Genomic DNA, 51,441 nt, shown 5'->3' with positions numbered 1-51,441 from the left:
TCCCTCAAAGACTTGAGTTAACCGGTCCTCACATTAAACTACTGCCCAATCCCGAGACCATCACAGTAAAACTCCACACAGCGCCATAAAAGAAAAAAGGGCGCCTCAAATTTTGAGACACCCTCTTGTTTTTTTATGGCTTATTTGTTCCACTTCTTAAAGGGTGGATACCCGAGAAATTCAGCGAATATGCTTCCTGTAGCAATAGCTTCCATCATACCTTCATACCCGTCGAATGTATGCTTCTTTGCGAGTTGGATGCATTCGAGCGTCTTTTCAAAATCTTTCATCTCCACATACAGGCAGGCCGCATTGAAATAGATGGCGGGATTGGCAGGTGCAAAGGGCAGGCATTTGTTCAGGAACCGTTCATTCAGGGCTTTGTCGATGGGTAATCCCGTGTTATCGTTCTGGCACACATAGAGTGCATTGCAGTACAATTCGAGGTATTCACAGGAGGCTGGTGCTTCGTTGTCGAGCGCGAGGGTGAACAGCTGTATAGTATCGACCCATTTCTGTTCCGGGAACAGGTCACTTACGATAAAATGACCGATGTTGTTGTTCATTTCGCAAGGATGACCAATCTGCTGCAGGGTTTCTTTGATGAGCTGTTTGTCGTTGTTTAGCCAGGCTGCATAGATGAAAGGTCCGATGATGGGGTTTTCCAGCAAGGTCTTTTTCCTGTACAGGAAATGCAACTTATAGATGGTGGCATACTCCCTTTCTACACAGAGCTGGATACAGTGCTCGTCGATGGCCTCCTGAATGGCATCGTGGCTGGCAGCGTCGTGATCCATAGATTTGATCTTGCGGAGATAGTCGCCGATGGCATTGGGATCGGCAGCTTCGAGCAGTTGTTTTATTTCGCCATCGGGATGGAGGTAGCTGGCTAATGGTTCGCTGATCTCCCCTTCACTGATGCCGGCATAATGGAGGATACCACCTACTGCTTCCCGAAAGTATTCCGCTTCCTCCTTGCCCTGGTGCGCGAGTTGTGGATCGGCAGACCAGGTAGCGATCAGCTCTTTGGTTAAGGTAATACTGTGTTCATGCCAGGGTGACAATTCAGTACCGCCGGCTTCACCATCTTCGTTGCGGAAGGCGAATTCGATGGGGCAGATGGCGTGTATTTCATGAAGCCACCGTTCAATATCTTTCTCAAATGCAGCCTTGGATGCTTTGCTGGCGTAGAACTCGGGATTGTCTTCAAAAAAGTCATCCGCATCGTCTTCCATTTCCTCATCATCATTGCCATAGGATTCCTGGATCCACATGTTGACGAACTGATCACTGATCACCGAGATGATCCTGCCGTGGAAGATATCGTCATCGGTTTTCCAGACCCCAGGTCTGGATTTGGCAATCTGTTGCTGTTGTTGTTTGGTTGGCTCCTGTTTCAGGCGGATGGTAATAGATGCCCATTCGTAGTAGTCGGCATTGCCGGCCCCAATAAATGGAAAGTGGTAGGTTGAAGTTTCAGTCTTCATAGTAGGGGAAATTTTCTTTGGATAAGTTAGTATTAACGCAAAAGAGGCAGGGCTGTTTTGGTGATGCGGGCGACTAATGGCTGGGCCGCCTGATTCGGGTGGTGAATGCTTCAATACCCGGTATGAGCGGAGGAGAATTTTTGCCGCAATTGACGCGTGGTGGTACGGCGGGGTAAATGTTGATTAATACTGGTGAATAAGGGTAAACAGTTTCTGCGGTTGTGGAAGGGTATATTAAAACGTTATGGTTATTTTTAATAACGCTTACATGTAACTTCTTTTGCACGGACCGGTCCTGCGTATCTCTTAACTATTAAAAGCGGGTACTACCCCACTCACTTTTACAGTAATTTCCTGTACGCCAGGCCCGCCGGCAGCGCCCACTGTCTTTACTGTCAATATCAATTATCTCTGTAATGGGGTGTGGAAGAATTATACGGGTGGCGCCTATACGGTGGTTTGCCCCTAGCAAGTGCTGATGGATTGTTTACTATTCTAACATTAAGGCGTCTCCTGACCGGGACGCTTTTTTGCTTAGGCGGCTGTCGGCCCCTGAAGGTATCTTTGTCGGTAAAAGTTGTCAGGGTGAACGGGAACGATTACTATGGCTTTGTTGCGTGCGCCTGCCTGAAATTTCGGATATTGCGTATATGCTCACCGCAGACAAATTATCTTTTTATTTAAAGCTATTTCCTTCCCTGACCGTCGATGATCTGTTCAAGGTATTGTCGCTGGCTAAGGAGCGGCACCTTGAAGCCGGTGAGGTCTTTATCCGGGAAGGTGAAATGGGGTCGAAGATCGCCTATGTTAAATCGGGCCTGATGCGCACCTGGCTCTGCAATGAGCAGGGAGAAGAACTGACCCTGAGCATTACCTGGGAAGACCTGTTCGTTGGTTCTCATGATAATATTATATTCAAGCAGCCCTCACGGTTTGTATGTGAAGCGATGGAACCGACTTCTCTGCTGGTGATGGAATACGATGCTATTGAGACTTTGTTCGCGAAGCATCCGGAGTTCGAGGCCATGCGCCATTATTTCCTGATGGAGTTGCTGGGTGCGGTTGTTAAGCGGGTAGAGTCGTTTGTGCTGTTGTCGCCCGAAGAGCGTTACCGGAAACTGGTGACCGACCGGCCGCATGTAGTGCAACGTATCCCGGGCAAGTACCTGGCCAGTCTATTGGGGGTAACGCCTGTATCCCTGAGTCGCATCCGCACCCGCATTGCCCGTTCCAAACGGTAATTATCTTTTGTTAATCGTTTTTGGATAATTGGCTGTTAGTTTTAGGTCCTAAACAGACCACCTATGTCATTGTCCTGGAAACTGCTTGGCGAACTCACCTGGATCACTTTTCTCCGCTACTTTGTGATGGCAGGCATTCCTTTTGTAGTGTTTTATATTATCGGGAAGGCTTATTTTAAACGACATAAGATCCAAAGTAACGCGGCCCGTGTTAAAGACTTCCTGCGCGAGATGCTGCACTCTTCCATATCGAGCTTTGTGCTGACGCTGATAGCCTGCCTGGTTTGGTTCACCCCTTTCCGCTCTTATACGATAATGTATAGGGAGAATAACGGTTATCCTGTATGGTGGATGCCGGTATCGGTAGTGTTAGCGTTGATCGTTCATGATACTTATTTTTACTGGATGCACCGCGCGCTGCATCACAAAAGTGTTTTTCGGTTCACACACCTTACACATCACCGGTCTACCAATCCATCGCCCTGGGCGGCTTATTCGTTTAATGTGCTGGAGGCGATCGCGGAGGCTTTTATCGTTGTAATCCTGGCTTTTGTGTTGCCAATGAACGGATCGGCGGTAATATGGTTTTCACTGGCTTCATTTGTGATCAACGTATATGGTCATCTGGGCTATGAGATCATGCCGCGCAGCTTCAGGCATTCTTATTGGTTCGGTGTGTTCAATACTTCCGTATACCACAATCTGCACCACAGCAAATTCAAAGGCAATTACGGGTTGTATTTCCGCTGGTGGGACCGGTGGATGAGGACCGAGCATCCTGATTATGTAAAGCAATATGATGTTGTGCAGGAGCAGCGGTTTGGCGCCCTTCCCCCAAAAATACAGCCGGCCAACGGGCCGGCTGTAAATAGATATTAATAGGCAATTGTATTATGCCGGCTTCACCCCAATTTCAATCTTTCCTCCCTTGATGAATAATTCGTGCGGTACGAAGTATCCTTTGATGGGTTTACCGTTCACTTTGATCGACTTCAGGTTTCTTCCTTTACCTGCTTTAGTGATCGTGATCGTTAGTCCGGTACTGGTTTTCCATTTCACTTCATCAAACAGTGGTACGGTGACCAGGTATTCGGGATCGGTTGCCGAAAACGTGTACAGGCCAAGTGCCGTGAAGGTATACCAGGCCGACATCTCCCCTGCATCATCCATGCCACAAAGTGCCAGTCCGTCGTCGCCGATGCCATACAAGGTATTCAGGATGGTATCGATGATCTTCTGTGATTTGGCGGGTTTGTCAATAAAGTAATAGGCAAAGGGAGCCTCGTGATCGGGCTGGTTGCCATGGCAATATTGTCCGATCATTGACTCTACGTTGCGCGCAATGTGTTTGGGATTCCAGGGTACGGTGAACAAAGAGTCCAGCTTGGATTCGAAGCCTTTGGGACCACCGTATAACTTGATCAATCCTTTCATATCGTGTGGTGCAAAGAACGACACCTGCCAGGCGTTGGCTTCGCGGTACATATATTCGTAATACGGGTATTCTGAATCGAAGGGGGTAATCCAGTTACCATTGGCGAGCCGGCCGCGCATGAAGCGGGTGGAGGGATCGAACATGTTGCGATAGTTCTTCGATCGCTCCATCAGGATGCGATAGTTGGCTGTATCCTTCAGCTTTTTGGCGATCTGGGCCAGGGAATAGTCGTCGTAGGAATATTCAAGGGTTTTAGATACACCGGCTGCTGCCTTTGTTTCCACATGAGGATTGGCGATCTCCGGATCGGGGATGTAACCGAGTTTCAGGTATTGGTTGAGGTGGGGACGTGCACGTCCTTCCACATTGGCATTGTGTAAAAGCAACTGGTAGGTAGCGTTGATGTCGAAATCGCCGATACCGCGGAGGTAGGCGCCGGCGATGGTTGACTGGCCATGGTCGCCGTGGAAGAAGGTGGGTATAAAACCTGTTTTCTCACCTACGTCTTTCATCGACTTGATGACATCGTTGGCTACTTTCGGGGAGATCAGACTTAACAACACATCTTTGTTGCGATAGGTATCCCACAAGGAGGGTTCTGTATAGTAATTGAAGTTGGCCTTGGTCACATTCCTTTTTGCATCGGTGTATTCGCCGGTAACGTCGCTGCGCAGTGCGGGCCAAAGCAAGGAGCGGTACAGGCAGGAGTAGAACATTTGTTGCTGTTTTCCGGTTCCGCCTTTTATCTGGATGGTGGACAGTGTTTTTTCCCAAACATTGGTGGCTTCAGTTCGGATGTCAGTAAATGATTTGTTGCCGATCTCCTGTTCGAGGTTGCGACGGGCATTGTCCATGCTAACAAACGACAATCCTATCTTAATTTCTACCGGACCGGTGCTGCCATCAGCGAGATAAGCGATGGCGTAGCCGTTGCGCTGGCCTTCGTCTTTCCTTTCAATCTTTTCGATGTTGGTATTGATAATGGCGTAGAAGTACACGTTTTCACCACCCTGGAACCCTTGGATCACGTTGGTGCCAGCCTGTTCTATGCGCCAGGTATTGGGACGACTGTTGGCTTTGCCGAGATCGAAAAGGAGCTTGCGGCCAGTGTTGTTCTTAAACTCATATTGGTGATAGCCGCAACGTAAGGTGGAGGTGAGCTTAACATTGACGTTGTAGTCGTCGAGATAAACCTGGTAATAGCCGGGCGCCGCACTCTCCTTTTTATGGGAGAAACGGGAGCCAAAGGTGGCGCCTTCGCCAGACAAGGGCAGGATGGGAATATTACATAGGTTCCAGTGGCCTTTGTTGGTATGGGTGAATCCGAGTATGACGGAGTCTTCGTATTCATAGCCGGCACCGGATCCGTATTCGGTCATAGGGCTCAGCTGTACCATGGCATTGGGCAGGGAGGAACCGGGAAAGGTAAGTCCGGCCCAGGAGCGCCATCCGCGGGGCAATTCGTACCCAAGGATCTTAGGATCGTTCATGGGGGCGGTGCCGATAAAGGTGTTGACGTATTGGGTGTAGCCGTTGTTGGTTTGGCTACTGGCGGCTGTTGACAGGAACAGACTGGCCACCAGAATTTTGGAGCAATGGTTAGTGAATTTTAGCATGGGTGTGTGCTTTGCAAGTGTATAAGCTATACCGATTTTGCTACGAATCTAACTGAAATTGGCCAAAGGGGGAAATGGAATTTTTTTGGGGGGGAATGGAGGCGCCCAGGCAACAAGGCATCGAAGGGCAGTAAGCTGCCAAAGCATCGGGGGGGACTTTTATTCCGTGGGGAGCAGTTAGCAAATGCTGCTAACGGGTGTGCGTTTGTTTGAAAGGAAGGCGTCCTCTCCTGTTGCCCCGTTTTCTTCCGGGGTGTCGAGGATATGCTTATTATTCAGCCCCCAGGTATTCAACTGTTCCAGGATGGGCAATATCGTTTCGCCTACGGCAGTAAGGCTGTATTCGACGAAAAGGGGGAAACCTGCATGGATCTTCCGGGTTACGATGCCGTGCGCCATCAGTTCGCTCAATTGCATATCGATGACCCTTGCACTGGTGCTGGTAATAGCGCGGTGCAGCTCGCTGGGGCGTTTAATGCCGCGACCAATGGCATCGATGATGCAGGGTTTCCATTTGGAGCCAAACACCTTCATGGCCACTACAATGCCGCAATCGAGGTCTTCCTTTATCTTTCTCTCGTACATCTTATACGCTTTAGGGATAAAATTAATCATTTCCCTGCGATGGTCCTTCAGACAGCCATACCGAATAATTTTTCGGTACCTGATTATCAAGTCGGTTATTGGATGGCCGACATACCGTTGCGAATTTGCGGGCTCATTATTCATCCCCAAAAAATGAAAGAGATGTCGCAGATGATAAAAGGTTCCGGGACCGGTAGCAGCACCAGGCAGTATCCTTTGTCCAAGCTGATCACTATTCCACAATTATTGTTTTGGATCGGTATTTTCTTAATCACCCATTTTTTTATGCGCGGCGCCGATCATTTCCTCGAAATGACGCCTGCTGCGCTTGATAAGTATTTTTCACTGCGCTGGGTGCTGATCGCGCATATCACCGGCGGCGGCGGGGCTTTGATCCTTGGTCCGCTGCAATTCTGGGGACGGTTGCGGACCCGGTATGTTAACCTGCATCGCTGGCTGGGTGTGCTGTACCTGCTGGCTATCCTGGTGAGTTCGGTAGGTGCGCTGATCCTCAGCTATACAACTGCCTACGAAGTAAACTGGGCGTATGCCTTCTCGTTGCAGGTTTGGGTGAGTGTCTGGATCATTTCTACGGTGATTGCTTATTGGGCGGCGCTGCGTAAGAAATTCGTATTGCACCAGGAATGGATGACGCGCAGTTATATCGTTACGCTGGCGTTCATCGTATCGGGCCTGGTGCTTAAATTCCTGCTGCATATCGGGTTTGGGACATTTGAAGCGATCTCCCCTTCCCTGTTTTGGATGGGCTGGTCGGTGCCTTTGTTCGTGTACCAGGTGATCTTAGGTATGCGGGCAAAGAAGTAAGATTGTGATCGGTGAAAGTATACTACTGGAAAACCAGTAGAAATAATTACTTCTTTTCGGGGAATGGTATTGGTAAGGGGACTATTTAATTTTGAGGTGTTTTTTTTTTCGGGATTTGCCGGTTATTTTACACCGATCATTTTCACCCTCATGATAAATATACATCTTACCTATCGTCTCCGGGCCCGCTTGTTGGCTTCCGGTTTTTTCCTTGCCGCTTCCCTTTGTAGCAATGCCCAATCTGTTGTGGCGCCTGGCGGTCAGGCGCTGGACAAGCAGTGGATCAAAAACGGTGTTTTTGAAATGGGTTGTTACGCGAATATAGGTGGTCAGCAAATGGAGATCAGCACATTTACCATTAAGATCAATGCCGATGACAAAGCGTTGAAAGTGATCACTGCCCTGCAGGTAAAGGGAGGTGATGAGGTGTCGATCGATACGAGTATTTCACATGGGCAGACTTTTCACCCCATCTACCGGTCATCGAACAGTAAGGCACGCCAAATGGTAGTGCATTATGGCAAGGAAGTGACGGGACATTATTACGACAAGCAAACGAAGAGACGTCACGCTATCAAGGAGGCGGTGGCCAATAATTTCTTCGACAGCTATACCTATCCGTACTTGCTGGGGTCGCTGCCACTTACATCGGGTTACAGGGCTGAGCTTCCAGTGTACGATTATAAGCCCGGCAATGCTGGCAATACGAAGAAAGCGCTGATCGAGGAAGTGAAAAGTAATATTTACACCAGTAGCCTGACCGGCGAGCACAAGGTGTGGAAGGTTAACGTGTATGAAGAAGCTACCAAAGACAGGTATGCATATTATATCGATAAAGAAACAAGGCGCCTGTGGAAGGTGGAGATCGAAACGAATGGACAACAGCTACTGCTCGTAGACCGGGAGATCGATTTCAATCCTTTTACTACCACCTTCGACAAAGTTGCCACCATGAAAATGATCACAGGTGGTAATTCGGTGATCCTGGGTGTGGCCTTTGCGCGTGACAATCAAAATGAAGGTATGTTGAAGGGGATGGCCATTCTGAACATCAATAAAAAGCAACATGCCAGGGCAGGCACTACAGTGATCCTGATCCCGCATACCGATTTCTTTAAAGAGTGGATCAAGCTGAATGATGCTGCCCGCAAGAAAGGTCGCGCCATTCCCCTTCCCGACGGCGCAGCGGGCTGTATCAAGGTGGCTACGGTGTACGACAATGAAGGGCATTTCGAGTTCACCAACCTCACAGAGGGGGAATACCTGTTGTATTCGGAGTTTGGCTATGTACACACATCTAGCCGCACAGAAACGGTGGGTTATACCGACCATTACATCAATGGTATGTTCCAGGGCTCTACTGCCAATACGACGACGTATAATGTAAGCGGCAATGCCACGGCTGTAGCTAAAAAGACGGTAACGATCAAGAATGATGGCGATAAAGTAGAAGTGAAGCTGAAGAAGACCCTGTAGCGGGCTTTAACGAACGAAGAAGCCGGTTGCTCCTGGTGGGGCGACCGGCTTTCTTTTACAATACTCTTCTGTCTTTTTCTTCGATGGGAGCATCATTGATGCTGGCATATCGTTTCTGCATGTACCCGTCTTCGTTAAATTCCCACATTTCATTGCCATAGGAACGATACCATTGTCCGGCGGCATCGTGCCACTCGTATTCGAAGCGCACGGCGATCTTGTTTTCGGTGAAGGCCCAGAGTTCCTTTTTGAGCTTATAATCCAGTTCCCGCTCCCATTTGCGGGAGAGGAATTGTTGCACCGCTTCGCGGCCATGTACGAAATCGACGCGGTTGCGCCATTCGGTATCGATGGTATAGGCGAGGCTTACTTTTTCGGGATTACGGGTGTTCCAGGCGTCTTCGGCGGCCTGTACTTTCTGACGGGCGGTCTCAGCCGTAAAGGGCGGTATGGGATATCTTTTTTCCATCTCGTATTATTTTAGATTGTTTCGAATATTCTTTTTACATGGGCTTCGAGTGAGAATCCTGGAGCTATTTCGGGTGCCGGTATAAGGTAGGTGACGGCTATGGGATCGGCGGCGATGATTTGCCGGAGCGCGGGTATCGTTGGTGCGATTTGTTCAAAGGTTTTGCCGGCTTTCTTCGCTGCGGATACCCATTCGTATACCGATCTGAAGTAGTGTTGTTGGCGTTCGGGGGTCTCAGCATTGCCCAGGGCGCCGTGGCCGGGTATGAGGATAGCAGGCTTCAGCGCGGCCATGCGATCGAGGGTGGGAATCCAGGATTTGATGTCGGCATCGCGAAATAGGTTATAGGGGCCATTGAGGCAGGAATCACCCGTGAAGAGGATGCTTTCTTTGGGTAGCCATACAACACCATCACCCATGGTGTGGCCGGTGCCGAGGTGCAAGAGTTCTACCCGCCGGTGTTTGTCTTCTATCACCATGCTTTGTTTGAAGGTGACAGGCGGGGGCAATAAGGTAAAGCCTTTCAGGTCGCTTCTTTTTTGTGCTACCTGTTCCCAGCGGCCGGGATTGGTACCATAATAGCCAGTTTCAAAACGTTGCAGTTCGCCGATCAACCCTTCGTAGGCGATGGCAGTTGCGCCTTGCTGTGCCCAGTAGCCATTGCCGTAGAGGTGATCGCCATGGTGATGCGTGTTGAAGACAAAGCGAATGGGCTTGTTGGTCGTTTTGCGAACCTCCTGCAGGATGGTGGGACCGGCTGCCGGATAATTGGCATCGATGAGCAGCACAAAGTCGTCGAAGATGATCCAGCCGTTATTGCATTCCACCTCCTGCAAATTGCCGCTGGCGAAATAGGTGGTTTTGCCTTTCAGGAAATAAACGCCGGGTGCGATTTCCTGTGGTGGATCGAATACCAGGGAGCTGGCGGGGTCGTCGGGTTGTAGTAATGTGGCTTGTGCAGCGGCTGGCCGGGGAGTCGCGATCGCTTCGGGTGCTGGTTCACCTTTATGAGCGATGGCGGCAACAGGTATCCCCGTTAGCGGCAGCGCAGCGATGGCTGCAAGTTTCTTTACGAGTGTTCGTCTTTGCATGGCTGGTTTGATGTAGACAAGTCTGTCTATTTATGGTTAAAAAAATTAGCGCTGGCTTAGCAGAAGTTTGGCCATGTCCCTGGCTTTTTGGATGGGCCAGGGCTGTTTATAGATCTTCGATTCTACGATGGCGCCTTCAAACAATAAGTAGATGGCGTCGCCGGTGAGATCGATAGTAGCCGCTGATTGGCTGGTCAGGGCATCTTGTATGAATGCTTTCAGGTAGTTTCTCAGGCGTGCTTTATGCTCGAGGATCGCTTTTGACATGACGGGGCTGGTATCTCCAATTTCGGAGAGCATATTGATGAACTTACAACCACGGAATCCGTTCTGCTGCATGGCGTATTCGAGGAAATCGAAGCAGGCCAGTAGTTTCTGCAGGGCTGATTTCTTTTTGCCGGTCCATTGGTCGAGGCCGGCGAACCACTCCTGCCGGCTTACCTGCAGGTAATGCACGCCGAGATCGTCTTTGGAGGTAAAGTGCTGGTAGAGGCTGGCCTTGGCCACTTTAGCTTCTTCCAGTATCTGGTTGATGCCGGTGCTGTTGTACCCCTGTTGGTGGAACAGTCGGGAAGCTGTTTCGAGTATTCGTTCTTTGGGACCTGGTTTATCCATACCTGGCAATTTCAGAACAAATGTAGGGGTTTTGACTGAAATAGACAAGTCTGTCTATTTATTCCTCCTTGCAAATGCTTCCGTCACCTCGCTGACAATCACAATTATATCAGCATTATAAAAACCAGCGCTGTTCAGGCAGCCGCATTCAACAATGTAATAGTTGCCACCTGTTTCGCAGATGTCCATCACAAACAGGTCGTGCGGTGTATATTCCAGGCAACGTTGTTCTGCAAAGCGGATCACTTCGGGCGGACAGCCCCGCTCCTTCTTCAGCCGGAAGTCTTCCCGGTATTTGGAGGCGGCCACTACCCTTTTATTGACAATCCAAAGCCTCCATTCGAAGTGAATATGATATGGCTCAGATACAATGATCGGGCTATCTGGCGATAGGTCTGTGTTCTCCACTGTTTTCAGGTGATCAAACCATTGCCTGAGCTCACTATACTGCTTTACCTCCCCGGAAAAGGATTTGCTGTCGTCATCGGGACGGATGAACAGGAGTTTGTCTGCCTCATAGTCTTTCGACATCAATTCGTTAAAAGAGGTAACCTGAGCACCATGATTCAACATATGCGTCCCCCATTTATCCAGGTAATTGGCTATCGAGAAGGCCGCCGGGTCGAAAAAGAATCCAGCCTGAAGGCCCGCGTTGGCCATCACCAGTTTGCCCATGGTAGTGGAGCCATAGAATATGCTCTGCTTGTCTTTTGAGAAATCGGGTAGCTGACTGGTAAATGGGATAATGTCGATCTCCAGGACGTCGACACCTATTGCTGAACAGGCTGTTTTCAGCTGTTGTAGATCGTTCGAATTGGTAAGATTGCGCTGGATAACCCACTGGATGTCGTTATAGCCTTTGTTCATAACAGGAATGCTTTGCCGGCTGTGTGTATACCGTACAATCAAAATTAACGGATCGAATCGAGGCGGGAAAGCTGTTGAACGTATTTTTCGGGACTGACTAAAGATTCACAGGCTATAAAATGGCTTCCAGCACCAATACCCCTGCCAGCCCTATGACAGATATAACGGTTTCCATGACCGTCCAGGAACGCAGGGTTTGAGGAAGGGTGAGTCCGAAGAACTCCTTGAACATCCAGAAGCCGGAGTCATTGATGTGGGAGCCGAAGACACTCCCCGCCCCTACGGCCAGCACCATCAGCTCGGGCGATACATTGCCCGCGGTCAGCAAGGGCGCAACAACACCCGCTGCCGTGATGCCGGCCACGGTAGCTGAACCGATCATCACCCGCAACAAGGCAGTAATGACCCAGGCAAACAACAAAGGCGGCATTTGCCAGTGACTGCTGAAACCTGCTATATAACTGCCCGTTCCACTATCGATGAGTACTTGCTTGAATACGCCGCCTGCCGTTATGATCAACAGGATCATGGCGATTCCTGCAATGGCATCCGACAGCAGTTTCATCATCTGCGTCATGGTTTGGCCAGCCCGTATACCCAGCCAGTAAACGGCCAATAGCACGGTTATTAATAAGGCGATCACCGGATCGCCGAGGAAATGGAAGACGCTGTGCAGCGCTGTTTCTTTTTGCAGCAACTGCGCTGCCAATACGCCCATGGCAATCAACCCTACCGGCATCAGGGCGAATAACAAGCTGGCACCTACTGAAGGCAGCGGTTGCCGGCTGGCTGCCGCTGCGGCCGTCAAAGCCTGGTCCTGCGCTGGAGTGGTTAAGTTTTTAAGTATCCTGCCCAGCAAGGGGCCGGCCACGATGACGGCCGGGATGGCCATAACGATGCCATACAGCAGCACTTTGCCCATATCGGCATTGAATGCTTTCACGAGCACGACCGGACCGGGATGTGGTGGCAGGAAACAGTGCGTGGTACTGAGGGAGGCTGCCATCGGGATCACGATGTACAACAAGGGCAGGCCAGTTTTACGGGTGAGCGCTACCACCAGCGGCACCAGGATCACAAAGCCCGCATTGTAGTAGAGCGGTATACCGATGAGAAAACCGGTGAGCATTACAGCCCATTGGATATTACTAATGCCAAATGCACGAATAAGCGTCGTGGTGATCTGTTCAGCCGCGCCGGTTACCTCCAGTATCTTACCGAGAAAAGCGCCGAGGCAAATGATGAGCGCCAATCCGCCCAGGGTACTACCCACTCCTTTCTCGATGGATTGCAACAGCTCGCCGGGTTTCATGCCGAGGCTGAGCCCGGCCAGGATGGCTACTATCAATAAGGATAGGAACGGACTCACTTTCTTGGCCGAAAGATATATCTGTAACCCGATGGCCAGTACGATGATGAGGATGGTCATGCGTTATTGTACGGTGTTTTGGAGTGTACCAATGCCGTCGATGGTGATGGCGATGCGATCACCACTTTGCAAGGTGAAGTCGTGCCCGGGCACGATGCCTGTGCCTGTCATGATGAGACTGCCATGCGGAAAGCTGCATTCCCGGTATACGAAGGACACCAGTTCCTGGGGTGTCCTTTTCATTTGACTGATCTGCACAGTACCTGTAAATACCTCCTGGCCATTACGGCTAATGGCGAGGTGGATCGTGGTGTCAGGTGGTAACGGTTCACGGGTTACAAATATACAGGGGCCAACTGCTGCACTGCCATCATAGGTCTTTGCCTGTGGCAGGTACAAAGGGTTCTCCCCTTCTATGCTGCGGCTACTCATGTCATTGCCCACCGTATAGCCGATTATTTTGCCGGTTGCGGTAACCACAAGGGTGAGTTCCGGTTCGGGTACATCCCAGGTGCTGTCTTTGCGGATGCGTACGGGTGCGCCTGAACCAACCACCCGATGGTAGGTGGATTTGAAGAATACTTCGGGGCGTTCTGCTTCATACACTTTGGCATAGAAGTCTGCACCGCCGGCGGCCTGACTCTCTTCCTGCCGGCCGATCTTACTGCGTAAATAGGTAACGCCGCAGGCCCATAATTCCTGGTGGCTGCCCATGGGTGGCAGCAACTCATCGATGATATCATCTTCAGTGGCGGGTGCTGCCTTTATGAGGTGTTCGAGTTTCTCGTATAGCTGGTCGTCATTGACTAGGGTTTCCCAGTTCTCGATGATCCGGTAATACCGGCCCTCGGTTTCTGCGACGGGGCCCGAGCTTGTTTTGTATAATTTCATATGGCGTGTTGTGATCCAGGGATGGTTTAATGCGAATCTCTGGTAACGGCCGATCCTGAATTGCCCTGCAGAAAATCAAGGTCGGCCCCTTTATCGGCTCCCAATACATGTTTGATATAAAGGCTCACGTATCCGCGGCTGGCGGCGGGTTTGGGGGGAGTCCATGCTGCCCGGCGCCGCGCCAGTTCTTCTTCAGGTACGTCGAGGTGCAGGCGGCGCTGCGCCACATCGAGTTCGATCATATCACCGTTCTCTACCAGGGCCAGGTTGCCGCCGATGGCGCTTTCGGGGGCGACGTGCAACACCACTGTGCCATAGGCGGTGCCACTCATGCGGCCATCTGAGATGCGCACCATATCGGTTACCCCCTGCTGCAGCAGCTTTTTGGGAAGGGCCATATTGCCCACTTCGGGCATGCCGGGATAACCCACTGGCCCCACGTATTTCAATACCATCACACAACTGGCATCGATATCAAGGTCGGGTGTATCGATACGGGCATGATAGTCTTCAATACTTTCAAATACCACGGCCCGGCCCTGGTGCTTCATCAGGGCCGGCGTGGCAGCCGAGGGTTTCATTACCGCGCCATGCAGGGCGAGGTTTCCTTTTATCACGATGCAGCCCGCCTCGGGCATAAACGGTTTCGACAGCGGCGCTATCACCTCTTCATTATAACATTTCACCTCTTTTTGCAGGTTATCGTGGTGGTTTTTTCCGGTAACGGTCACCACCTGCTTATGCAGGTGTTCCCGCAGTTCATGCAATATCACGGGTAGTCCGCCTGCATAGAAAAAGTCTTCCATCAGGTATTTGCCCGATGGCATCAGGTTCAGCAGCAAGGGTATTTTGCTGCCAAGCGTGTCGAAGTCTTCGAGTTGCAGGGGCACGCCGATCCTGCCGGCGATCGCGATGAGGTGGATGATGAAATTGCTCGATCCTCCTACAGCGGCATTCACCTTGATGGCATTCTCAAAGGCTTCGCGGGTGAGTATCTTATCGATCGTGAGGTTTTCCCGCACCATTTCTACGATACGGCGGCCACTGAGCTGGGCCATTTGCTTTTTGCGGCTATCGGCCGCTGGTATGGCTGCTGCACCGGGCAGCGTGAGGCCAAGCGATTCTACCATGCAGGCCATCGTGCTGGCCGTACCCATCGTCATACAATGACCAATGCTGCGGCTCATACAGCTTTCCGCAAACTCGCAATCTTCCTGCGTCATTTTGCCCGTCTTCATGTCTTCGTCGAATTTCCACACATGGGTTCCGGAGCCTATCTGTTGCCCTTTGTAATGCCCGTTCAGCATCGGGCCGCCGGGTACCACAATCGTAGGTAAGCCTACACTGGCAGCGCCCATCACCGTTGAAGGCGTGGTTTTATCGCAGCCGGTGAGCAATACCACCCCATCGATGGGATTTCCGCGGATGCTTTCTTCGGCATCCATACTGGCGAGGTTGCGGAACAACATGGCGGTGGGCTTCAATAGTGTTTCACCCAGGCTCATGATGGGAAACTCCACCGGGAAGCCACCGGCTTCCAATACACCCCGCTTCACCATTTCGGCATGATCGCGGAAATGGGCGTTGCAGGGGGTGAGTTCGCTGAAGGTATTGCAGATGCCGATCACAGGCCGCCCGTCGAACATATCATTGGGCATGCCCTGGTTCTTCATCCAACTCCTGTAAATAATGCCGTCCTTGTCTTTTCTGCCAAACCAATCGTGGCTGCGTAGTTTGTGTTCGCTCATGTTGCTATTGTTTATCCCACCAAATCCTTGTGCTCAGTTTGTCGGCCCCCTGGTTGCTGATAGCCGTGTTCACGTTGTCCGTATTCACACTCAGTTCGGAGGTGGGATACGTGAGCCGCCTGATAAAGGTGCCGTTGGGTACATCGGGATTATTGGGTTGTCCGTAGGGGTTGGGTGTAAGGGCGGGGTATCCGCTCCTTCTAAAGTTAGCGAATGCTTCGGGACCAATGAGAAAAGATGCGATCCAATATTGTGTATTGATCTGTTGCAGCTCGGTGCCGGCGTTCAGCGGGTTGGCGGCCACATAGGTATCACGGGCAGATCCAGCCACGGCGCTATTGGGATCGTATAAGGCCATTTGGTCCATATGGGCGCGTATACCGTCAGCAAAATACTGGGCGGCCGTGCCAGCGGTGATCCAGCCACGGTGGCGGGCTTCGGCGAGCAGCAGGTTAGTTTGCGCGGCGGTGACGAGAAATACCGGGGAAGATATTTTTACCATGCGGCGCCGGTCGACCTGGCTATAATCATAGAAACTCACGAGGCCGTCGGCTGTGGCCGCTGCGGCAATGGTGCCATTGTCTTTCCCCATGGGCATACCGATCTGCTTGGCGGGATCGGTGCTGCCGACGGCCACTGTTTGACCCGCACCGCTGGCGGCTCCCACATATCGGATGGCGATGGCCTGCAGGCGTGGGTCGTTGGTGTTCTTCAGTTGATCAACAAATGGTTTGGTAAGATAGAAGTTGGCAGCTTCGCTGCCATTAAGCGTACCGCCGATGGGTTGCGTAAAGTTGGCGTCGTGCCGGATATAAGCATTGTCGGCATTGGTGGTGATAACGCCACCGGCTACTGCTGCCTGTACGGTGCTTTGTGCCTTGGCCGGGTCTATCTTCACGAGGCGCATACCCGCGCGCAATAAGAGTGAATAGGCAAACTTCCTCCATTTGGCCACTTCGCCTGCATATAATACATCACCGGTTTCAATGGTGGCAGTGGCATTGAGAGCGTTTGCTGCTTCTGTGAGCTCCTGGATGAGCTTGGGATAGATGTCCTGCTGCTTGTCGTATTTCGGAAAGAGGATGCGGCTGGTGAGGCCGGCGCCCCCTTCAGTATAAGGGATATCGCCATAGGCATCGGTGAGGATCATAAACACATAAGCCTGGTAGATGCGTGCCATCTGGTACATGTTGGGACGCGCCGTGAGGTCTTTGGAGCGGGTCAGGGCATCGTAGGTATTCTTGATCACACTTTGATAATAGGCCGTCCAAAGTGGCTGGGTAGTGATGTCCCGGCTATCCTGGTTAAAATTGGCGCCTGCCAGTACACCGCCATTGGGCGTTATCATTTGTTGCACGATGCCCACATCGAATACGAGCGTTTTTACCGGCCATGAACTGTTGATCACCGCCTGGTTGAGCAACAGGGCCGGATCTAATGACGTAGGGCTTGTTTTGTTCACGTTGAGGTCCGACCATCCCTTTTCGCAGGAACTAATCGCGAAGACAAGGAATACCGGTACTATATAGCGGAATATCTTTTTCATTTGTTTTCTTTTTAGAATGATAGCATTGTGGCTATAGCGGTAGCTAATCAAAACCTGATGTTCAGGTTCAAACCAAGACTGCGTGTCGTAGGCAGGCCCGGCGATTCGAGCCCTACCTGGTTGTCGGACCCAAAACCAAAGGTTTCGGGATCGATATTATCGACCCACTTCTTGATGATGAATACGTTCATGGCTACAAAGTCAAGCTTCACACCCTTGATGGGCCATTTGGCCGGGAGGTGTTTGGTGAAGTCGTACCCCAGCGACAATTGCCGCAGCTTCCAATAGCCCCCATCATAGATCACAGGTTCAACGATCTGCTGAGAACGCAGGTGTTCCCAATAGGTTTGTACCGGCGCTACTGCATTGTTGGGATTACCGTTTGCATCTACGCCATTTCCTTTGACACCGCTAACCCTGCCTTCGAGGGTCATCTGATGCAGGCCGTGCCGCACCGCATTGAAGTTGGTGCCGGAAAGTACTTTATTGCCCAATTTATAATCCACGAAAACGATCAGGTGTACGCCCTTATAGTTGAACGTATTCATAAAGCCGCCAACCCATTTAGGAAGTGCGCTGCCAAACAATACAAAATCTCCGGTACGTAAGGGCAATCCATTCGATTGAAATATCCGTTGGCCCTTGGCGTCGCGGGCATAGGCATAGCCGGCTATCTGACCGATCTCTTCTCCTACTACCTGGCGGGTTTCGCCATTGAATACGTGGGTGCCGGTAGTGATGCGTTCGCCGGGTTTGTCGGTGATGATGCTTAATACTTTGGTGATATTATAGGAGGTATTGGCGGTAAACTCCCAGCTAAAGTGCCGGTTCCTGATGGGGACCAGGTTGACCATCGCTTCGAAACCATAGTTACGGCTCTTGCCGCTGTTGATCGGGGTATTGAAATAACCGGAGGCGTCGGATATCTGCACGGAAACGATTTGATCTTTGGTGATCTTTCTGTATGCAGCAACGTCTATATTTACCCGGTTGTTAAACATCCGCAATTCCAGGCCGACTTCTGCTTCCGACACGCGGCTTGGCTTTAGGTTAGGATTGGGCAATGTGGTACCGGTGGCTCCATTGGCGATATTGCTGGTACCAACGGGTACGGGTGTGCCACTGGGGTTATTGATGAAGTTGGCATTTGGGGTATAGAACAACTGGTCGGCATAGGGCGCTACATCGCCATCGCTGCCTACCTCTGCATAGCCGAGCCGTAGTTTGCCAAAGTTGAGCCAGCTGGAAGTTTTGAGTTGTTCGGAGAATACCCAGGCGGCCGATGCCGATGGATAGAGGATGCTCCTGTTGGCCGGTGATAAGGTCGAGAACCAATCGTTGCGGGCCGTTCCGGTGAGGTAGACGGTTTGCCGCCAGTTGATTTCGGCCGATCCGTATAAAGAATTAACGCCCTGTTCTATTAGCGTGTACACAGGGTCCTTGGCACGGCCATTCTGTACAGTGTAGAGGTCGCGAATGATGAAATCGGTGACCACCACATTGTTGATATCCGAGCGCTTGCGCATACGGTTGCCACCGGCTGTCAGGTTTACTCCGATATCGCCAAATTCTTTGTTGGCATTAATCAGGAAGTCCAGATTGGTTTCACGAAAGCGACGGCTCTCCTGGGTAAATATACCATTGACAAAACCGGGAGGCGCCGCAGCACGCGATGCCTGGCCCGTGGGGAAATTGTTCACGTCCTCATCGCGCGACCAATAGTCCTGCCCCATCCTGCCCTGCACACTAAGCCAGGGTAACAAGTTATATTTTAAGGCGACGTTGCCGAATAAGCGGTCGCGCCTGATATTGTGGAATTGACTGGCCAATACCCAGTACGGATTGGTTCGGTTGGTAAACCGTGACCAGGGATATTCGTTACCGGCTGCATTGAATTTGTTGGCATCCAGTACACTCAATGGCATGGAGGTAGACATGGCCATGAGTGTGGTTGGAATGGAGTTGTCCTGGTTGGCAATATTGGGCGGGTTTTTATTATACTCCTTCGAATAATTAACGCTACCCGACACCAGGAACTCTTCCGTGAGATTGTAGCTAAAACCGAGATTGATGCTTTTCCTGTTGAAGGAGTTATTGGGCATGATCCCCTGGTTATCGGTATTGTTCAGTGAAAGTCTTAAACCTCCTTTTTCACTGGTTGCTTCGAAAGCGATGGTATTCGCTATGTTTTGTCCGTTCCGGTAGAACTCCTTGATGCGACTACCCTGTGGCTGATAGGGAACCGTGAGGTTGTTAAAGAGTATGTGTGACTGGCCGGCAAACTTTTCGCCAAAGGACCATTGGCCCGACGTGGGATTGGGCGCTGTTGGCCTTGCACCGTTCTCTCCCTGTCCGTATTCGCTTTGGTATTCGGTGAAGTCAAGCGGTGTATCGTTGGTATAATTGAGGTTGTAAGTAACTCCAATGCCTTTTGTTTTTCCCCTTGTTTTAGTCGTGATCATTATTACCCCATCCTTTGCACGCGATCCATAGAGGGCCGATGCAGGTGCCCCCTTTAAGATGGTCATGCTCTCGATATCGTCAGGGTTGATGCTGGAAAGGCCATCACCACCATCCGCATACACGCCCCCTCCTTTTACGGAAATGGTGTTGTCGTTGAAGTTGGTATTGTCGACAGGTACACCATTAATAACAATGAGCGGATTGTTTTGTCCGGCCAGCGACGATTGTCCGCGTATCCTTATTTTGGACGTGCCGCCCGGGCCGGTACCCAGCGAGGAGATATTGACCCCGGCCACTTTTCCTTGCAGGGAGTTCATTACATTGCTGGTGCGGTTTACTGTGAGTTCTTCTGGTTTTACGCTGGTGGCTGAATAACCGAGTGCGCGGGATTGCTTTTTGATACCGAGTGCGGTAACCACCACTTCGCCGAGATCCTGTCCATCGGAAGTAAGCGTAATATTGATGACCCGGCGGCCGCCAACTGGTATTTCTGAACTCTTAAAACCTACGGAACTAAATACAAGTACAACGTCGGCTGCAGCAGCAAGGCTGTATTTGCCAACGCTATCGGTGGTGGTTCCCTGTGAGGTTCCTTTTATCAACACAGATACGTTGAAAAGTTTCGTACCTTTTTCATCCGATACGGTTCCTGTGATGGTTTGGGCGTGGGCGGCGGATTGTAGAAAAAGAAAGATGAAAAGCAGCCATGGTCCCGCGATGCGGGATGGCCTGCCGCTGGTGAGCTTTTTCATACCGGCAAGTTGTTTTGGTGAGATAATCGTTACGGTAGCAAATTATCTGCTATTCGCCTCAAAAACTACCAAAATAAAACTGCGTTGAATTTTGTACATCTGACACGAATAAATTTCCTTTCTTTATAGAGGTTCCGTTTTTAGCGATTGTTTCAGCCTAACTGCTTAAGCCATATGAATCAATTTGTGCTCCAACACGGTAAATCTCCTGAGCTGCGGTTGTTTCCGCACCTGCTGGAAGTGGGCGCAAAAAAGAATGGCTCCATTCAGTTACACGCATTCCCCTCCACTGCCACCGAAGGCATCCGCATATATTATATAATAGAAGGCAAGTTCGAGTGGCGCCTCAACCACGAAGCATATGTCTTATACCCCGGCGATGTGGTTTTGATAATGCCCGGCACATCGTTTGGCAGCGACCATGGTGTGCTGGAGATCGGTTCTTTTACCTGGGTGCATCTTAATATTCAGAAACAGGAGAATGGTCATATCCTGCCGGGTAAATGGAGCGGATTATCGGAAGCGGAAGGCGCTGCCATCGGTAAGTTGTTATCGCTCAGCAGTTCGCCGGTGCTTTCTCATTTCCAGGATGCGGGTAAGATCCTCAAGAGTATTCAGACTGAATTGTTTGGCCATGAGATCGGCTACCAGGCGCGTATCAATCACCTCATCGACGAACTACTGATTCAGATCACACGGCATATGACGCGGCAAAGTCATCCCGGGCGCGACTTTCCCAAAACCTTTATGCGGCTGGAAGAAGTATTGCGGGAAAACCTTGCCCATCAATGGACAGTAGAAGAAATGGCGGCGCTGGTAGGTATGGGTACTACCCTTTTTACGGAGCGGGTGAAAAGCTATTCCGGTTTTTCGCCCATCAATTACCTCATTAACATCCGTATTTCGGAAGCTATTAAAATGTTGAAACGGCCTGATATCAGTGTTACCGACATTGCGCTGGACACCGGCTTCTATTCGTCACAACATTTTTCGACCACCTTTAAAAAACTGACTGGTTACCGGCCGAGCGAATTCAGGAATAATCATTTGCGTAATAAATAACCTCGTTAAACATGAAATGCATTATTACGATAGAATTAGGAACCAATGGGATCAGGGTATTCGCCTTCGATCTCAACGGGCGTGTTATCGGTTCCCTGAAGGGGTATTATCCAACTTTTCATACTGAGCCAGACCATAGCGAGCAGGATCCGGAGCAGATCTTCATCACCACCCTGTATGTGTTGAAGAACCTGTTGAATGAATGCATTCATCCGAAAAAGCACAAAGTAGTATCCATTTGTTTCAGTGCGGCGATGCACAGTGTGCTGGCGGTGGATAAGAATGGTAATCCGCTGGGCAATGCGATCACCTGGAGTGATAACCGTGCTAAAAAGGAAGCTTTGGAGCTGCGCCAGTCGGCTTTGGGCCGGTCGATCTATGCGGCTACGGGTACGCCGATACATCCGATGAGCCCGCTGTTGAAGATCGCGTGGATCAGGAGCCTTGATAAAGAGCGGTTCAAACAAACCAGCAAGTTCCTTTCCATTAAGAGTTATATCATTCACCAGCTAACGGGTGAGTACCTCATCGATCACAGTATTGCTTCGGCTACTGGGTTGTTGAACATTCATACGATCAGCTGGGAACCTGACGCCTTACAGTACGCGGGCATCAATGCATCCCGGCTGCCCGAGCTGGCACCGGTATTTGCTCAGGCGGGCAAACTGAAGCGGGCTTACCAGCAATCGTTGGGTCTTGGGGCCGATACGAAGATCTTAATTGGCTCGAGCGATGGTTGCCTGGCGACCCTGGGTGACGGCGTGAAAGGAGAAGGCCATGCTACGATCACGATCGAAGACAGCGGCGCGGTGCGCGTGATGGGGGATGCGGTTCTACAGGATGAGCAGATGCGTTTCTTCAACTACCTGCTAACAGAGAATAGTTATGTATCGGGTGGCCCTACGAATAATGGCGGTAATATTTTCGAATGGTTCACCAGGCAGTTTGGCGATTTCACCAATCCCTTCGATGCAGAACAAAGCATGCAGCAATTGATCGAAGAGGCTTCGAAGGTACCAGTGGGGGCAGATGGGTTGTTGTTTCTCCCCTACCTGTTGGGTGAGCGGGCGCCGATCTGGAATGCAAACGCCCGGGGTGCCTACTTCGGATTGAACATCAAACATGAGCGCAAGCATTTTGTACGCGCTACGATCGAAGGTATTTTATATGAAATCTACAGCATCGGCCGCTCGCTGGCCGAGCAGCGGAATATCAGGAGCCTGTCGGTAAACGGCAGTTTTGGTACCATCCCCTTCTGCACACAATTGATCGCCGATATGTTCAATAAGCCGGTACGCGTAAGGCAGCAGTCGCACAGCGTGAGTTATGGCGCCTGGCTGCTGAGTGCAACAGAGATGGGCATCTTCAAAACGCTGGACGAAGCAGCCGACACGGTCGAATTACCAGATGTATACAAGCCTAATAAGAAGCATCATGCGGTGTATGCAGATTACTACAGCATTTTTGAAAAGCTCAGTACCAAACTATTCGACGAGTTTGAGGCCATCGGCAACTTGCAACAGAAACACGCGGTGCCGGAAGCGCCCCCGAAACAAAAGATCAAATTATAAAGCCAACCAACGATTGCCAACAATTTAAACCTGCTATATGAAAAGGACCTTCTTTCTCCTGTTACTAACGATAGCGTGTGCCTGTGTGCAGGCGCAACAGGTTAGCCTTACGGCTGAGCAGCTCAAAGCACTAACGCCAGAGTGGAAGGGCGAACGATCGGCCGATGGCCGGCCCCAGGTGCCTGATAAGCTACTGGAACGGTTGAAAGGCGTGCACCTCGAAGAGGCCTGGGGCATTTTGCGCAACAAAGGATACATGAACCAGTTTGAAGGCGAATGGATGGTGATCCATCCCGATTCGGTGATGACGGGCCGGGCCGTTACAGCTCAGTATATGCCCTTGCGTCCTGATGTAGACAAGATCATTAAAGACAAGGGAAAAGCCGAAGCCCGCATTGGGGCGCCCAATAGCTGGCCCATCGATGTGTTGAAGAATGGCGATATCTATGTGGCCGATAGTTATGGAAAAGTGGTGGATGGTACGCTGATCGGCGATAACCTCGGCAATGCGATCTATGCCAAATCGGCCCGCGGGGTGATCTTTTATGGATCGGTTCGTGATATAGAAGGTCTGGAAGAGATCAAAGGTTTCAATGGCTGGATCAAAGGTTATGATCCCTCTTACATACAACAGATGATGCTGGGGGGCATCAATGTGCCCATTCGTATCGGGCGTGCCACTGTTTTGCCCGGTGATGCAGTACTGGCCAAGAAGGGCGGCGTGGTCTTCATTCCTGCCCACCTGTTGGAAGAAGTAGTATTGAATGCAGAGTTTATTTCCTTGCGCGATGCCTTTGGCCATCAACGGCTGCGCGAAGGGAAGTATACACCCGGACAGATCGACACACAATGGACAGATGCTATCAAAAAGGATTTTCTGCAATGGCTGGATGCCAATCCCGATAAACTGCCGATGAGCCGCCAGGAGCTGGATGAATTCATGAAGCAACGAACCTGGTGAGGCGTTGCCTGCGGGCTACGCTGTTCTTCTCCTTACACAAACCATCTAAAATTATCTGTTATGACACCATCTCAAAAGATCCTGAACAAACTGGGGTTGCAGGACCCCGTACCTGTTGAAATAGCTCAACCTGTTGCAACGGGGAGCGTTGGCAGCCATGCATCATCGATGACGTCTGGCGTTGATGAGAATGGAGAGTTGGAAAATACTGCACAGAACAGCCGCCGTTCTTTCCTGAAGCGAACCACCCTCGGTGGTATTGCCCTTGGCGCGGCGAGCGCTATGTTGCCCATTGAAGAAGTGGTGGCGCAAAGCACTCAAAAGGTGCGCCGGTTCTCGACACCTTCTGACCTTAAGATTACCGACATGCGATATTGTGTTACCACGGTACTGGGTCGCACGGCGATGATTCGGATTGATACCAACCAGGGTATTTACGGATTGGGCGAAGTGCGCGATGGCGCCGATGAACGCTATGCCCTGATGTTGAAGAGCCGCATACTGGGTGAGAATCCCTGCAATGTGGAGATGCTATTCAAGAAGATCAGGCAATTCGGCGGACAGTCGAGGCAGGCCGGTGGCGTGTGTGGCGTGGAGATGGCTTTGTGGGACTTGTGCGGCAAGGCATACAATGTACCGGCCTGGCAGTTGCTGGGTGGTCGATACCGTGATAAAGTGCGCTTGTATGCCGATACGCCCGAGGCCAGTTCGCCGGAAGAACAAAAGCGCCTGATCCAATACCGCCTGAAAGACCAGGGATACACCTGGTTAAAGATGGATATATCGATCAATGAACTGAAAGATAAGCCGGGCACCCTGGTCAATGCGGATGCGTGGCGCAATGCGCAGGGCAACCTGGCACAGTGGGGTGACATGCGCAACTCCATGTCGTACGCCAATACGCTGCATCCGATGACGCAGATCCAGATCACGGATAAGGGATTGGAGGAACTGGCGCGCATTGTAGAAAATGTACGCAGCATGGTGGGCTATGAAACGCCGATCTCTTCCGATCACTACGGCCACTTCGATCTGAATAATGGGATCCGCTTAGGAAGAGCGATCGAAAAGTACCGGCTGGCCTGGCTGGAAGATATCGTATCGTGGGAGTTGACCGACCAATGGAAGACTTTGAGCGACGCGTTGGAAACGCCCTGTCTTACGGGTGAAGATATTTACCTGCTTAAATACTTCAAGCCGCTGATCGATAAGCGGGCGGTGGATATCGTGCATCCCGATCTGGCGTCTTCGGGCGGTTTATTGGAGACAAAGCGCATTGGCGACTATGCCGAGGAGAATGGCGTGGCGATGGCGATGCACCAGGCGGGTACTCCCATTTCGTTTATGGCAAGCGTTCATTGTGCGGCGGCTACACAAAACTTTCTTTCGCTCGAACATCACTCGATCGACCTTCCCTGGTGGGAAGACCTGGTGAAAACGACCGATGGCAGGAAGCTGATCACGAAAGGGTTTGCCAACCTGCCGTTGACGGCGCCGGGATTGGGCATAGAACTGAATGATGAAGTGGTAAAGCAGCACCTGCATGCCAACGATAAATCGTACTTCGCTCCTACCCCGCAGTGGAACGATGTGCGCTCACATGACAGGATCTGGAGTTGAGTCCCATATTTAATTCAATAACGATTTCCATATGAAACGATCGACTTTGTTTTACTTGTTATCCGCGGCCACCCTGGTCGTCTATGGGGTGCTCGCGATACAGGGGCAGCACAGCTGGGGTGGCTGGATCCTGCTGCTGTTTTTCCTTTGCCTGGCACTCGCCTTCCGGCAACACCGATTACTAAAGGGCCTCTCTTATACCCTGATGGTGATGGCTGTGGTGAGCCTGGCACTTTACTATCCCTGGCACTTCAAAACAGTTGGCGACTTTAAATTATCGGGGTTGATCATTCCACTCTTGCAGATCATCATGTTTGGTATGGGTACGGAATTAAGTTTAAAGGACTTTGCGAACGTGCTGCGCATGCCCAAGGGAATTATTGTTGGCGTTGTTTGCCATTATATCATCATGCCGCTGGTAGGCTTCGCCGTAGCGAAGGCCTTTAATTTTCCCAATGAAATTGCGGCCGGAATCATCCTGGTGGGATGCTGTCCGAGTGGTCTTGCTTCGAATGTGATGTGTTACCTCGCCAAGGGGAATCTCGCCTTATCGTTTTCAGTAACGACAATCTCCACCATGGTTGCTCCGTTCTTAACACCGCTGCTCATGCGTTTGCTGGGCGGCAGCTTTGTCGATATCAACTTCTGGGGCATGGTATGGGATATCACCAAGATCGTGATCATACCTACGGCCGCTGGTTTAGGGTTTCATTATCTCGTGCATGGCAAATTCAAGTGGCTCGATAAAGCGATGCCCCTGGTGTCGATGGCGGGTATTGCGATCATCCTTACCATCATCACGGCTGCGGGCAGAGACAACCTGCTTCAGGTGGGCGCGCTGCTGCTGATCGCTACCGTACTGCACAACGTGTTGGGTTACTTTATGGGGTACTGGAGTGCGCGCTTGCTGCGCTTTCATGAACGTGACTGCAGGACCATTGCGCTGGAGGTGGGTATGCAGAATGCCGGACTGGCTTCGGGGCTGGCGCTGGCAATGGGCAAGCTCACTACGGCCGGTTTGGCGCCCGCGATCTTTGGTCCGGTCATGAACATCACGGGCTCATCGCTGGCGAGCTGGTGGCACAACCACCCACCGGCTGAAGAGGCTTCAACTGGTAAAACAACACAACCTGCCACGAATGATCAACAACAATCTTCTTACTCTTAAACTGCTAGGTTATGCACTTACTAAAATACTGGCAGGGAATGGTGCTCGCGACGTGCCTGATGAGTTATGGCGTCACACTCTACTCCCAGCAGATATCCCGCGATCAATTGATCGCGCTTACGCCCGAGTGGAAAGGCGATCGCTTTGCCGATGGCAGGCCCAAAGTGCCGGATAGTTTGCTCGATCGTATGAAGCTGGTGACTTTGGAGGAGGCCTGGGCGGTGCTGAAGAATGAGAACTACAAACACCAATATGATGGAGGCTGGCAAACGGTAAATCCCGACAGTGTGCTGGTGGGGCGTGCCGTGACAGCCATCTTTATGCCCGGGAGACCGGATATTCATCGCGTCATCGATCAGTTTGGCGTGCGTGATAAACGTGTCAAGTCGCAGAACTCCTGGCCCATTGATCTGCTGGTGAAGCGCGATGTGTATGTGGTGGATCAGTTCGATGCGTATGAGGATGGTCCTACCATTGGCGACAACCTCGGCAATTCTATTTATGCTAAAACAGGCAATGGTATCGTATACGACGGCGCGGTGCGGGATATCAAGGGACTGAAAGAGATTGGCGGTTTCACGTCTTTCTTTCGCAGTTACCATCCTTCGCATCACCTCAACAATCCCGCCGGCGATCTCAATACCACATTGGTGGGCATTAATCAACCCACGCGCATCGGTAAGGCTACAGTAATGCCGGGCGATGTAGTACTGGGCCGTGATGGCGGCGTCATCTTCATTCCCCCACACCTCGCCGAAAAAGTGATCAAGACCTCGGAGATCGTGCGGCTGCGGGACATGTTTGGCCACCAGCGGCTGCGCGAAGGCAAATATACGCCGGGGCAGATCGATAACCGCTGGAGTGATGATATTGAAAAAGACTTTTCTAAATGGCTCAATGATCATATCGACAAACTGCCGGTGCCGAAAAGCCAGATCCAGGAACTCTTGAAAGGCAGGACCTGGTAAAAGTGGGTTTTGAATATACCTGAACATCATAAAACTATTTGCTATGACGGCTCATCACTCAAGAAGGAATTTTATCAGCAAGGCGGCGGTGGCGGCTGCGATGACGCCACTGGCCGGATTATCTGCTTTTGGAAGGGAATACGAAGCCGCGGTGGAGAGGACGCCGATGGCTTCTCCCCCTTCCGATCTGAAGATCACCGATATCAAATGCGGCTATATACGCGGTAGCCTTTTTGTGAAAATATATAGTAACCAGGATATCTGGGGTTGCGGCGAAGGCGTGGACGCCATTCCTGGTACTTATCACCTGGTAAAGAACTTTGGAGAGCGCATTAAAGGAAAGAACCCGCTGAACGTGCACCGCTTGTTTGAGGATATCCGTAAATCGGGCTTTTTCCAGGGTGCGCAATCGGGCATGTACATTGCCGTATTGTCGGCCATTGAAACAGCCTTGTGGGACTTAGCCGGCAAAGCGTTGAAGCTGCCCGTGTACCAATTGCTGGGTGGCAAGTTCCGCGACAAGGTGCGGGTGTATTGCGATACGGCTTTGTACCAGCGCAACCTGCCCCAGCCTTCCGATTTTGCCGAAGCAGCGAAGAAATCAAAGCAAATGGGCTTTAATGCCATCAAGTTCGACCTTGACCAGGCCAACGACCCCAATAAATATGATTTTTATAACTGGACGGCGAGCCCGGCCGAATTGCAACGCATGTACGACCAGCTGTCGGCAGCGCGCGAGGCCGTGGGACCCAATATCGACATCTGTGCGGATATGCACGGACGCTATGATGCGGTGACGGCGCAAACCATTGCAAAACGCCTGGAGCCGTTGAACCTGATGTGGCTGGAAGAACCTATCCCGGCAGAAAATGTGGAGGCCTACAAGCTGATCACCGAATCGACGAGTACGCCCATCTGTGCCGGAGAAAACCATTACCTGGCCTATGGATTCCGGCGCATGCTGGAGATCGGCGCGGTCGATATCGTGATGCCCGATCTGCAAAAATGTGGCGGACTGGGTGAAGGACAGCGCATTGCCAACCTGGCCAACTTATACTATGTTCCTTTTGCGCCGCATATGGTGGCCTCCTTTTTGGGAGCGATGGCTTGTGCGCATGTGTGTGCCACGGTGCCCAACTTTATGATCATGGAGTGGCAGTCGTATTTTCACACGCAACCCATGTTCAAAGAGATCATCACCTTCGAGGGTGAATGGGTGAAAGATAGCTTCATCACTGTAAGCGACAAGCCGGGCATCGGTGTAGAGATCAATGAGGCCGGTATGAAGAAATATGCGATACCGGGTGTGCCGTTCTTTGAATAGGGGCGCTGCTACCCTACCAGGAAATCCATGACCGCTTTATTGAACGGTTCAGCCGATTCCACATTCGACATATGTACAACAGGCAGCAACAATAGTTTGGCCTTCGGGATGGTGGTTGCGATATCCTCACTGTGGGTGGGCAAGGTTACGCCATCATATAATCCTCCAATGACCAGGGTTGGGTTGGTGATCAGTGCATTGGTTTTACGGAAGTCGCCATCACGAACGGCGGCAAAGGAACCGGCGAGTCCCTGCGGATCAGTGGTCAACACCATGGCCTTGAATGTAGCAATCACTGCAGGGTGTTGGTGTTGGTAGTTTTCCGGAAACCAGTTGCGGATGAACATCTCGCCAAAAGGTTGCATGTTGCCCTCGGTGCGTAGTGATTTAATCAGTTCGTTCCATGTATTGTGCGGAGCCAAATAAGGAGAGGTATTGACGAGGATGAGTTTGTCAACGTGATGCCCGGCGTGGATAGCGAGCCATTGTCCAATAAAGCCGCCGAGTGAAAGCCCCAAAAAGTGCACCTTCTCCAGCTGCAGGTGATCCAGCAGCTCGATCAAATCGTGTCCCATACGGTCTATTGAATAATCTCCGGCCGGGGCGCCGGAGGCTCCATGACCGCGTGTATCGAAACGCAGTACGCGAAAGTGCTGGGTGAATACGGGGATTTGATCGTCCCACATGTGCAGTGTGGTAGCGATGGAATTGGATAATGCGAGCACGGGTTTGCCAACGGGGCCTTCGAGGCGGTAAGCAATACGTACACCGTCGCCGGTGGTAAAATATTGCAGGAGGCTGGCCTGATGGGTGACTGTATTCATGATCTTTTACAATTGATTGTTCTGCAAAACTACTGGCAGGCTGTCGGGGCAGACTTTTAAAAACAAGGGTTTGTGCTGTAACTTTGAAGGTTTATGAAGCAAAAGAACCTGCATCAGCCGTTTGAACTGTATGTGTCGGACCTGGGCGATTTGGAAGAGCGTATCCTTGTCTATCATTTCTTCGAGATCGTACAGATCCTGGATGGTGAAGGGGTGCGGGAGGTGAATGAGAACCATTTCCCCTATCGGACCGGAGACATTTTTCTGTTTACGCCATTGGATTGCCGCGGTTTCAAGAGTAATACGCCCACCAGGTTTTGCTCGATCCGTTTTTCGGAAGTATTTCTAACCGGCTATAAGAATGTGGCAGAAAGGCACACGGTTTCGAGCTGGCTAAAGCAACTCGAGCAGCTGTTCTATCAGCACAATCGCTTTGAGCAGTTCGTGATCAGGGACGAAACGGATCGTGCCATGGTGACCGGATTGATCGCGAACCTGGTGCAGGAGTTCGACAGAAAGCAGGCGTATTTTGAAGACAATATCCAACACCTCATTACCTTGATGTTGAATACGCTGGCGCGAAATATATCGGTTAGTACAGCGAAAAGGCCTGCTTCGCAGGAGGAGGAACCGCTGATCAACAAGATGCTGCTGCACATTAAAGAGCACATCCATGCGAAAGATAAGCTGACGATCTCTTACCTCGCCGGCGCGTTCCATCTCTCTTCCAACTACGTGGGCGAGTATTTTAAGAAGATGACGGGCGAAAGTTTACAGCGCTATGTTACCGTTTACAAGATGCGGTTGGTGGAGTATAAATTACTGTACAGTCAATCCACGATCAGCCAGATAGCCGAAGAACTGGGCTTTACCGATGAGAGTCATCTAAGCACCCAATTCAAAAAATATGCAGGTGTGAGTCCGGCAGCCTTCCGGAAAGCCAAGGCAGCCTGAATCAGGATGCCTTAGACTGGCCCAACGGGTGCTAGCCAGGTTGGGTTAAACCAGCGTTTGCTGAAACAACCTCGCCTCTCCCATCGCTTTGTGGGAGATCTCTTCGATGGCCGCCAGCGCGTCGTTCAGTTTTCGTTCATCTCCTTCGTAGTATTCGATTTCATCCAGCAATGGATTCAGCAATTCATTCAATCCCATGACCGATATGGTTGTTTTCAGGTTATGGGCGACTGCTTTCATTTGTTGCTCTTCTCCTTTTGAATGGGCCTGTTTTAATTCTTCCAATGCCGCGGGTACTGCCTGCAGAAATTTGTGGGTGGCCAACTTCTCATAGGCTTTATTGCCGGCGCTTACTTCCTGCAGGTACTCGAGGTTGATGAACTGGTAGCTTAGCTGCAGTGCTTCTGCTTCCGGTGGTGTTTCCTGCACGCCCGGTTCTACAAAGGCAGTGAACTTACTGATGAGCCGGCTCAGTTGTTCCTGTTTTACGGGTTTGGCGATGTATTCATTCATGCCATAGCTGAGGCATTTTTCCCTTTCGCCAGGCATGGCATGGGCCGTCATGGCGATGATGGGTATATCGAGGCGCAATTCATTGCGGATCTTTCGGGCGGTGGTGTATCCATCCATCACGGGCATCTGTATATCCATCAGCACGAGATCGTATTTCTTATGCCGCAGCTTTTCGATGGCTTCGAGTCCGTTATTAGCGATCTCGAAACGGAGGTTCCAGTTTTTGAATAAGTGGCTTAGCAGACTTTGGTTGAACTCATTGTCTTCTGTGATCAACACTTCTACCGCTGCATTGCCCGTGCCTGGCAAGGGTGATGCGGGTATCGAGTGCGAGTCGGCAATCTGGTTGGTGGATACGGTGTACGGGATGGTAACCTGGAATACCGTGCCGGCGCCGGGATTGCTTTCTACCTCGATGGTGCCGCCTTGTAATTGTACAAGGTCGCGTACGATAGAGAGTCCGAGGCCGGTTCCTCCATATTGACGGGTAATGGTGTCGTCGGCCTGTTCGAAGCGGCCGAATATATGTTTAAGCTTTTGTGGTTCGATGCCGATGCCGGTATCACTTACGACGAGCCTGATCTTTACATTGTTGCCCAGCTGCTCGGCAACATGCACCTTCAGGGCTACGGTGCCTTCGGCGGTAAATTTCAGGGCATTGCCCAGCAGGTTGTGCAGTATTTGTGTGAGGCGTACGGGATCTCCTTCGAGGATATCGGGCGTGCCTTTGTCGATCTCTACCTGCAGGCGCAGCCCTTTACTGTGGGCGCGGGGCAGCACCATCGTTTCGATGGAGTTGACCAGGCCGCGGAGACTGAAGGGCACATGTTCGATGCGCATCATACCTGCTTCGATCTTGGAGATATCGAGGATATCATTCACGATGGCGAGCAGGTTCTCGCCCGACCGTTCGATGGTATGTACATAGTGCCGGGCGTCTTCATCGAGCTGCTTTTGGCCAAGCAGCTGGGTAAATCCAACGATGGCGTTCATGGGTGTACGGATCTCGTGGCTCATGTTGGCCAGGAAGTTCTCTTTTACCCGGGCAGTATCGCGCAACATCTTTTCGGAGCGGATAAGCTTTCGAATGATGTGTATGATGTAGAAGACTACGATGGCCGCGGCAAGCAGTACAAGGCCCATTACAATATAACTGAACTCAAGCGCTTTCTGACCGCTCTTTCGAACGCCGCCGGTAATTTGTCCCAACTGATAGCCCCGTGCGTCGGTGATCTTGCGCACGTTTCTTTCTATATCGTACGATACCCATTCGGGCAGGTTGGCATTGATGGTGTCTTCGGCAGCTTTGGTGCCGTGCCGCCGCCAGGCTTCGAGGATGTTGCGGAAGAGATCGACCTTAAGCTGTATCGAATGGTTCAGTTCGGCGATAAGGGTTACGCTGACGGAGTCGTCGGATATGGAACTAAGGAACTGCTGGGCAGACTGTATCTCATGAAATTCCGTATCGAGCCCTGAGAGGTAGGTGGTATCGCCCGATTCGATAAATCCCCTGATCTTTCTTTCTATCACCACTTTGCTTTTGGCGGCATCGAGGAGGTTTTTGGTGATCTGGAATTCGTCGAGCAGGGTCTTATTGGCCGTGACCAGCGCATTGACGTGTTTGGTGGAATTGTATTCAAGATAGCACAATAAGAAAGTGCCTATGATGAATGAGCCAACGATGTATACGATGATCCGCTTGCCTGACATGGAGTAACGTGTTTATTGCGGTAACAAAATTATCGAATGGCCCTGCGAACCAGCGGGTTAAGCTATGGTTGAGGAAAAACGGTCGACGAATGGGAAAACCGGCCCGACCGTTTACAACACGTTCATCCGTTTATTGAGGGCAGCCCGGTAGGCATCGGCGACCGGTACGGCCTTTTCCTGTATCACGATCACCCCTTCCCGGATAGTATCGATCTTATCGATAGCGACGATATAGGAACGATGCACCCGCAGGAACCTGGCCGCAGGCAATCTTTCTTCCACTGCTTTCAGGGTGTTGTGAATGGCATAGAACCGCTGGGCCGTGTGCAGCTTTACATAATCACGCATGGATTCCGCAAACAGGATATCGTCGAGCCGCAGGCGTTTGATAATGTTTGAGTCGCGGATAAATATGAACTCGTCGTCGCTGATCGTCATTTCCTCTTCTTTGCTTTCCAGCAGGTCGCGCGCTTTATCGATGGCCTGGATGAGGCGGGCGGGCGTTACGGGTTTGATGATATAATCAGCCACATTGAGTTCAAAGGCTTCCACGGCATATTCCCTCTTTGAAGTGGTAAAGATGATGACCGGACCTTTTTCGAGGTTGCGGGTGAGTTCCAGGCCCGTCATGCCCGGCATTTCGATATCGAGCAAAACCACATCAACCGGTTTTTCCTGCAGCAGGTTGTAGGCCTGCAGGGCATCGGCACACTCGCCGGTGATGGAGATGTCTTTGATTCGGCCGGCTATCTGGCTCAGGGCATCTCTTGCTATTTCATTATCGTCGACGATCAAAACGTTCATGATCCAAATATACAGCATTGAGCGGTGTTTTCATGGGCGCCGGCAGTGGCAATGACCCGGTACGTCCTTCCCGTCGACAGGTTTTGCCTGCCGGTCGTTTAGCCCATTCGATGCCCTGGTATTGAAAGTAGTTTGCACCAGGAAACAACGATCATTTACCTAAAACAAAATATATGAAACCTTCCATCGGTATTACGCAAGATCACCTGCTGAAAGTAGCACAAGCGCTCAACGGCATCCTGGCAGATGAGTTCCTCCTTTACCTGAAATCCCGCAAAGCCCACTGGAATGTGGAGGGGGCTGATTTTTATAACAAGCATAAGTTTTTCGAAGCACAGTATGAACAACTGGATGAAGTGATGGACGATGTGGCCGAGCGCATCCGTACGCTGGGGCATTATGCGCCTGCTACCCTCTCGGATTATCTACAGCTGACGCATCTCTCCGAGCAGTCGAGAGCGGCCAATGACGGTCCGGGCTTTATCAAAGAATTACTGGGCGACCATGAAAGCATCATCATTCACTTACGGGAAAACATTATTCCTATTGCCAACGAACTAAAAGATGTGGGTACCAGTGATTTCCTGACCAGCTTGCTGGAAACGCATGAAAAGATGGCCTGGATGCTCAGGGCGCATTTGAAGTAATTCCTTTTACCGGTTAACTATTAAATAGATAGTCATGAAAACAAATTACCTCACTCGCGTGAAAATGTTCTCCATTGTCGTGGTAGGCCTTCAGGTTTCCCAAATTGGCAGTGTGCAGGCGCAAGACAAGGGCGCCGTTAAAAACATCGTGCTGGTGCATGGCGCTTTTGTGGATGGATCGGGCTGGCAGCCGGTGTACGATATCCTCACGCACAAAGGATATCATGTGTGGGTTACGCAACAGCCGCTCACCTCTTTCGAGGCGGATGTGGCAGCAGTGAAAAAAGTGATTGGACAGGTAGAGGGCCCCTGTATACTGGTGGGTCATAGTTATGGCGGTGCTTTGATCACGGTGGCAGGCAATGATCCTAAAGTAGTGGGGCTGGTGTACATAGCGGCCCATGCGCCGGATGAGGGTGAGTCGGAAGCCGATAATGGTAAGCAGCATCCTTCGGCATATCGTTCCTTACTGAAAGGGGCTGATGGGTTTGACAGGATTGATCCTGAACAATTCCCTGCCGATTTTGCCGGTGATCTGCCGGTTACGAAGGCCCGGTTTATGGCAATGGCGCAAATGCCGGTAGCGGATGAGGCTTTTCATGCGGTGATCCACGATCCTGCCTGGAAGAAGAAACCTTCCTGGTATATGGTGGCGAAAGCCGACCGTATTATCAATCCCGACCTTGAGCGGTTGTATGCCAAACGTGCGGGCAGCATGGTGCAGGAAATTGAAGACGGCAGCCATGCGATCTATGTATCGCATCCCCGCGAAGTGGCCGGTTTGATCAGTGCTGCCGCTGTAGGCGCTGCTGCGCATCGCTAAGTGTATCTGTTATTCGTATCCTCCCCTGCGTTCAAACGCAACCTCATTGTTGACTTTCTTCACCTTTCAACTTCATCAATATGCAAAAGTTATTACGCAGGCATTTATTGCCAGCCTCCCTTTTATTATCCATTTTAAATACTTCAACGATCATGGCACAGTCAAACAATTCCGTTAAAGCGGAAAACGATCCGAAAATTCTAATTGAAGTCCGCCAATTCCTCAAAGCCCTCAATGCTGGCGGCGGCAAACCCATGGAACAACTGACGCCTGCCGAAGCCAGGCAGGTATTGGTGGGTGCACAAAAATCGGTTACGGTCGACTACTCGGGTATCGAAGAAACGGAAAAGAAGATCAGTCAGGACGGGATCGATGTAACGATCCATATTGTAAAACCCAAAGACGCCAAAGGAGATATACCGGTTTTCATGTTCTTCCATGGTGGCGGCTGGGTGCTGGGCGATTACCCTACCCATCGCAGGATGGTTCGAGACCTGGTAGTAGAGAGTGGCGCGGCAGCCGTGTTTCCCGACTATACACCATCGCCCGAAGCACATTATCCTGTTGCGATCAACCAGGCCTATGCCGCTACGAAGTGGGTGTCGCTGCATGGTCATGAGGTTGGTGTCAATGGCAAAGTACTGGCAGTGGCCGGTAACAGTGTGGGTGGTAATATGGCGGCCGTAGTGTCGCTGATGGCGAAAGATAAAATGGGACCGGAGATCAGGGCGCAGATCCTCCTGTGGCCGGTGACGAATGCTAATTTCGAAACGGGCTCCTACAAAACCTATGCGGACGATCGCTTCCTGACGAGGAATATGATGATCTGGTTCTGGGATAACTATACAACCAATGCCACCGAGCGTCAACAGATATATGCTTCACCCCTGCTGGCTTCGCTGGAGCAGTTGAAAGGGTTACCACCGGCTTTGGTGCAAACAGCAGAGAACGATGTTTTACGTGATGAGGGCGAAGCCTATGCACGGAAACTGAATGAGGCCGGTGTACGGGTTACCCTTACGCGGTATGAAGGCTTGATACATGACTATGGTTTACTGAACCCGCTGGCGCAGGTGCCCGCTGTACAAACGGCGCTCTTGCAGGCTGCGGCAGTGATCAGGAAGGCATTGTACTAACCGGCAGGATATTGAACCTATGGAGACCAATGAAAGCAATAGCCCCGCGAGGGGCTTTGCTGTTTATGACTTTGACAGTCGTGGAAAGGCGTTCGTTGCAGGATGTTGCAACCGTCTCTGGCTTTACAAACTTACCCGCTTGCCCGTAGCTGCCGCCTTGTAAATAGCTTCCACCACTTTGATATCCCTTAATCCTTCTTCGCCGGGCACCTGCATGGGTTTTCCCTGCAAGATCGACAAGGCATCGTCGTCCATTTGGGAGGCCTGCTGAAAGGGTACCTGGTAGGGATGGTTGATCTCTCCGAGCGGACTGGTGCCTTTTTGACCGTTGTAGGCGGAGTAGGGATTCATTTTGACAACGCCTTTTTCGCAGGTGATATCGAGAAAGTTAATGTTCTCGCCGAAGCTGGTCTTGATATCGGCGATGACGCCACCGGGGAATTCCAGTTTAGCCACCGTCGTTTCATCGAGTCCGTTCTTGTAGATCTCGGGTCTTGTAGTAGAGGTGGTAGCGGATAAGATCGCAATGGGCTCCATGCCCGTTCCCAGACGGGCTCCCTGGATGGAGTACACACCCATATCGTACAATACGCCGCCGCCCATTTCCTTTTTCTGCTTCCAGTGATCGGTGCGGTTATCGCGGTAACCTGCCGCGCAGTTCACCTGCTTTACCTTCCCCAGCAATTGTTTCTGTACAATGTTGCGCCACTCCTTGGTATTGGGTTCGTGCTGCAGGCGATAGCCGATGGCCAGCGATTGTTTGTTCTTACGGCAGGCATCGATCATAGCTTCGCATTCCTGCACGGTCATGGCCATGGGTTTTTCACACCATACGTGTTTGCCAGCATTGGCGGCACGGATCACGTATTCCTTGTGCATGGAGGGCGGCAACACCACGTATATCACATCGATATCGGGGTTGTTGGCAATGGAATCGAAGTTCTGGTAGTTGTAAATGTTCTTATCGGGAATATTGTATTTCTTTTTCCAGGCCTCCGCTTTAGCGGGTGTACCGGTAACGATACCGGCCAGGTAGCAGCGTTTGGTTTGCTGCAGGGCCGGCGCCAGCAGGTCGGTACTATAATAGCCCAGGCCCACCAGGGCAATGCCCAGCCGGTCTTTGCGTACGCGTGGCGTTGAAAATAAAGAGTTGGGTGATAACAGGATAATGCCGCTGCCGGCAGCGATCTTTTTGATCGCGTCTCTGCGAGATGTTGAATGCATAGCCAAGTGTTTTAAATATGAACAATCAACCGGGAGAGAGGATCCTGGTATCTAAATGTACACTTTTTTACCTGATTATCATCGCCTGTCCGCCTTTGGCCGCAATGCTGAAAGGCATCCGGTCGCCTCGTTTAACTGGCAGCGTACGTTTGCGAATACTGCCATTGCCATCATCTTCATAGATGGTAGCAGTGTAGGTTTTCTTCTTTGTCAGAAAGTCGAAATGCAATGAACCATTAAAGGCTTCCGGTCCGGCTACATTCCCCACAAACCAGGTGTTGCCATGGCGGCGGGCCACAGATATGTTTTTCCCGATCTCACCCGCGAGGTAGTGCGATTCATTCCAAACGGTAGGCACGAAGGCAAAGAACTCTATCTCTTCTTCATTGGTATATTCCGTAGGCTTGCCGTACCACAGCATCGACTGGAGCGGACTAAAGTTTACCACCGTCAATGCCAGTTGCTGGGCCATACTCACTTTGATATTCTTGCTGTAACTGTTGGTCGTATTGGGATAGCAGAAGGTAAAGTCTGCGGGTCCAGCGAGGAAGCGGGTAAAGGGCAATACGGTATTGTGAAATGCGTCCGGACTGTTCTCGTCGCCCCGGATGCCTTCCTGCGTGAGCAGCGAGGGCCAGGTTCTGCTCAGGCCTGTTGGTTTGTAATTGTCGTGAATGTTCAGGATAAAGCCATGGTTATATACTTTAGGTATGGCCTGGGACAGCCAGCTGAGTCCCTTTTGCGTGAGGCCATCCACGAAGCCAAATTTAAGGCCGGCTACGCCCCATTGCTTATAGAGCGGTAATATCGTATCGAGCTTAGCCTGCAGTCCTACATAGTTCACATAGAGAATTACCCCTATCCCCTTCTCTTTACCATAACTGATCACCTTGGGCATGTCGATAGCTGGTATTACCTGCGTAGGATCGGAGCTGGAACGGAATTCGGCTCCATACCAGCCTGCGTCGAACATGATGTACTGAAAATGATGCTTCGCGGCAAAGTCGATGCAGTCAAGACCCGCCTGGGTCGTGAGTTGGGCGCGGATGAGTTTGCCGGGTTTGATCCAGGCCGGCACTTCCCGCACCGGATTGGAGGCGAGTTTCAGGTACAGCTGACTGAAAGTGTGCAAGCCAATGGCTTTTTCCGAACAACTGATCGTGCGCCAGGGTGTTCGGTAAGCGCCTGCAAAGGTTACCACCTTATCGCGGGCAAAGGTGATGGCGAGACTATTGGGATTCTTTCCCTTCTTCAATTCCGCTTTGGTGTAATGGATATTGTCGGCCTCGCCGATGCTCAGGTAACCTTGTGCGTTGGTGAGGGTGGCCGGTAAATCGCAGGTATTGCTGAAGGTATCGAGCGCAGTGGGGGTAAAGACCGACTCGTGGTTGTACTGGTAGAGCGTTGACGTAGCCGGCAACTCAAAGGTCGTTAGCTCCGCCTGGATGGTTCCCTGCTCATTACGTGGCAGTTCGTAGCGGAAAGCGATGCTGCCGTTATAGGCGCGTATGATGATATTGAAGGACGTTCCCTGCGGCCGGCAGTGCAAGGTGATCTCCCAGTAATGATTGTCGATGTGATCGTCTTCGCCCAGTGGCCAGGCAAAGCTTTCCTTCACCAATTTGAGCGCGCCACTGTTCACCTGGATGTTTTCGAGCAGGTAGGTGTCATTTACCACCAATCCAAGGACCGACCAGTCGAGGATCGTCTTCTTTCCGTAGGTTATCTTATAACGTAACTCCCCCTGTGGTCCGTGGCCGATGAGGCAAGCGGTTTGTTTGTCGGGCGACGATAAGGTGACTATCGTCCTTACTTGCGCCTGGCTGTGCAGTGTATGCAACAGGCATAATACGGCAATGATGCGTTTGAAATATCTCATGTGCAGCAGGTTCGATTAATGAACTTGAGTAGTATCAGTCAGCTTCCACTCCCCTGTTTTTACATTCAGGGTGAAGGGCTGTGGTTTGGGTAGCCACAATTTTCCGTCACCTATTTCCAAAGGCATCCATAAATAACGCGAATCCCACTGTGAGCCGGGCTTCCACTGATCGGCGAGGAAAAGGACGGTAGTTTGCTTCGCCCCTTCTACCTTGATCAGCATGGTCGATTGTGAACCATAGGTATCCGTTTCGGGTGGTGCGATGTCTTTGAACTCGCTCCAGGGGCCTGCCAAGCTAGTCGCGGTGGAGTATTTGTTGGGATTGGGGCGCCAGCCGGTGAGGGCCGAGCCGATTGAGTAATACAATCCCTTATAATGCACGATAGCGCCTCCTTCAAGCGGTGCATTGATGAAGCTCACTGCTGCGGTGACATCCATATAATCGGCAGAAAGGGCTGCGATGTAAAAGCCTTTCGATGGGCGGCTTTCGAATACGAGGTAAGGTGTACCATCGTCGTCGATGAACTGGCCAATGTCGCGGCTCTCATACCCGAGCGGACGAAAACTCTTCACATACGTAAAGGGGCCTTCGGGCTTTTTACTGGTGGCCACTCCTACCCGGGCGAGTTTATACGGGCGATCGTCGAGGTGGAAATACATGACGTAGGTCTTCGATGCCTTGTTGTAAAAAACTTTGGGACGCTCCAATACCCAGCGATACCCGAGGTTTTCGGGATCGGTGATCTGGAGCACATTGCCCATGAAGGTCCAGTTGATGAGGTCGTTGGAGCGATAGCCGCTCACATACCGGTAATTGGTATCGAGTCCCTTCGATCGTTGTTCGCCATACCAATAATAGGTTTTGCCAATGCGGATGATGCCGCCGCCGTGCGCCTGTATATGGTTGCCGTCCTTATCGGGCCACACGGCGCCGGGATTGATGAAGGTTTGTTTTTGCGAAAATGAGCCGAAGGGCTGCAGGCAAAGTAAAAAAGCAAGCAATCGATAATGTTTCATGGTGTCGCGGGGATTCATGTCGGTGTTGATCGTTAAACTACTCTCTCCTGAATGGGTTTAAGCTGGTAAGCTTTGTAAAAGAAACGATCAGCTTCATGCTGGTCGGCAGCAAAATTGACTACTTCAACGATCTTGCCGTTACTGATCTTCCACAACAGGCACCAGAGCATGTCGACATTATTGCCATCTTCGCGATTGCTCCATCCACGATGACAATCGACCACATACTGGTCATTTACGCCCAGCACGATGGGGTCGGCCTTGAAGTTTGACTTTCCTAAATGTCCAAAAAAAGCCATTACCTCTTCAATACCTGTTTTAGTTCCGCTTAAAGGATGATGCCCGGGAATTGTCCATTTTACCTGCTCGTCTACCACCAGCCGCATGGCCTCGAGGTCGAATTTCGAGTAGGCTTCAAAGAATTTAGCGATGATGTCCAGATTCGGGTGTTGCTGACTCATAAAGGATGGTACTATTTGATTTGTGGTACCAAATGTATCGAATTCCCTTTACCGGTTCGTTTCGCTCACCCAATGAAATTGTTTTTCTGAAAGCGGGAATGCCTGGACTCTGCGTCGCAGCAGCAGGTACATAGAGTCTTTATTAGGATAGCTGTTCAGTTCCAGCCAAACGCTGTCTTTAGCATGCCAGGTGAATTGCGCCAGAAAAGTAGAATCGTTGAAACCGCGGCGAAAGCCCAGCACCTGCGTGGCACTGTCGTACTTGATATTGAAATAAGCCCGGCCGTAACGTTTACGAAAACGGCTGTCGGAAGTTTGGATACTGCCGTCGTATGTTTTTTCAAATACGATGTTCTGCCAATACACCGAATCCGACAGGCGGCTCGTGACCGTATCGCCATTCCTGATTTGGGTAATTACGTCGTAGATGCCGGCGGGGACCGGTCCTCCTTTGGGAGACTTGCGGCTTGTATAGGCGGGTATCGAATAATCGAGCTGTTGGTATATGGTCAATGCTACAAAGAGCCATTTGGCACTGATGGCGATGATGCGCCCCCGCTTTGTTTCGAAGGGCCATACAAAAAGCGCACTGGGAGTAGCTTGCTGCAGGAAAAAGAAACGGTACAAGCGAGGCATTTCCTGGGCCAGCAGGTAAAAACACAATATCGTGATGGAGATGGAATTGATCTTTACCGGAATATCGTAGCTGAGGTTCAGCATCATGACGTTGAAGAATACACCGGTGGCTACGAGTATACCCAGGGTGGCCGTTTGGCGAAACAACAACAGCAATGCGGCCAGCACTTCGATACCGCCGGAAAACATCTGGTAGGTAGACGAGTAGCCCACAAACATCCAGGAGAATCGCATGGGCAGGTAATCTCCTAAAGGCGTAGCCATTTGACTGATGCTGGGAAAGGGCATCTGCAGACAAAAAAGTTTGATAATGCCATAAGCGAAACCCATGGATATGATGAAGTATCGGATGCCCAGCGAGAACCAATAATTGAGTTTGGTATATTCCTTCCGTTTGCGATCGAGTATCGACCAGATAAGGGTACCTGTTAGCGCCAGGAACAAACAGGTGGCTACCTGCATCCATTGCTCGGGATAATCGCCATTGCCATTGGGCGATTTGGTGGCCGGCGGTATGTGGAACAATACTTTGTTGAAGAAGTTTACGACGGCTTCAGCGGCGATGTAATAGTATTGGGCGATGAAATTAAAGCCGGGTATAATGGACAGCAGATCCCAGGGACCAAGGAAGATCACGTAGAAAAGAAAGAAGAAACGGAACCCGGTTTTTTGCCACCAGGTCCAGGGGCTGTTTAGGGAAGCAGGAAACTGCATGCGATTGGTTTAGCCTTTAAAATACGGCTTTTTCGCTAAACAACGGACAGGGCTATACTCTACCGGTTGTGGGTCGGAAGTATGTTGCATTCACGTGCGGGGCGCTTGCCTTACGACAGGTGCCTTGCTATGACAGCAGGATCGATCGCGTGGTGCGAGGAAGTATACACTACCTGTTTGTCCTTCACCAATATGATCTGGGGCGATTGGTGTGTCACTTTCAGTTCCTGGGCAATCAGGTTCGAGATGGGACGCAGGGCCAGCAGGTCGAGGTAGTTGAAATCGGCCTTTCCTTCGATCAGTTCAAAACCCTGTTGCAGCCTGTATTTGGCATGTGCGCTAATGCCGCAGGTAGTGCTGTCCTTAAAGATGATCTGGGGTTTCTCGCTCGACTTTTCCAAAAGGGTATAGAAATCGTCTTTTTCCTGTACGGATATCCAGTTATTCATCCTGCAAATGTACGCATTTGAGGTCACACGGGCTACTTGCGACCTCCTTAAGGTATGTTAATTCAGCTCGCTCCTTATTTCGTACAATTGGGCCACCTGAAAACCATAAAGGCCTATTATTTACGTTATGGATTGGAAATCACGTATTCTATGTTAAAGACCGTTACTTTAAAACCTGGCGAGATCAGCCAGTACCTGGATTATTTCGAAGAGCTTGCCGAAACCGCCGTACCAGCCCGCGCCCGCCAGTATTTTGAATCGGGCGAATACAAACAGCTCGACCAACAGGAGATCACCAATTTGCTGGACGGCTATCCGTTCGATGAGGGCGCCCCCCTGGAGATCGACATCGCCAAACTGAGCATGTTGCTCGATTACAGCAACGATGGCTATTATGATGAGGGCGTATTTTTTCTGCCGCTGGCTACCTTGAGCGATCAAAATGCCTATATCGGCATCCAGGCTGGCGATGACAATCACACGATCTATTATTTTGAGCCACAGGATGGGTTTACCGAACAGGATTTTACCCTCGATGAACTGTTTAAAAAGTTGAAGTGAGCGGCATTGTAGATATTTAGGTAATTTCTACTATGATGCCTACTAAAAACGTTATATATCGCCGGGTTTTCGGCCGTTTGGCATACCAGCAGGTTCGTCTAAAACGTTTATAGATAGTATCAGCTATCCGTAAACCCTAAAGACCCCAACCCGTGAAACGTTTAGAGTACGCTTATTTTCAGATCTACCACTATTACCACCAACGCAATCAGGCACTTACCACTATGGCGCCGCGCATGCAAACCATGTATGTGGCTTCTGTATCCATGGGCGGCTGGGTGTTATTGGCGCAGGCCCTGGTGCTCCGGTTTGTACGCAATGCCTGGTTTTCCTCGCAGGAAGTTGCCATGGCTTTTGCCATGGGTGTATTCTTAGGCACCACCATGCTTTTTCACCGCATTTTTATCGTCAACAGCTACGACGAGAAGATCTATAACAAATTTGAAACTGCCTGGAACAATCACCCCAACAAACAAAAAGCGTTTGCCGGGGCGATCCTCGTGGCCGCCGCACCATATTTGTTGATGTTCCTGTTAAGGACCTTCTTTCCGGTGCAACATTGATGAGGTGCTGTTTATAGCATTGAATTAGTAACCTTCACCCGGAGTGGACAACTATATTCAGCATTGCTGCTGATGCGTTCTACCATTACCGGCAGATTATCTTTTGCGTACAAGGGCTGCCGGTTTTTCCGATAGTTTCTTGAATGCGACATGCCGTGCAACGGGATTGGTGTAATCGAAAGCGACCACTTTACCTGCTTTATCGCGAATGAAGCGGAAGAACATCTGGCTGGTATTGAAGGTCTCAAAGTCCACCGGCCGTAGCGGCACTCTCTTGGTGGGAGCATGTTCCATCCGCACTTCAAGTCCACGGTCTCCGGCGATGAGCTCAAATACGGTTCCTATCTCGTCGCTTTCGTAGCGGCCGGCAAATGCCTTCAGCTCTTCGGCAGTGGGCGTATAGTCTTTGGCGCGGCGATAGCGCGTTACCTTTCCTTCTTTAGTCGTCAATTCAAACTGGTCATTCGATGTGACCTGTATGTCAAAGATACTCTGCGACATGAATTGTAACACAGGCTGCGTCCAGCGGAAATGATTGGTGGAAACAGTTTCCAACAACGCTCCGCCACCAATGCGTAGTTTGTTACCATCAGCCACCAGGCGCAAGGCTTCTCCATTGCTTTCGTTGAAATAAATGCCGGCAAAGCTGGTTACAGCAACCTTTACGAGATTCGTGTCGGTGGCTGATGCGGGCGCTTTTGCTGATTGTTCTCCTGGTGTATTGGTTGCCGGAACAAACAGGTCGAAGATGCGATGCGCGAAGTTAATGCGGTTGGTGCCATCACCCGAGTTGCAGAGTATAGCGATAGAGAGCCCTTGTTCGGGATAACGGCCCAGCCATCCCTTGTAGCCTGCGGCGCTGCCGGAGTGCCATATCTCTTTGCTGCCGCGATAAGTATCCAGCATGAGTCCCCGTGCATAGTCGAGTTGCCGCCCGTTGTTGAGGCGGGCCGGTTCCTGCAATTTGTCGGTAACAAAGCGTCCTAATTTCACCTGGTTGAGCGCTTCATTCCAGATCAGCAGGTCGGTAGCGGTTGTGAGTAATGCGCCTCCGCCGCCACGGTCGTTGTCGAGCAGCATGGTCATTTTCCAGCGTCCCTGTTCCTGTTCGTAGGCAAGGGCGCGTTGTTTGATGATATCGCGCAGGTCATCCCGGTAGCTGGTCGATGCCATGCCCAATGGCTCAAATAAACGTTTGGCGGCAAATTCTCCAAAAGGTTTGCCCGTTGTGCGGGCTATGATCTCTTTCAGCAAAACGTAACCGCTGTTGGAATAAGCCCACTCCTCCCCTGGCGCGAAGTTGGTATTGCGCTGGCGTAATACCATGGTAAGTGCATCGGGTTTGTTGGCGGAAAATGGTAGCAGTCCGGTCCAGTCGCGCAGTCCCGAAGTATGCGTGAGCAAATGATCGGGGGTGATCTTTTGACCATAGTCGGGTAATTCGGGAATGTACTTGCGGATGTCTTCCGTGAGCGATAGTTTTCCTTCTTCCACCAGCATAAGGGTGGCGGCAGCTACAAACTGTTTGGTGAGCGAGCCGGCGTCGAAGATCGAGTTGCTGGAGATGGGGACGTCGCGCTCGAGGTCGGCCGATCCATAAGCCCGGTTCACAACCAGTTTCCCATTTTGTGAAATAGCGCAGGCGCATCCAGGTGTTCCGGTTTTGGCCCAGCTGAAGATCTTATCGATCTCCGTGGTTTTGTCCTGGCCGTAAGAGGCCGATCCGGTTAGCAGCACAATGGCTACCGGTGCAAAGCGGGCAATCTGTTTGTTCATGGTTTTACTGTTTAAGCGATACAGGCTGGTTTTTGTGATGGCTATACTTTCCCTTTAGGAAGTTTTCAGAAAGATCATTTGAAACCGAACAATACGGGGAACAGGAAGGTGACGATGACTGCCCAGGCAAAATACAGGGGCAGGTACCGGGAGATCGCTTTTCCTACGCCGTCGATATCTGTTTTCCTCGACAGCATTTTGAAGAGTTGTGCCGTTACGAGCAACAGGTTGCCGAGCATGAGCACGTTGCTGCCCAATACGGCCGTTCTGTTGGGCGTAAAACCCCAGGCAGAGATGCGGAACAGGATGGCCGAGAGCGCGATGCCATTCACCAGGATCGTTACGATCGACAGCAGCAACAGGATATAGGTTTCTGCGACGTTCCTTTCCTTTTTGGAGGATTCTGCCACTGAGAAGAAGATGATGGCCATTACACCTGCCAGCAACGCGTTGAATAGCAGCAGGAACTCGCGGTCGTTATAAGGATCTTTTCCGGAGTAGATGATGGCAACAAGATATATCACCAGCATGACGAGCACGATGGGGCTGAAGATACGCGCGATGACGGGCGACACTTTGCCTACCAGTTGGGGATTTGTTTGCGTGAGGTAAGTGCCCAGGATGGGGGCTGCCGGTAAACCGCCAATGATGATGTACTGGAAATAGAACTTTTCAATGTTAATGCCAATCAGCGAGAACAGTCCGTTGGTGATGGCAGAGAGGATGCCGGCGGCGATGACGATGAGGGCGGTCATCACGAGCAGGTCACCATTGTATTTGAGAAAACCCAGTCTCTTGTCGACCTGGTTGCCGGCTTCCCCTACAAAAGCAAATCCCAGTAGCGACCACAGGATGATGGGCAGATGCAGACAGGAAAGGATCAAGGTATCGCTGGAGCTTCTCTGTGGCAGGAAGTTGATATAGAATACGGCCAGAAGCATACTCCCGATAATAAAGGCTGTTTTATTGAGCGATAGCTTGTTCTTCCAGGCAAACCAGGCGATGAGTGCCGGCAGTACAATGAAGCCCGCGTTGCGCATATAGTATTGCTCCTCATCGAGCGAGAAGATGGCAGGCAGTTTTGCAATGAGGGCAGCTATCAGCGAGGCAATGACAACAAATAGCAGGTCTCTGGACTGGCCCCAGGATATTTCATCTTTGGCATAATTGAGCCGGGCATACCAAAAGGAAGCCAGGGTGTTGTCCTTTAACTCAGGGTACAGCGTATTGAACGAACGCCTGAAGCCTGATTTATCGGCCCGGTACAGCTTTTCGAGCTGATCGGGATGGTCGAGGTTGGATAATATCTGTTCTTTCATAACTGTGTTTTATTGGGTGGAAGAATTGCCGGAGCGTTTATAGTTTGTTGATTGATAGTGCTATTTAAAAGAACTTTGTATTTCAAAGTGACAGGGCAAAAAAAGGGGGCCTGCCAAAGGCCGTTGTGCGCATTGAAGAAAATGTTTGTATTCATGACTGCTTGCGTATTTTAATTAACAGCTCTAATGCCTTTAAGTGATCGTCGAAAGCTTTCTTTCCGGCCTTTGTCATAAAGTATTTGGTGTTCGGTTTCTTCCCTATAAAAGACTTCTTGACACCGATGAAGGCTTCGCTTTCGAGCGACTTGAGGTGAGTAGCCAGGTTGCCATCGGTGATGTCCAGGTACTCCTTCAGTGCATTGAAGTCGAGCATACTGTTCACCGACAGGGCCGACATGATGCCGAGCCTCGTCCGGTTCTCGAATGCCTTGTGTAAACCATCAGTTATCAGTTTCATCTTTCGTACCTGTAATGCATATAAATGCCATAAACGATATGGACCAATCCAAAGCCAACTGCCCAGCACAACAGGCCATATTGCACATAATAAGCGGCAACGAGTCCCAATATGATCTGGATGAGCCCTAAACTTCTCACTTCTTCATAAGTATACTTACTGGCGCCAAACAATGCCAGTCCATAAAAAATGAGGGTAATGGGCGCCAGCAATCCTATTAATCCCCTATCGATGAGCACCAGTATCAGCAAACCGCCGGTTACCAGGGGTACCGCCATGCTCATCAGCAGTCGGCGGGTGGTGGCATTCCAGCTTCTTTCACCTTTTTTCCAGGCCTTCTTATAAGAGAACGCGAAAGCAGTGCCCAATGACAGCACGAGGACGACAGCCCCGAGTATGACGATGTTCTTCAACTGAGGTACGGGACTGGCCGCATCATATACGGTTTGCTGCGGATTAAAGCCCCAGAGCTTGTACGCCACAAAGGAACCTACCAGAGCAAATACCCCGGCCAGTACGCCCGAGAGACCCGAAAGGAACATGAATTTCGAAGATCGCTCCATCATGGAGCGCATCTCGGCAATATCCTTTATATATTCCTGTTCATCCTTCATTATAAAAGTACTTTGTAATTCAAAGTTAATGGGTCGCTTTCATAAAAACAAGGCCCGGAGGCATTTTTCTGGATGGATGGTAAAAAAATAGCGGGTAAATACATACCCGCCTATAGGAAGAATCATTTAGCCCGTTACCCCTGCCCTCCCCCGTTCTTGCGGGCGCTTACCGATTTCTCGATGCCCAGCTTCTTCATGCGGGAAAAGAGCGTGTTGGCATTGATGTCGAGCAGTTCGGCAGCACCGCCCTTGCCGGATATTTTCCAATTGACCTTCTCCAGCACCGCCAGTATATGATCCCGTTCATTATCGGCCATCGTCTTGGTTTTGGCTTCATCGGAGATGGCGGGGTTATCGACCTGCCGCGAAATGTTCCTGAGGGGCAGGTAGCCGATCTCCTGCCCTTCTGTGAGCAATACGGTGCGTTCTATGATGTTTTGCAGTTCGCGCACGTTGCCGGGCCAGTCGTACTGCATCAGCGTTTGGATCACGTCCTTCGAGAAGCCGTTGATCAGTTTGCCTGCTTCGCGGGCATGCAGAGTGAGAAAGTGCTGGGCGAGCGGCAGAATATCGTCTTTGCGTTCACGCAAAGGCAGCAAATGCAGGGGGAATACATTGAGGCGATAATACAGATCAACCCGGAAATGGTTGGTGGCTACTTCCTGCTCAAGGTCGCGGTTGGTGGCGGCAATGATGCGTACGTTGATCTTTTTGACCGGACCGCCGATGCTTTCAATTTCGCGTTCCTGCAACACCCGGAGGAATTTCACCTGGGCATCGAGGGGCAGCTCCCCTATTTCATCGAGGAAGATGGTGCCGCCATCGGCCTGTTCGAATTTACCCACCCGCTTTTGCAGGGCACCGGTAAAGGCTCCTTTTTCATGGCCAAACAGTTCCGACTCGACGAGGTTGGCCGGCAAGGCGCCACAGTTTACCGTAATGAAGGGTTGAGCGCGCCGTGAAGAGGACTGGTGGATCGCCTGGGCCACGCGTTCTTTGCCAGTACCGTTTTCGCCGGTGATCAATACGGAAGTATTGGTGGGCGCCACGATCCGGATGTTCTTCATCAGTTCCTGGTGTGCTTCGCTTTTACCAATGATGCTGCCGATGGCAGCGTCGGTATGGCGGCTCGGCACTGGTTTGGATTCCTCCATACCGGCCAGTTTTTCCTGGTGCAGGTACCAGGCCACATCGAGCATCACCAACACATCGCTTTTGCGGAAGGGCTTCACCAGGAATCCATAAGGTTTGGTGCTTTTGGCGGCATCGAGCACGTCTTTGTTCGAATTGGCCGAAAGGTATACGAAGGGAATGTTTTGTTTTTCGAGGATCCGGGCGAGGTCGATACCGGTGAGGGGGCCCTGCAGGAAAATGTCGAGCAGTACGAGGTCGGGCTTTTCTTTTTCGATGATCGTCTGCGCAATGGGCACCGAGCGGGCAATTGAGCACACGGCATAGCCGGCGCCCAGCAAGGTATGCTTGAGGTTATTGGCCTCGATGAACTGGTCTTCTACGATGAGGATCTTTGCGCTCATACAAGTGCCTCCTTTTCATTTGCTGCTGCTAAGATAGGATAGAAAAGGGCACCGGTAGTAAATCGTACGGTGATCTTTGTGCCTGCTGCGCAGACAAAATCAATTTGCCCGTTGATGTCTTCACTTAAACCTTTCATCAGTTCCACGCCGAGTGAGTTGAGTGTTTGATTTTTAATATTTTCATTGATACCGATGCCGTCGTCGGTCACTTCCAGTACGGTGTCGCCGGCGGTGCGGTACATGGCTACCTGTATGGAACCTTTACGGTCGCCGGGAAACGCGTATTTGATCGAATTGGTAACGGCTTCATTCACGATGAGTGCAATGGGTATCGCCACGGAAACGTCGAGTGTTACGGGTTCGATGTTGGTGACGAAGTGGATCTTGTTCGTGCTGCCGAAACTTTCCTTCAGGTATTGGATAAACTCGGGCAGGTAATTGTTCATCTCGATGGTCTTCACATTGTTTACCTGGTAAAGTTTCTGGTGTATCAGCGACATGGCATAGATGCGGTGCTGACTACTTTCATTAGCCTTGAGCGCATCGTTCTCGAGGAATACCGCCTGCGATTCCAACAGGCTGATAATGGTGTGCAGGTTGTTCTTTACCCGGTGATGCACTTCTTTGAGCAGCCACTCCTTTTCATGCTTCAGGTGTTGTAACTGGTCGTTTTGTGTGGACACCAGCAGGTTGGCGCGTTGTTTCTGGCGGTATTGCCAGTACTGCAAGCCTGCGGATGCCAGCAGCAGGATGGCGCCGGCCCACGTAATGTTCCTGATGAGCTTGGCTTGTTGTGCGTTTTGACGTCGCAACTGGTTTATTTGCTCATGAACATCTGTAGAACCGGCAGTACGTGCGATCAACGCGGCCTCTGCCATGCCGGTATCTGGCTTCGTTTGTGCCAGATGGTTCAGCCGGGCCGCTTTATTCCCGGCCGGCGTTATTGAGTCGCCCGCCTGCCTGGCGCCCGTCGTGGCGCAACAGGCCATCAGAGCGATCAAAAGCGGAAGGTGTGGGTTCATCGTTGCGTGGTTAAGATCGGTAATAGAAGCATACCTACCTTAAAATTACGCAATTGTACTATGTACCGGTACCGGATGTCCTGTTTTGTTGTTGTTCACGAAATGCCGTTACGAAATATCGTGAGTTTGCGAAATGTCGTAGTCGTTGCCGTTAGTAAGTTGTTGTGCTCTTCGATTATTTTTTAGATATGTCATAATCAAAGTTTCCAGCGTTTAGCCGGCATGATTTGAACCACTTTTATGCTGATCATTTATAAGCCTGCCTGGGAAAGGGATATGGAATAATGACGGGTCGATGGAACATGGAGGTATGGCAGAGCAGCTCCTGAGTGAGAGCATAGTAGCCTGATAGTGAATTTGTTATTAAATTGGAGATGAAAAATAATAATAAAAGAGATAAAACAGAGATATACCGGGCCTTTTTGATGTGGTATATATCTGGAATATCTCTGGATTATCTGTGGTTTATCTCTGGTATATTACAAAACTCTCCCACTGGTTACTATGCTTCAAATACGCTGGTAATCAGGATGTCTTGTACTGAAAAAACTTTACAGGTGGGTAGCTTATTACTGGGAGAGCTTTACAGTCGTTCACAATGATACGGATATAGCTTTACAGTTTGTCAGATTGTACGGATATAGCTTTACAGG

44 protein-coding genes are annotated in these 51,441 nt (G+C 50.9%); 17 read left to right on the top strand and 27 right to left on the bottom strand.

Annotation, left to right across the window (positions count from 1 at the left end):
- Positions 1-140 precede the first annotated feature (140 nt).
- On the bottom strand, positions 141-1,487 hold the full coding sequence (locus P2H89_RS35330; RefSeq protein WP_275836309.1) for a hypothetical protein: 1,347 nt from the start codon (positions 1,485-1,487) through the stop codon (positions 141-143).
- A 650-nt stretch (positions 1,488-2,137) separates the two neighbouring features.
- Here P2H89_RS35330 and P2H89_RS35325 point away from each other — a divergent pair.
- Both P2H89_RS35325 and P2H89_RS35320 read left to right on the top strand, forming a co-directional pair.
- Positions 2,138-2,728 (top strand): Crp/Fnr family transcriptional regulator, encoded by a 591-nt coding sequence (locus tag P2H89_RS35325; RefSeq protein ID WP_275836307.1) that lies wholly within the window; start codon positions 2,138-2,140, stop codon positions 2,726-2,728.
- Positions 2,729-2,791: 63 nt separating this feature from the next.
- Positions 2,792-3,607, top strand: coding sequence for a sterol desaturase family protein (locus tag P2H89_RS35320; RefSeq protein ID WP_275836305.1), 816 nt, complete (start codon positions 2,792-2,794; stop codon positions 3,605-3,607).
- A 12-nt stretch (positions 3,608-3,619) separates the two neighbouring features.
- Here the strand turns inward: P2H89_RS35320 and P2H89_RS35315 are convergent, their stop codons facing one another.
- Together P2H89_RS35315 and P2H89_RS35310 are read right to left on the bottom strand one after the other, a co-directional pair.
- Positions 3,620-5,779 (bottom strand): GH92 family glycosyl hydrolase, encoded by a 2,160-nt coding sequence (locus P2H89_RS35315; RefSeq protein WP_275836303.1) that lies wholly within the window; start codon positions 5,777-5,779, stop codon positions 3,620-3,622.
- A 177-nt stretch (positions 5,780-5,956) separates the two neighbouring features.
- The gene (locus P2H89_RS35310) at positions 5,957-6,364 is read right to left on the bottom strand and encodes a helix-turn-helix domain-containing protein (RefSeq protein WP_275836301.1); all 408 of its coding nucleotides are present in this window, start codon (positions 6,362-6,364) and stop codon (positions 5,957-5,959) included.
- Between the two features lie 162 nt (positions 6,365-6,526).
- Here P2H89_RS35310 and P2H89_RS35305 point away from each other — a divergent pair, with 162 nt between their 5' ends.
- Complete coding sequence (locus tag P2H89_RS35305; protein ID WP_275836299.1) at positions 6,527-7,189, top strand: DUF2306 domain-containing protein; 663 nt, start codon at positions 6,527-6,529, stop codon at positions 7,187-7,189.
- Between the two features lie 150 nt (positions 7,190-7,339).
- Positions 7,340-8,665, top strand: a complete 1,326-nt coding sequence (locus tag P2H89_RS35300) for a hypothetical protein (RefSeq protein ID WP_275836297.1) — start codon at positions 7,340-7,342, stop codon at positions 8,663-8,665.
- Between the two features lie 55 nt (positions 8,666-8,720).
- Here the strand turns inward: P2H89_RS35300 and P2H89_RS35295 are convergent, their stop codons facing one another.
- The 9 genes from P2H89_RS35295 to P2H89_RS35255 form a co-directional block, all read right to left on the bottom strand.
- Positions 8,721-9,134, bottom strand: coding sequence for a nuclear transport factor 2 family protein (locus tag P2H89_RS35295; protein WP_275836295.1), 414 nt, complete (start codon positions 9,132-9,134; stop codon positions 8,721-8,723).
- Between the two features lie 11 nt (positions 9,135-9,145).
- Positions 9,146-10,225 carry an MBL fold metallo-hydrolase gene (locus tag P2H89_RS35290; protein ID WP_275836293.1) on the bottom strand — a complete coding sequence of 360 codons (1,080 nt, stop codon included), beginning with the start codon at positions 10,223-10,225 and terminating at the stop codon, positions 9,146-9,148.
- Positions 10,226-10,270: 45 nt separating this feature from the next.
- On the bottom strand, positions 10,271-10,840 hold the full coding sequence (locus tag P2H89_RS35285; RefSeq protein WP_275836291.1) for a TetR/AcrR family transcriptional regulator: 570 nt from the start codon (positions 10,838-10,840) through the stop codon (positions 10,271-10,273).
- Positions 10,841-10,894: 54 nt separating this feature from the next.
- The gene (locus P2H89_RS35280) at positions 10,895-11,707 is read right to left on the bottom strand and encodes an ATP-grasp domain-containing protein (protein WP_275836289.1); all 813 of its coding nucleotides are present in this window, start codon (positions 11,705-11,707) and stop codon (positions 10,895-10,897) included.
- A gap of 112 nt (positions 11,708-11,819) precedes the next feature.
- The gene (locus tag P2H89_RS35275; protein WP_275836287.1) at positions 11,820-13,136 is read right to left on the bottom strand and encodes a gluconate:H+ symporter; all 1,317 of its coding nucleotides are present in this window, start codon (positions 13,134-13,136) and stop codon (positions 11,820-11,822) included.
- Between the two features lie 3 nt (positions 13,137-13,139).
- Positions 13,140-13,967, bottom strand: coding sequence for a fumarylacetoacetate hydrolase family protein (locus P2H89_RS35270; RefSeq protein ID WP_275836285.1), 828 nt, complete (start codon positions 13,965-13,967; stop codon positions 13,140-13,142).
- A 26-nt stretch (positions 13,968-13,993) separates the two neighbouring features.
- Entirely contained in the window at positions 13,994-15,715 is a 1,722-nt protein-coding gene (locus P2H89_RS35265) for an IlvD/Edd family dehydratase (protein WP_275836283.1), read from the bottom strand.
- A gap of 4 nt (positions 15,716-15,719) precedes the next feature.
- Positions 15,720-17,261, bottom strand: coding sequence for a SusD/RagB family nutrient-binding outer membrane lipoprotein (locus P2H89_RS35260; RefSeq protein ID WP_275836281.1), 1,542 nt, complete (start codon positions 17,259-17,261; stop codon positions 15,720-15,722).
- 47 nt (positions 17,262-17,308) lie between these two features.
- Positions 17,309-20,476, bottom strand: a complete 3,168-nt coding sequence (locus tag P2H89_RS35255) for a SusC/RagA family TonB-linked outer membrane protein (RefSeq protein ID WP_275836279.1) — start codon at positions 20,474-20,476, stop codon at positions 17,309-17,311.
- A 174-nt stretch (positions 20,477-20,650) separates the two neighbouring features.
- Here P2H89_RS35255 and P2H89_RS35250 point away from each other — a divergent pair, with 174 nt between their 5' ends.
- Genes P2H89_RS35250 through P2H89_RS35220 form a run of 7 tightly spaced genes read left to right on the top strand, consistent with a single transcriptional unit; the run spans position 20,651 to position 29,150 of the window.
- Positions 20,651-21,538 carry a helix-turn-helix domain-containing protein gene (locus tag P2H89_RS35250; protein WP_275836277.1) on the top strand — a complete coding sequence of 296 codons (888 nt, stop codon included), beginning with the start codon at positions 20,651-20,653 and terminating at the stop codon, positions 21,536-21,538.
- Between the two features lie 11 nt (positions 21,539-21,549).
- Complete coding sequence (locus P2H89_RS35245) at positions 21,550-23,109, top strand: gluconokinase (RefSeq protein ID WP_275836275.1); 1,560 nt, start codon at positions 21,550-21,552, stop codon at positions 23,107-23,109.
- A 37-nt stretch (positions 23,110-23,146) separates the two neighbouring features.
- Positions 23,147-24,070, top strand: coding sequence for an RraA family protein (locus P2H89_RS35240; RefSeq protein ID WP_275836273.1), 924 nt, complete (start codon positions 23,147-23,149; stop codon positions 24,068-24,070).
- 60 nt (positions 24,071-24,130) lie between these two features.
- On the top strand, positions 24,131-25,690 hold the full coding sequence (locus tag P2H89_RS35235; RefSeq protein WP_275836271.1) for a mandelate racemase/muconate lactonizing enzyme family protein: 1,560 nt from the start codon (positions 24,131-24,133) through the stop codon (positions 25,688-25,690).
- Between the two features lie 31 nt (positions 25,691-25,721).
- Positions 25,722-26,858: a bile acid:sodium symporter family protein gene (locus tag P2H89_RS35230; protein WP_275836269.1), complete on the top strand. Its 1,137-nt coding sequence runs from the start codon at positions 25,722-25,724 to the stop codon at positions 26,856-26,858.
- 11 nt (positions 26,859-26,869) lie between these two features.
- Complete coding sequence (locus tag P2H89_RS35225) at positions 26,870-27,826, top strand: RraA family protein (protein ID WP_275836267.1); 957 nt, start codon at positions 26,870-26,872, stop codon at positions 27,824-27,826.
- Between the two features lie 43 nt (positions 27,827-27,869).
- Complete coding sequence (locus P2H89_RS35220) at positions 27,870-29,150, top strand: mandelate racemase/muconate lactonizing enzyme family protein (protein ID WP_275836265.1); 1,281 nt, start codon at positions 27,870-27,872, stop codon at positions 29,148-29,150.
- An 8-nt stretch (positions 29,151-29,158) separates the two neighbouring features.
- Here the strand turns inward: P2H89_RS35220 and P2H89_RS35215 are convergent, their stop codons facing one another.
- Positions 29,159-29,974 carry an alpha/beta fold hydrolase gene (locus P2H89_RS35215; protein WP_275836263.1) on the bottom strand — a complete coding sequence of 272 codons (816 nt, stop codon included), beginning with the start codon at positions 29,972-29,974 and terminating at the stop codon, positions 29,159-29,161.
- A 93-nt stretch (positions 29,975-30,067) separates the two neighbouring features.
- Here P2H89_RS35215 and P2H89_RS35210 point away from each other — a divergent pair, with 93 nt between their 5' ends.
- Positions 30,068-30,928, top strand: coding sequence for an AraC family transcriptional regulator (locus P2H89_RS35210; protein ID WP_275836261.1), 861 nt, complete (start codon positions 30,068-30,070; stop codon positions 30,926-30,928).
- Positions 30,929-30,973: 45 nt separating this feature from the next.
- Here P2H89_RS35210 and P2H89_RS35205 read toward each other — a convergent pair whose 3' ends face one another.
- Together P2H89_RS35205 and P2H89_RS35200 are read right to left on the bottom strand one after the other, a co-directional pair.
- Positions 30,974-33,151, bottom strand: coding sequence for an ATP-binding protein (locus tag P2H89_RS35205; protein ID WP_275836259.1), 2,178 nt, complete (start codon positions 33,149-33,151; stop codon positions 30,974-30,976).
- 111 nt (positions 33,152-33,262) lie between these two features.
- Positions 33,263-33,973, bottom strand: coding sequence for a LytTR family DNA-binding domain-containing protein (locus tag P2H89_RS35200; protein ID WP_275836257.1), 711 nt, complete (start codon positions 33,971-33,973; stop codon positions 33,263-33,265).
- Between the two features lie 155 nt (positions 33,974-34,128).
- Between P2H89_RS35200 and P2H89_RS35195 the strand changes: the two genes are divergently transcribed.
- The 3 genes from P2H89_RS35195 to P2H89_RS35185 all read left to right on the top strand — a co-directional run bounded on the left by P2H89_RS35195 (position 34,129) and on the right by P2H89_RS35185 (position 36,561).
- Positions 34,129-34,602: a DNA starvation/stationary phase protection protein gene (locus tag P2H89_RS35195; protein WP_275836255.1), complete on the top strand. Its 474-nt coding sequence runs from the start codon at positions 34,129-34,131 to the stop codon at positions 34,600-34,602.
- 34 nt (positions 34,603-34,636) lie between these two features.
- Positions 34,637-35,425, top strand: a complete 789-nt coding sequence (locus P2H89_RS35190; protein WP_275836253.1) for an alpha/beta hydrolase — start codon at positions 34,637-34,639, stop codon at positions 35,423-35,425.
- A gap of 80 nt (positions 35,426-35,505) precedes the next feature.
- A complete protein-coding gene (locus tag P2H89_RS35185; protein WP_275836251.1) occupies positions 35,506-36,561 on the top strand; it encodes an alpha/beta hydrolase in 1,056 nt (351 codons plus the stop codon).
- Between the two features lie 123 nt (positions 36,562-36,684).
- Here the strand turns inward: P2H89_RS35185 and P2H89_RS35180 are convergent, their stop codons facing one another.
- The 6 genes from P2H89_RS35180 to ytxJ all read right to left on the bottom strand — a co-directional run bounded on the left by P2H89_RS35180 (position 36,685) and on the right by ytxJ (position 42,941).
- Positions 36,685-37,785, bottom strand: coding sequence for a Gfo/Idh/MocA family oxidoreductase (locus P2H89_RS35180; RefSeq protein ID WP_275836249.1), 1,101 nt, complete (start codon positions 37,783-37,785; stop codon positions 36,685-36,687).
- Between the two features lie 67 nt (positions 37,786-37,852).
- Positions 37,853-39,664, bottom strand: coding sequence for a glycoside hydrolase family 97 protein (locus P2H89_RS35175; RefSeq protein WP_275836247.1), 1,812 nt, complete (start codon positions 39,662-39,664; stop codon positions 37,853-37,855).
- A 15-nt stretch (positions 39,665-39,679) separates the two neighbouring features.
- On the bottom strand, positions 39,680-40,681 hold the full coding sequence (locus P2H89_RS35170) for a family 43 glycosylhydrolase (protein ID WP_275836245.1): 1,002 nt from the start codon (positions 40,679-40,681) through the stop codon (positions 39,680-39,682).
- 32 nt (positions 40,682-40,713) lie between these two features.
- Complete coding sequence (locus P2H89_RS35165; RefSeq protein WP_275836243.1) at positions 40,714-41,142, bottom strand: nuclear transport factor 2 family protein; 429 nt, start codon at positions 41,140-41,142, stop codon at positions 40,714-40,716.
- 48 nt (positions 41,143-41,190) lie between these two features.
- Positions 41,191-42,492 carry a hypothetical protein gene (locus P2H89_RS35160; protein ID WP_275836241.1) on the bottom strand — a complete coding sequence of 434 codons (1,302 nt, stop codon included), beginning with the start codon at positions 42,490-42,492 and terminating at the stop codon, positions 41,191-41,193.
- A 110-nt stretch (positions 42,493-42,602) separates the two neighbouring features.
- Positions 42,603-42,941, bottom strand: a complete 339-nt coding sequence (ytxJ, locus tag P2H89_RS35155; protein WP_275836239.1) for a bacillithiol system redox-active protein YtxJ — start codon at positions 42,939-42,941, stop codon at positions 42,603-42,605.
- 150 nt (positions 42,942-43,091) lie between these two features.
- Here ytxJ and P2H89_RS35150 point away from each other — a divergent pair, with 150 nt between their 5' ends.
- The gene (locus P2H89_RS35150; RefSeq protein ID WP_275836237.1) at positions 43,092-43,502 is read left to right on the top strand and encodes a hypothetical protein; all 411 of its coding nucleotides are present in this window, start codon (positions 43,092-43,094) and stop codon (positions 43,500-43,502) included.
- A 152-nt stretch (positions 43,503-43,654) separates the two neighbouring features.
- Entirely contained in the window at positions 43,655-44,065 is a 411-nt protein-coding gene (locus P2H89_RS35145; RefSeq protein ID WP_275836235.1) for a hypothetical protein, read from the top strand.
- 96 nt (positions 44,066-44,161) lie between these two features.
- Here P2H89_RS35145 and P2H89_RS35140 read toward each other — a convergent pair whose 3' ends face one another.
- From P2H89_RS35140 to P2H89_RS35115, 6 genes are all read right to left on the bottom strand, one after another.
- On the bottom strand, positions 44,162-45,841 hold the full coding sequence (locus tag P2H89_RS35140) for a serine hydrolase domain-containing protein (protein WP_275836233.1): 1,680 nt from the start codon (positions 45,839-45,841) through the stop codon (positions 44,162-44,164).
- A gap of 74 nt (positions 45,842-45,915) precedes the next feature.
- Positions 45,916-47,160, bottom strand: a complete 1,245-nt coding sequence (locus tag P2H89_RS35135) for a hypothetical protein (protein ID WP_275836232.1) — start codon at positions 47,158-47,160, stop codon at positions 45,916-45,918.
- Positions 47,161-47,311: 151 nt separating this feature from the next.
- Positions 47,312-47,617 (bottom strand): transcriptional regulator, encoded by a 306-nt coding sequence (locus P2H89_RS35130; protein ID WP_275836230.1) that lies wholly within the window; start codon positions 47,615-47,617, stop codon positions 47,312-47,314.
- Complete coding sequence (locus P2H89_RS35125) at positions 47,614-48,231, bottom strand: hypothetical protein (RefSeq protein WP_275836228.1); 618 nt, start codon at positions 48,229-48,231, stop codon at positions 47,614-47,616. The genes P2H89_RS35130 and P2H89_RS35125 overlap by 4 nt, the downstream gene beginning before the upstream one ends.
- A gap of 134 nt (positions 48,232-48,365) precedes the next feature.
- On the bottom strand, positions 48,366-49,766 hold the full coding sequence (locus P2H89_RS35120; protein WP_275836226.1) for a sigma-54 dependent transcriptional regulator: 1,401 nt from the start codon (positions 49,764-49,766) through the stop codon (positions 48,366-48,368).
- Positions 49,763-50,788: a sensor histidine kinase gene (locus tag P2H89_RS35115; protein ID WP_275836224.1), complete on the bottom strand. Its 1,026-nt coding sequence runs from the start codon at positions 50,786-50,788 to the stop codon at positions 49,763-49,765. Before P2H89_RS35115 ends, P2H89_RS35120 begins: the two co-directional genes overlap by 4 nt.
- Between the last annotated feature and the right edge of the window lie 653 nt (positions 50,789-51,441).

Source organism: Paraflavitalea sp. CAU 1676 (assembly GCF_029223285.1).
Lineage (GTDB): Bacteria > Bacteroidota > Bacteroidia > Chitinophagales > Chitinophagaceae > Paraflavitalea.
This window is presented reverse-complemented; position numbering and strand designations above follow the sequence as displayed.

Coding starts and splice junctions, on each gene's coding strand:
- P2H89_RS35140 (WP_275836233.1), bottom strand. CDS start 45,841: ATGAACAAACAGATTGCCCGCTTTGCACCGGTAGCCATTGTGCTGCTA.
- P2H89_RS35225 (WP_275836267.1), top strand. CDS start 26,870: ATGCACTTACTAAAATACTGGCAGGGAATGGTGCTCGCGACGTGCCTG.
- ytxJ (WP_275836239.1), bottom strand. CDS start 42,941: ATGAATAACTGGATATCCGTACAGGAAAAAGACGATTTCTATACCCTT.
- P2H89_RS35130 (WP_275836230.1), bottom strand. CDS start 47,617: ATGAAACTGATAACTGATGGTTTACACAAGGCATTCGAGAACCGGACG.
- P2H89_RS35165 (WP_275836243.1), bottom strand. CDS start 41,142: ATGAGTCAGCAACACCCGAATCTGGACATCATCGCTAAATTCTTTGAA.
- P2H89_RS35255 (WP_275836279.1), bottom strand. CDS start 20,476: ATGAAAAAGCTCACCAGCGGCAGGCCATCCCGCATCGCGGGACCATGG.
- P2H89_RS35250 (WP_275836277.1), top strand. CDS start 20,651: ATGAATCAATTTGTGCTCCAACACGGTAAATCTCCTGAGCTGCGGTTG.
- P2H89_RS35245 (WP_275836275.1), top strand. CDS start 21,550: ATGAAATGCATTATTACGATAGAATTAGGAACCAATGGGATCAGGGTA.
- P2H89_RS35170 (WP_275836245.1), bottom strand. CDS start 40,681: ATGAAACATTATCGATTGCTTGCTTTTTTACTTTGCCTGCAGCCCTTC.
- P2H89_RS35260 (WP_275836281.1), bottom strand. CDS start 17,261: ATGAAAAAGATATTCCGCTATATAGTACCGGTATTCCTTGTCTTCGCG.
- P2H89_RS35290 (WP_275836293.1), bottom strand. CDS start 10,225: ATGCAAAGACGAACACTCGTAAAGAAACTTGCAGCCATCGCTGCGCTG.
- P2H89_RS35230 (WP_275836269.1), top strand. CDS start 25,722: ATGAAACGATCGACTTTGTTTTACTTGTTATCCGCGGCCACCCTGGTC.
- P2H89_RS35205 (WP_275836259.1), bottom strand. CDS start 33,151: ATGTCAGGCAAGCGGATCATCGTATACATCGTTGGCTCATTCATCATA.
- P2H89_RS35280 (WP_275836289.1), bottom strand. CDS start 11,707: ATGAACAAAGGCTATAACGACATCCAGTGGGTTATCCAGCGCAATCTT.
- P2H89_RS35295 (WP_275836295.1), bottom strand. CDS start 9,134: ATGGAAAAAAGATATCCCATACCGCCCTTTACGGCTGAGACCGCCCGT.
- P2H89_RS35235 (WP_275836271.1), top strand. CDS start 24,131: ATGACACCATCTCAAAAGATCCTGAACAAACTGGGGTTGCAGGACCCC.
- P2H89_RS35240 (WP_275836273.1), top strand. CDS start 23,147: ATGAAAAGGACCTTCTTTCTCCTGTTACTAACGATAGCGTGTGCCTGT.
- P2H89_RS35120 (WP_275836226.1), bottom strand. CDS start 49,766: ATGAGCGCAAAGATCCTCATCGTAGAAGACCAGTTCATCGAGGCCAAT.
- P2H89_RS35175 (WP_275836247.1), bottom strand. CDS start 39,664: ATGAGATATTTCAAACGCATCATTGCCGTATTATGCCTGTTGCATACA.
- P2H89_RS35160 (WP_275836241.1), bottom strand. CDS start 42,492: ATGCAGTTTCCTGCTTCCCTAAACAGCCCCTGGACCTGGTGGCAAAAA.
- P2H89_RS35150 (WP_275836237.1), top strand. CDS start 43,092: ATGTTAAAGACCGTTACTTTAAAACCTGGCGAGATCAGCCAGTACCTG.
- P2H89_RS35180 (WP_275836249.1), bottom strand. CDS start 37,785: ATGCATTCAACATCTCGCAGAGACGCGATCAAAAAGATCGCTGCCGGC.
- P2H89_RS35300 (WP_275836297.1), top strand. CDS start 7,340: ATGATAAATATACATCTTACCTATCGTCTCCGGGCCCGCTTGTTGGCT.
- P2H89_RS35210 (WP_275836261.1), top strand. CDS start 30,068: ATGAAGCAAAAGAACCTGCATCAGCCGTTTGAACTGTATGTGTCGGAC.
- P2H89_RS35115 (WP_275836224.1), bottom strand. CDS start 50,788: ATGAACCCACACCTTCCGCTTTTGATCGCTCTGATGGCCTGTTGCGCC.
- P2H89_RS35330 (WP_275836309.1), bottom strand. CDS start 1,487: ATGAAGACTGAAACTTCAACCTACCACTTTCCATTTATTGGGGCCGGC.
- P2H89_RS35315 (WP_275836303.1), bottom strand. CDS start 5,779: ATGCTAAAATTCACTAACCATTGCTCCAAAATTCTGGTGGCCAGTCTG.
- P2H89_RS35285 (WP_275836291.1), bottom strand. CDS start 10,840: ATGGATAAACCAGGTCCCAAAGAACGAATACTCGAAACAGCTTCCCGA.
- P2H89_RS35215 (WP_275836263.1), bottom strand. CDS start 29,974: ATGAATACAGTCACCCATCAGGCCAGCCTCCTGCAATATTTTACCACC.
- P2H89_RS35275 (WP_275836287.1), bottom strand. CDS start 13,136: ATGACCATCCTCATCATCGTACTGGCCATCGGGTTACAGATATATCTT.
- P2H89_RS35220 (WP_275836265.1), top strand. CDS start 27,870: ATGACGGCTCATCACTCAAGAAGGAATTTTATCAGCAAGGCGGCGGTG.
- P2H89_RS35305 (WP_275836299.1), top strand. CDS start 6,527: ATGTCGCAGATGATAAAAGGTTCCGGGACCGGTAGCAGCACCAGGCAG.
- P2H89_RS35135 (WP_275836232.1), bottom strand. CDS start 47,160: ATGAAAGAACAGATATTATCCAACCTCGACCATCCCGATCAGCTCGAA.
- P2H89_RS35185 (WP_275836251.1), top strand. CDS start 35,506: ATGCAAAAGTTATTACGCAGGCATTTATTGCCAGCCTCCCTTTTATTA.
- P2H89_RS35125 (WP_275836228.1), bottom strand. CDS start 48,231: ATGAAGGATGAACAGGAATATATAAAGGATATTGCCGAGATGCGCTCC.
- P2H89_RS35320 (WP_275836305.1), top strand. CDS start 2,792: ATGTCATTGTCCTGGAAACTGCTTGGCGAACTCACCTGGATCACTTTT.
- P2H89_RS35190 (WP_275836253.1), top strand. CDS start 34,637: ATGAAAACAAATTACCTCACTCGCGTGAAAATGTTCTCCATTGTCGTG.
- P2H89_RS35270 (WP_275836285.1), bottom strand. CDS start 13,967: ATGAAATTATACAAAACAAGCTCGGGCCCCGTCGCAGAAACCGAGGGC.
- P2H89_RS35325 (WP_275836307.1), top strand. CDS start 2,138: ATGCTCACCGCAGACAAATTATCTTTTTATTTAAAGCTATTTCCTTCC.
- P2H89_RS35200 (WP_275836257.1), bottom strand. CDS start 33,973: ATGCTGTATATTTGGATCATGAACGTTTTGATCGTCGACGATAATGAA.
- P2H89_RS35195 (WP_275836255.1), top strand. CDS start 34,129: ATGAAACCTTCCATCGGTATTACGCAAGATCACCTGCTGAAAGTAGCA.
- P2H89_RS35265 (WP_275836283.1), bottom strand. CDS start 15,715: ATGAGCGAACACAAACTACGCAGCCACGATTGGTTTGGCAGAAAAGAC.
- P2H89_RS35310 (WP_275836301.1), bottom strand. CDS start 6,364: ATGTACGAGAGAAAGATAAAGGAAGACCTCGATTGCGGCATTGTAGTG.